This window comes from Pseudomonas sp. GW821-FHT02H09, from assembly GCF_059421425.1.
In genome coordinates this window covers 1-56,211 of sequence record NZ_JBWKVA010000009.1, presented here as the reverse complement: position 1 = coordinate 56,211, position 56,211 = coordinate 1, and the positions used below count along the sequence as shown (strand labels likewise).

Sequence of the window (56,211 nt, the reverse complement as noted above, 5' to 3'; positions counted from 1 at the left end):
CATGTTGGGCAACGCGGCTCGAGAGCAGGGTTTTCTCTGCCGGGGTCAGCCAGTGAGCGTCTTCGATGCGATCCTTGAGCAGGGTCAGCACCATGCAACCAAGGCCGATGCACGGCAAACCACCCAGCAGGAACAACCAGTGCCAGCCCCGCATGTGCATGACACCGTCCAGATGCTCCAGTACCAGGCCGGAGAACGGCGCCCCCACCAACCCGGCAAAAGCCGAGGCCAGAAACAGCATCGAGGTGATGCGCCCGCGGTAGTGTTGCGGGAACCACAGCGTCAGGTAATACAGCACGCCAGGTGCGAAACCCGCTTCCATCGCACCGATGACGAAGCGCAAGGCATAGAACTGCCATTCGCTGTTGACGAAGACCATGGCCGCAGTGGCCAGCCCCCAGGACATCATGATCCGCGCAATCCAGCGGCGGGCACCGACCTTGTAGAGCATCATGTTGCTCGGCACTTCGAAGATCACGTAACCGACCACAAACAGCCCGGCACCCAAGCCATAGGCGGTGTCGCTCAGGCTCAAATCAGCCTGTAACTGGAACTTGGCGAAGCTGATGTTGATGCGGTCGAAAAACGCAAACAGGTAGCAGACCATGATCAACGGCATCAGTCGCCAGGCGACTTTGCTGACCAGTTTTTTTTCGGCATCGTGTGTAGCGGCCGGGCTCGCGCCCGCCTCCAGGACATTAAGGCTCATCGTGTTTCTCCAGGCGGACTTCCCGTGGGTGTCCGATTGTTTTTGTTGTCTGGTTCAGGTGCTAAAGCGTTGCCAGGTAATCCGGCGCCGGATGCAGGTCACAGTTGCGTCCGGCTTTGGCCACCTGGCCCGGCAATTCATGGCCAAGCAGCGCCGGCAAGCGTCGGGACATCTGTAACAGGTGCGGTAGATCGATACCGGTATGGATACCCATTTCATCGCACAGGTTGACCAGGTCTTCGGTGCAAATATTCCCCGATGCACCCGGCGCAAATGGACAACCGCCGAGCCCGCCCAGCGCCGCATCAAAACGGCGAGCGCCGGCCTCATAAGCGGCCAGCACGTTGCACAAGCCAAGACTGCGGGTGTTGTGGAAATGCAGGGTCAGATCGGCCGCCGGCAGGCGCTGCAATACCCGCTGCAGCAACCGCTCGACCTGTCGCGGATTGGCCATGCCGGTAGTGTCGGCCAGGGTGATGCCTTGCATGCCCAGTTCCAGATACGCGTCGACGATCTGCAGCACACGGTCTTCATCGACCTTGCCTTCGAACGGGCAACCGAAGGTGGTGGCGATACTCGCGTTGAGCCTCACCGATGAACCGCTGACGAACTCGACCACCTCGCCGAACGCTGCCAACGAGCGCTCGCAACTCATGCGCATGTTCGCCAGGTTGTGGGTCTGGCTGGCGGACATCACCAGGTTCAGCTCATCGGCCGCAGACTCCAGCGCCCGTTGCGCGCCTTTGAGGTTGGGGATCAGCGCGACGTAGATCACACCCGGCTGCCGGGTAATGCCCTGGAATACTTGCTCACCGTCGCGCAGGGCTGGAATGGCTTTGGGCGAAACGAATGAACCGGCTTCGATCCGACTGAAACCAGCCAGTGACAGCTGATTGATCAGCGCTATTTTGTCAGCGGTTTCGACCCAGGTTGGCTCGATCTGCAAGCCGTCTCGGGGGGAGACCTCCTGAACGATCAAGGTCTCGCAGAGGTCGCGAATCATTGCACCACCCCTTCGGCTTTCAGTCGTTCTATGTCCAGACCCGAGAGGCCCAGCTCAGCCAGAATCCCGTCGGTATGCTGGCCCAGACTCGGCCCCGACCAGTTCACACTGCCCGGCGTCTCGGACAACTTGGGTACGATACCGGGCATCTTTACCGTGGCGCCGCCGGGCAGTTGTGCACTGAGCAGCATGTCCCGCGCCTGGTAGTGCGGGTCGGCAACGATGTCGGCCACCGAGTAGATGCGTCCGGCGGGAACTTCGGCCTCCTGCAATATGGCCAGCACTTGCTCGATCGGCAGGCTGCTGGTCCAGTGTGTGATCGCAGCATCGAGCAATCCACTCTTGGCGGCGCGCCCATCGTTATGGGCAAACTCCGGTGCTTCGGCCAGGTCGATACGGCCGATAACTTCCATCAAGCGCTTGTAGATCGGGTCGCTATTGCCGGCAATCACTACGTAAGCGCCGTCGGCGGTCAAGTAGGTGTTCGATGGTGCAATACCCGGCAAGGCACCGCCGCTACGCTCGCGGACGTGGCCGAGCATGTCGTATTCCGGCACCAGGCTTTCCATCAGATTGAACACGCTTTCGGCCAGGGACACATCGACCACCTGCCCTTCGCCCTGCCCGGTCTTGACCCGCAGCAACGACATCAAAGCACCGATTACGGCATGCAGCGACGCCAGCGAATCACCGAGACTGACACCGACCCGCGCCGGCGGCGAACCCGGGGTGCCGGTGGTGTAGCGAATGCCGCCCATGGCCTCGCCGATGGCGCCAAAACCGGGGCGGTCGCGATACGGGCCGGTCTGGCCATAACCGGAAATACGTACCAGCGTCAGGTTCGGATTGAGGGCATGCAGCACGTCCCAGCCCAGCCCGAGTTTTTCCAGGGCACCGGGGCGCAGGTTTTCGATCAATACGTCGGCGCTGCTGGCGAGTTGCTTGACCAGCTCAATGCCTTCGGGGGATTTCAGATTCAGGGCCAGGGATTTTTTGTTCCGCGATTGCAGGTACCACCACAGGGACGTACCTTCATGCAGCTTTCGCCACTTGCGAAGCGGGTCGCCCTGGCCGATGGATTCGATCTTGATCACCTCGGCACCGAACTCGGCCAGCACGCGTGCGGCGAACGGCGCGGCAATCAGTGTGCCGATCTCGATTACCTTGATGCCACTCAGAGGGGCAGTCATGGGGGGTACCTCTTATTCTTGGAATGTGTACCAAGGCTAGAGGAGCGATGCCACTGGAATCCAACCTTCAGTTGGCAACGAGCGTTCGCGAAACGCGAAGGGTTGATTGGAAGAGGTCAGAAAGATCGTTCCCACGCTCTGCGTGGGAATGCAGCCCGTGACGCTGCGCGTCACATACAAAAGCGACGCGGAGCGTCCGGCGAGGCATTCCCACGCGGAGCGTAGGAACGATCAACTCAGCCTTGCTCCCCGCGCAAACACTCAAACAACAACTGGCTCACCGGCGACAGCGCCGCTTCATCGCGCACCACCAGAATCAGCATGCGTTCGGACCACTCGTCACTGAGCGGTACCGCGTGCAAGCCCAGTGCCCGACCAAACAGTTCATAGGCGCGCAGCGGCAAAATGCCGATACCCATGTTGGCCTGGACCATACGGCACATGGCATCAAACCCGGGCACATGAATCCGCAGGCGCAGCACTTTGCCCGCCTTGCGCGCTGCCGCATGAGTGCGCATGTTGATCGAACTGGCGGCGTGCAGACCGACATAATCGCTGTCCAGCGTGTCGGCAAATGCCAATTCGTGCTCAATGGCCAGCGGATGATCCGGGCGCATCAGCACCACCAGTTTGTCACGCCGGTAAGGCGCGCTGTGCAGGCCTTTGATATCGCTGTCACTGGAACAGATGCCGAGGTCCGCCACGCCATCCAGCACACCTTGAATCACCCCGTTACTGGGGCGTTCTTCGAGATCGGTTTTGACTTGCGGATGACGTTCGGAAAAATCCCGCAGGTCTTCGGGCAAGAACTCGATAATCGCCGAGAGATTGGCCAGCATCCGCACATAACCGCGCACGCCATGGCTGTGCTCACCGAGTTCGAGGCCCATTTTCTCAAGGTTGAACAGCATCTGCCGCGCATGGTGCAGCAGGGTTTCACCGGCCGCCGTCAGGGTCATGCCCTTGGCCTGGCGCACGAACAAACTGATACCCAGCGCCTCCTCCAGTTCCATCAAGCGCTTGCTCGCCGCCGACACCGCAATCGCCTCACGAGCGGCGGCGCGGGTCAACGTGCCCTCTTCGTGGACGGCAACGAACAATTGCAGTGTGACCAGATCCACACGACGTATCAGGCTTTTTTGCAGCATCGAAGACTCGGCGATATCGGCTCAGTCGGAGACCGCAGCATATCGCTCTTTTTGATCCCCAAGGGACTGACAATGTTCAGAGCACTCTGTGAACTGCAGGTGGTTTGCTACAGAATCACGGCGGGGATCTGCGCTACGGAATAGACAAGGAATTCAATGAAGAGCAGAACCACCTGACTCATCACCTGCTGCACTCAGTGCAATTGCCAGCCTGCTGGTGAGCCAACAGGCCTGGCCATTGGCGCTGTTGTGCACGCTGCTGGCCCTGGGCGCGATGTTCTGCGTGCGGCTCATTCCCCGCCCGCAACTCAACGAACAAAGCGTCGTATGACTCACCGCTTTTACTGCTGAACCGCTAATACCGATTCAATGGGCGCCTACAGGGTCGACGGATCTGTCGAACGGTATGTTGATCTGGCTCAACACCCGGTCGTGATAAAGTCTGCGCCCTGTACACCTTCAGCCTTGAGACGACGAACGCGATGATGGATTTCCAGGAATTTGATGCCGAACTTGAAGACTGGAACGCGTTGCGCGCAACCACCTCGTTCACCGGCCTGCTGGTAGGTAACGGCGCAAGCCGCGCGGTGTGGGACGACTTCGGCTATGACTCGCTGTTCGAGAACGCCCGAACCGTCGAAGAAAAACCCCTGAGCCAGTCCGAGCTGAGTGTCTTCGAGGCCATGGGCACGCGCATTTTCGAGCAGGTACTGAGCGCCTTGAAGACCACCAGCCGGGTCAACAAGGCACTGGCCATCAGCTCGGCGTCGCCGCGCAATCGCTATTACGCGATCAAGGAAGCACTGATCAACACCGTGCATGCGGTGCACATTCCCTGGCGCCTGATGCAGGCCTCGAGCCTGGCGAAGATCAATCAAGAGCTGGGCAGCTACCCAACGGTATTCACCACCAATTACGACCTGCTCAACTATTGGGCGATCATGCATGATTCACCGGTCATCACGGACCTGTTTCAAGGCGCTGACTCAAGCTTCGATTTGAGCAATTCCCGGACTGATTCGGCGCGCATTCTCTACTTGCATGGCGGCCTGCATCTGGTGAGAAATTCGGACGGCACCGCACGCAAGCTGACCTCGACTGCAGGCACCCTGCTGGGCAGTTTCGCCATCAACAACACCATCAAGACCCTGGATGATGTGCCGCTGTTCATCAGCGAAGGCACCACCCAGGACAAGCTCAAGACCATCCGCAGTTCGGACTACCTGTCCTTCTGCTACGAACAGTTGCTGACCCATGAGGGCGCCCTGTGCATCTTCGGCCACAGCCTCGGCGAACAGGACAGCCATATCGTCCACGCCTTGCGCCAGGCGAAACTCAAGACCATCGCCGTCTCGATCTACCCGCGCAGTAAGGCGTTCATCCAGCATCAGAAGCGCCATTACACAACGTTGTTCGAGGGCATGGATGTGACGCTGCGGTTTTTTGATTCCAAGAGCCATGGGTTGGGCAGTCCACAGCTGTCGGTGCCGGTCGAACGCTAAAAACGCCGATTGTTCCCACGCCCGCGTGGGAACAATCAGGCGATCAGGTCAAAGCACTGGCAGGGTCTTGTCCTTCACCACTGTGCTCGGCCCGTTGGCCTTGACGCTGGCAATGCCTTTATCGCGCGCTGCATCGGAGGAGTAGGCCTCACCGCTACCGATGATCTGGTGGTTGGCGGCCGTGAGATTGAAATACGGATGACCATCCTTGGTGGCTTTTTTCTCGTAGCGTTCCGCAAGCGGGCTATTAGCCTGAACCGAGGCGATGCCACTCTCGGCTGCACTATGGGTGGTGTACAGCTCACTGGTAAGAATGATTTCGGCGTTGGCCGCTTTAAGGACAAAGCGGAACTGACCATTACTGCTTTTGCTCAACTCGTACCATCCAGACATGACGCTACTCCTGTCGACTGATAAGGATTGCTGCGCATCAGAGTAAAGACCGCGCCCAGTGTTTCGCCAATATCGCCGCGGACTTCCTGGAAGGTTATTCTGATCAAGCGTTTGGTCGCCTGATACATGCGCATCGCAATGAGGCCAGGGGCTATCCAAAAACCGGCTCTACTTCACCGCCGTGCGTACCATGCTCAACACGGGTGTCACCGTGCGCCGCTGAGCCAGATACCGCGTGCAACTGACCCGCAGGAACGAGGCGAAATTCACCACTTCACCGCGGTAGTCCATCACCTCTTCATACAGTTTGGCGATCAGTTGATTGGTGCTCATGCCATCGACCTCGGCAATCTCGCCGAGGATGTCCCAGAACTGGTTTTCCAGGCGCAAGGTGGTCACCACCCCGCAAATGCGCAGCGAGCGGGAGCGTGATTCGTAGAGAATCGGATCGGCTTTGACGTAGAGCTCGCACATACGATCTGTCTCCTACAAGGTGATCCTGGTGCCCAGCAAGCCGAGGAAACCCGCCAGCCAGCCCGGATGCGCCGGCCAGGCCGGGGCCGTCACCAGATTGCCCTGAACATGACCTTCCGTCACCGGAATATCGATAAACGTACCGCCGGCCAGGCGCACTTCCGGGGCACAGGCCGGGTAAGCGCTGCACTCGCGGCCTTCAAGAATGCCCGCCGCCGCCAGCAATTGCGCGCCATGGCAGACTGCTGCAATCGGTTTGCCAGCCTTATCGAAGGCTTGCACCAACTGCAGGACCTTCTCGTTCAAGCGCAGGTATTCCGGGGCACGGCCACCGGGCACCAGCAGCGCGTCGTAATCCGCCGCATCGACCTTGGCGAAGTCGAAGTTCAGCGCAAACAGATGCCCCGGCTTTTCGCTGTAGGTCTGATCGCCTTCGAAATCGTGGATTGCCGTACGTACGGTTTGCCCGGCGGTTTTATCAGGACACACCGCATGCACGGTGTGGCCGACCATCAGCAGCGCCTGAAACGGCACCATCACTTCGTAGTCTTCGACGTAGTCGCCGACCAGCATCAGAATTTTTTTAGCGGCCATGGAAATGACTCCTCTCGCAGAAATACATGGGCAACAAGAGTATTCAAAGTAGTCCTTAATCAGCTCAGCAGGTAATAACCAGCTACTACGCACAAGCAAGAGGCTTTTTGTGGCGAGGGGCCGTGGTTTTCCAGGTAGCAATACTGAACTGTACGGATAACTCTGCGCCCAGCTGTAAGAGCGTAAACCCGGGGTTTATGGCTAGATGAAAGCCTCTTCCGCCACTCTCGATTCTGGTTCCCGTTATGTCTTCGCGCGAAAACACCGGCATGGCCCTGGGCCTGCTCGGCGTCATCATCTTCAGCCTGACCCTGCCGTTCACACGGATCGTTGTGCAGGAAATCCACCCACTGCTCAACGGCCTCGGTCGTGCGTTGTTTGCAGCGATTCCGGCGGCGCTGTTGTTGCTCTGGCGTCGGGAAAAAAGGCCAACCTGGAAACAGATCAAAGGCCTGAGCCTGGTGATCGCCGGAGTGATTCTGGGGTTCCCGGTGCTGTCGGCCTGGGCGATGCAAACGTTGCCGGCGTCCCATGGCGCGCTAGTCAATGGTTTACAGCCGCTCTGCGTGGCGCTGTATGCCGCGTGGTTGTCCCATGAGCGGCCGTCAAAAGCCTTCTGGGCCTGTGCGGCGCTGGGTAGCTTGCTGGTTTTGAGTTACGCCTTGATCAGCGGTGCCGGCAGTATTCAGGCGGGTGATTTGCTGATGCTCGCAGCGATTGCTGTCGGTGGGTTGGGCTATGCCGAAGGTGGCCGGTTGGCCAAGGAGATGGGGGGCTGGCAGGTGATCTGCTGGGCCTTGGTGCTGTCGACGCCGCTGCTGATCGGGCCGGTGACCTACCTTGCGTTGCAACATCAGGGAGAAATTTCCAGCAAGACCTGGTGGGCGTTCGGTTATGTGTCGATGTTCTCGCAGTTCATCGGCTTTTTCGCCTGGTACGCCGGGCTGGCCATGGGCGGCATTGCGCGGGTCAGTCAGATCCAGCTGCTGCAGATTTTCTTCACCATCGCCTTTTCGGCGCTGTTCTTCGGCGAGCACATCGAACCGATTACCTGGCTGTTCGCCGTGGGTGTGATCGTCACCGTGATGCTCGGACGCAAGACCAGCGTGCGCCCGGCTCAGCCAGGCACATTGCCGTCAGGGATTACGCTCAAGTCCTTTAAATAAGAAGCCCGTCGGCCTGCAACAGCGTTTCCAGGCAGTGTTCGCTGATGTTGTAGAAGGCTTTGAGCTCCTGAATCCTCACCAGCAGCCGAGCCGGGTCGACCGGCTCGGCACGCTTGACCGCCAGAATCATTTTGTTCTTGTTGGTGTGTTCCAGCGAGATGAACTCGAAGACCTTGGTCTCGTAACCACAGGCTTCGAGGAACAACGCCCGCAGACTGTCGGTGACCATCTCGGCCTGCTGACCCATGTGCAACCCGTATTGCAGCATCGGCTTGAGCAACGCCGGGCTCTGGATTTGCAAGCGAATCTGCTTATGGCAGCACGGCGAGCACATGATGATCGCCGCACCGGAGCGGATGCCCATGTGGATGGCGTAATCGGTGGCGATGTCGCAGGCGTGCAGCGCGATCATCACGTCGATCGCGGTTGGGGCAAACGTGCGCACATCACCGTGCTGGAAGGTCAGACCGGGATGCTCCAGGCGCGCTGCGGCGTTGTTGCACAAGGTCACCATGTCCTCGCGCAACTCGACGCCGGTCACCAGCCCTTCGGCCTGCAAGGTGTTGCGCAGGTAGTCATGGATGGCGAAGGTCAGATAGCCCTTGCCCGAACCGAAGTCCGCGACCCGCACCGGCTGATCCAGCGCCAGCGGTGAGGACGTCAGGGCATGGCTGAACACCTCGATGAACTTGTTGATCTGCTTCCACTTGCGCGACATCGCCGGGATCAGCTCGTGCTGCTTGTTGGTCACGCCCAGGTCAGCCAGGAATGGTCGGCTCAACTCCAGGAAACGGTTCTTCTCGCGATTGTGCTCCGCAGACGGCACTTCACGCTGCTGTTGAGTTTTGCCCCTGAACAGCGAACTTTTGCCCTTTTTACTGTATTCGAGCTGCACCTCGTCGGTCAGCGACAGCAAGTGTGCGTTCTTGAACGACTCCGGCAACAGGTCGGCAATCGCCGCCACACCGTCGGCCAACGAGAAATTCCTGGTGATGTCGCGAGTCTTGTAGCGGTAGACGAAGGACAGGCACGGCTGTTCCTTCACAGTCAGTTGCTTGATGATCAACCGTTGCAGATCCACCTCGGCACCGACGTACTTGGCCAGTACCAGTTTGATAAAGGAATTCTGCGCGAGGCTTGTGTCCAGCAGATTCAAGAACTGCGCGTGATGATCCGGCACGAGGCTGGCGGGAGTTGCGGTGACTGACATGTAAAAAGCGCCTCGGGCGGTGCAGATCGGGAATTGGAGCGTATTTTAGGGGGGATGGGGTTTGAGGGCACGGAGTTATTTTCAGACGGGCCCGGATCGCGCAATCCAGACCCCGAATACAACAGACCCTAGTGGCCTGTGTGGCTAGTTCGTTAGCTCAAATTCGGATGCCGGCGGCCCAGAGCCAAGGCGCTGTGACGAGTCATAGCCCGCTATGGCGAGGAACAGCAACGCAGGATATGGGCTGCTGGCGCCGAAGTTGACTAACAGAACTAGCCACACAGGCCACTAGGGATCAACCAGTCGCAGCCGACGACTGGCCGGGGAATTGATGATGTGCTTGACGATCAGCCCCACCGGCACCGCCCAGGTGAGGCCGCTGGCCGGGTCAGTGACCACGGCCACGGTTTCCGAGCTGGCGGCGATATCCAGGCGTCGGCGGTCATTGATGGATTTCAGCGCTCCATAGGCATGGCTAACCAGTTTTTCCGCCAGATGCATCGGCACGTTCAATCCTTGCAAGTGTTTCACCGCACGGCAGAACAGCACTTGATCGTCGGTGAGGTCATCGCGCTCATGACGGGTCAAAAATGCCTGGGCCGTGGCCAACAGCTCCGCATTCAGCTCCAGGCTCTCGCCAATGCCGCTCATGCTGACGACTCCATTTCTGTTTTCGCCGGCGGCCTGCTCACCTCCACGGGCCTTGCTGCCCGACGCAGATCGGGCCCTGCGCACGGCAACCTGACGGCCGGGTTGGGCATTCCGCTCGGGGAAAGCTCATGGGTCATCTCGAACTCTGCCCGAACTGACCAGCCGCATGCCTCCGACGTACATTGCAGGTACGCCACACGCAGGAAAATATGTCTGCCTTCGCTGGTTCGAATGCGCATCCGATTCAAACAGTGTGGGCAAACCATTTTGTAGGTACTCATACGTGACTCTCGTTCGTTAGTTGGTGGCAATCAACTGGATCAAACGCAATACTATTTAAAGCATTGGCCGATCCAGCCCGGCCCTGCGGATAACGTTCGCCAGACAAAAGGAAGTGAAACTGGCAGGCGCGTAGTTGGTATGCGTAACGGCTGCGGGAAATTTCCCTGATACTATTAGGAAGTTTCAACATTAAGTTCGTCTGATTCATAGTTGATGGTTGATTACACATATAAAAACATACTCATTACGCATAAATTAGGCACTCAAAACGAATAAGTCAAAAGGAAGAGGCTCAAATTGCGTAGCAAAAAATCACAAGCTGTTCTCACTCGATTAAAACTGATCACCGGCACGAGCACCGATGCAGCTTTATCTTCAGCGTTGAAAATCAGCCCTCAAACCCTCAGCAGCTGGAAAGGACGTGACAGCACGCCATACGCAATATGCATAGACATCGCACAAACTCGCGGCATTTCCCTTGACTGGCTGTTGCTTGGCGAAGGGCCGATACAGCGGCACGTGGAAACCAACGCCACTGACGTTTCTCAAGAAGACACCACGCGGGAAAATACAATTCTCGCGTTGTGGCGGCAGTTGAACGAAGACGATCAGTCCGCCATACAGAGTGCACTGGAAGAGAAAAGGCGTCTGCGGGATCTGGAACTCAAACTTGCAGAAATCACTTCTACCCTGTCGACTCTCCAATACTCGCTCGACTCGCAAAAGTCATAGAGGCTCACTTCCCTAATGCCAGTCAGTTAAGACATTACGCGAACCGTAGCAGCTGGCGAAGCCTGCGTCCGGCTGCGCAGCAGTCGTAAAACAGTCACTGCGGTATCCAGACAAATCGTGGAAGCAGGATTTGCGACGGCTTCGCCGCCGGACGCAGGCTTCGGCAGCTGCTACGGGGGACAGCGCTGAACCTGAAATTCCTTAACTGACTGGCATTGGGCTCACTTCCCCCCTTTAAGACGCCGGATAATCTCTCCGAGATTGGCGCCGTCAACCCACTGCATCGCTTTGATGCTGATCGGTATGACCATCAATGCGCACAGGAATGCAGCGACACCACTGGTCAGGAAAGGGGCGAGTGGCAACGTCACCGGGGTGAACAGGTAACCGACGCCAGCGGACAACAACAATGAACCTATACGCTGCCAAGCCTTGAGGTTTTTCCGGGTGGTGGTGACTAACCAGGCCCCAAGGGCCGCTCCAAACAGTGCTTCGCCATCGATCGGCGGCAGTGTCGCTGCAACGCCCAACCCAAGTAGCAGTCCGCTGATGCTGCTGTAGGTCGAATCAGTCATGCTCATGGGCCTCTCGTTCGATGCTACCCATGGAGATAATCCCCAGTTCGATGGCCTTGAGCACTGCCGCGCTGCGCGAGCTGACCGCGAACTTGCGGCGAATATTGGAGAAATGAAAGTTGATCGTGGCTTCTGAGCAACTCTGAATCCGTGCGATTTCCCAAGAGGTTTTCCCTTGAAAACTCCATTGCAGAACTTGCGTTTCTTTAGGCGTCAGCCTGACAGGAGTGTTTTTATCGGCCCCATAACGCAGACCACGGCAGACGACGGGATCATCCGCTTGACGGTATGACATGATGCAAATTCCCTCTATAGCCGAACGCCTGTGTGCAGAGCGTTCATCAATAGAGAGAGATATTGGATACACGCCTGACCCCCGGCAACGCACCGAGGTTGTAGCGCCGCAAGGGACAAATCCGGGGGCAGAGGCCTACCTGAGAATCACCAACCTATTTGGCAATTCATTGCGCACATGGGTCACCGGCACATGCACCTTGAGCAGTTCACCGCAGGCTTCGATACAGGTGATGAACCCCTGCAAGGTCTGGCCCTGTTCCACTTGCCGGGTAAAGACGGCGACGATGGCATCCCAGCATTTGTTGTCCAGGCGTTTGGAAATGCCCTCGTCCACCAGGATTTCGACATAACGCTCCGCCTCGCAAACAAAAATCAGCATGCCGGTGCTGCCGACGGTGTGATGCAGGTTCTGTTCGAGGAACTGCCGACGCGCCAGGTTTGAGGCGCGCCAATGGCGTACCGAGCGCGGGATCAAGTGGGTGGTGATCCTGGGGATCCGGAACAGCAGGCAGAGGATGATAAAGCTGACCCACTGCACCAGCAGCAACGTATGCATGTTCATCCAGCCGGACAGGTAGTGCACGACGCCCGGCACGATCAGCGCCAGCAGGCTGGCCCAGAGCAGCGGAATATAGGCATAGTCGTCGGCCCGGGCAGCGAGAACGGTGACCAGTTCGGCATCGGTGTATTGCTCGACTCGCGCAATCGCTTCGGCGACCTTGCGCTGTTCGTATTCACTCAGTAACGCCATGTCTTCGAATACTCATTCATTATTTTTAGTACCGCGAGGATGAAGTCGCGCCACGCTGATGCGGTTTTCGGTGCCTTCAAGTTGCGATTGCAGGGCCAGAAAGTTCTGGTTGGCCTTTGAGGTCCGGATAGCGCTCGGAAACCGCCATCAAACGGCTGAGGGCGCCGGTCAACTGGTCCTGAGCCTGCTGGAACTGCTTGAATTTTTCCGGGTCGTCCAGAATGCTGGCATCGACCTGGATCGAGGTGACACGCCCTTGCACAACCCTATGGAATGTAACTAGCGACCCTTTACATCGAGCTCTTGGGGCATAATCTACTGCCGCCACTGGATTGCATCGAGCCAATCAGCTAAAAGATGCCCTGCGCGAAAAAGCGTTCAGAAGTGTGCTGCATTTATCCGAACAACAATAGTCGCTCCCTAAATTTTGGCTATCCAGCGCGTTTCAACTGCGACTGCTTATAAGCCAGCGAGAATAATATTCATGAAGAAGTTGTGTTTGCTGGGCCTTGTTATCAGTCTGGCCAGTCACTCTGTATTGGCCGACACAAATCCCGCCCCCATTGAGAACAAGGACGCCTTCATCGCCAACCTGATGAAGCAAATGACCCTCGATGAAAAGATCGGCCAGTTGCGCCTGATCAGCATCGGCCCGGAAATGCCCCGCGAGATGATCCGCAAGGAAATCGCTGCCGGGCGCATCGGTGGCACGTTCAACTCGATTACCCGTCCGGAAAACCGTCCGATGCAGGACGCGGCGATGCGCAGCCGGCTGAAGATCCCGATGTTCTTCGCCTATGACGTGATCCACGGTCACCGGACGATCTTCCCGATCAGCCTGGCCCTGGCCTCGAGCTGGGACATGGACGCGATTGGCCTGAGCGGGCGCATCGCCGCCAAAGAAGCCAGTGCCGACAGTCTCGACATTACCTTCGCGCCGATGGTCGACATCTCCCGCGACCCACGCTGGGGCCGCACCTCAGAAGGTTTCGGTGAAGACACCTACCTGGTGTCGCGCATTGCCAAAGTCATGGTCAAGGCCTTCCAGGGCGCTAGCCCGAGTGCAGCGGACAGCATCATGGCCAGCGTCAAACACTTTGCCTTGTACGGCGCGGTCGAGGGCGGTCGCGACTACAACACCGTGGACATGAGCCCGGTCAAGATGTACCAGGACTACCTGCCACCCTACCGCGCGGCCATCGATGCCGGTGCCGGCGGAGTGATGGTCGCCCTGAACTCGATCAACGGTGTCCCCGCCACCGCCAATATGTGGCTGATGCAGGACCTGTTGCGCAAAGAATGGGGCTTCAAGGGCCTGGCGGTCAGCGACCACGGGGCGATTTTCGAGCTGATCAAACATGGCGTCGCACGCGACGGTCGCCAAGCCGCGAAGCTGGCGATCAAGGCCGGCATCGACATGAGCATGAACGACACGTTGTATGGCCAGGAACTGCCGGGGCTGCTGAAGTCCGGAGAGATTGCCCAGAGCGATATCGATAACGCGGTGCGTGAAGTGTTGGCCGCCAAGTACGACATGGGCCTGTTCAAAGACCCGTACCTGCGCATCGGCAAGGCCGAAGACGATCCGGCCGACACCAATGCCGAAAGCCGCCTGCACCGCAGCGAAGCCCGCGACGTGGCCCGCCGCAGCCTGGTGCTGCTGAAAAATCAGGGTGAAACCCTGCCGCTGAAAAAGACCGCCAAAATCGCACTGGTCGGCCCGCTCGCCACAGCGCCGATCGACATGATGGGCAGTTGGGCCGCCGCTGGCGTGCCGGCCCAGTCAGTGACCCTGTTCGACGGCATGACCCGCGCGCTTGGCAATCAGTCGACGCTGATCTACGCCCGTGGCGCCAACATCACGTCCGACCAGAAGGTCGTCGGTTACCTGAACTTCCTCAACTTCGATGCCCCGGAAGTGGTGGACGATCCGCGCTCGGCAGCAGTGATGATCGATGAAGCGGTCAAAGCCGCGCAACAGGCCGATGTGGTTGTGGCTGCGGTCGGCGAGTCCCGCGGCATGTCCCACGAGTCTTCGAGCCGCACCGACCTGAACATTCCGGCCAGCCAGCGCGAGCTGATCAAGGCCCTCAAAGCCACCGGCAAACCGCTGGTGCTGGTGTTGATGAACGGCCGCCCGCTGACCATTCTCGACGAGAAGGAACAGGCCGATGCGATCCTCGAAACCTGGTTCGCCGGCACCGAGGGCGGCAATGCGATTGCCGACGTGCTGTTCGGCGACTACAACCCGTCCGGCAAGTTGCCGATCAGCTTCCCGCGTTCGGTGGGGCAGATCCCGACTTACTACAACCACCTGAGCATCGGCCGTCCGTTCACTCCGGGCAAGCCAGGCAACTACACCTCACAGTACTTCGACGACATCACCGGCCCCCTGTACCCGTTCGGTTACGGTTTGAGCTACACCGACTTCAGCCTGTCCGATATGGCACTGTCGGCCACTACCTTGAACAAGACCGGCAAGCTCGACGCCAGTGTGAAAGTTAAAAACACCGGCAAGCGCGATGGCGAAACCGTGGTGCAGCTGTATATCCAGGATGTCACCGGCTCGATGATCCGTCCGGTCAAGGAGCTGAAGAACTTCCAGAAAGTGATGCTCAAGGCTGGCGAAGAGAAAGTCGTGCACTTCAGCATCGAAGAGAACGACTTGAAGTTCTACAACACCCAGCTGAAATTCGCGGCCGAGCCAGGCAAATTCAACGTGCAGATCGGCCTGGATTCCCAGGACGTAAAAGAACAGAGTTTCGAGTTGTTGTAAAACCGCGACAGGCCTTGGATCGTTCCCACGCTCTGCGTGGGAATGCAGCCCGTGACGCTGCGCGTCACATTCAAGAGCGGACGCAGAGCGTCCGGTGAGGCATTCCCACGCGGAGCGTGGGAACGATCATGTGGTCACCCCCGCCGATCCAGCAGATTCACGACCAAGCGATCCACCCAACCCCAAACTCGCTGTTTGACCCGTCGCCACAACGGCCGGTTTCTCCACGCCTCAAGGCTGACAGCCTGGCTCTGGGCAAAGTCCGCCTCAAAACTCGCCGCCACCGCACGCGTCAGCTCAAGATCGAGCGCCTCCAGATTGGCTTCCAGATTGAAACGCAAAGTCCAGTGATCAAAGTTGCACGAACCGATGCTCACCCAGTCGTCGATCAAGACCATTTTCAGATGCAGGAAGCACGGCTGATACTCGAAGATCTTCACGCCAGCCCTGAGCAGACGTGGGTAGTAGCGATGCCCGGCGTAACGCACTGAGGGGTGATCGGTACGCGGCCCGGTGAGCAGCAGGCGCACATCGATACCGCGCGCTGCGGCTCTGCGCAACGAGCGGCGAACTTTCCAGGTCGGCAGGAAGTACGGCGTCGCCAGCCAGATGCGGCGCTGCCCGCTGTTCAAGGCGCGTACCAGCGATTGCAGGATGTCCCGATGCTGACGGGCGTCGGCATAAGCCACCCGTCCCATGCCCGGAGCGATCGCTGGTACACGGGGCAGCCGTTGCAGACCGAAGTTCGAGGCCGGTTTCCAGGCCCGACGGTGACGGTTGGCGACCCATTGGCGGTCGAACAGCATCTGCCAGTCCTGCACCAACGGGCCGACGATTTCCACCATCACCTCATGCCATTCGCTGGTGTCCTCGCCCGGGGTCCAGAACTCATCGGTGACACCCGTGCCCCCCACCACCGCCAGGCTTTGATCGACCAACAGCAGCTTGCGGTGATCGCGGTAAAAATTGCGCACCCAGTGTCGCCAGCTCAACCGATTGTAGAAACACAGCTCGACACCGGCCTCCATCAATCGGCTGCGCAAACTCAAGGTGAAGGCCAGGCTCCCGTAGTCATCGAACAGGCAGCGCACGCGAACGCCGCGTTCGGCCGCCTGCACCAGCGACTGGACCATGGCTTCGGCGCAGGCTCCGGCCTCCACCAGGTACAACTCAAGCTCCACCTGGCGCTCGGCCCGCGCAATCGCCACCAACATGCGCGGGAAGAAACCCGGCCCGTCGATCAGCAGTTCGAAGCGATTGCCTTCGCGCCAGGGGAATACCGCGCCGCTCATGTCAGCGTGCCGCGAAAATCAGCACCGCACCCACCGGCACCGAGAGACTGATCGCCGACAAATCGGCAGCTTTGCGCAATGTAATCAGGCCCGGTGCCAAATCGAAGTCTTCGGCATTGAGCACCAGCGGCTCAAGGGTGACCACCTGAAAACGCCGGTCATCAAGCCTTGTGGCCAGCAGTTCGGCGTTGTAGCTCTGCTCCTTGCCGTGAAGCTTTACGGTCAGCGGCAACCGTAGTTCGAGCTGCGCACCGGGGGCGAGGTCTTTGATCGGCAGCAGATTGATTTGCGCGGTGATCAGCGCCTGCGGGAATGTCTTGATCTCGAACAGATCCTTGCGCATGCGCTCATCGCGTAGCGCATTCGCGCTATTGACCGACTCCAGCTCGACCTGTACTTGCGTCATGCCCGTGTCATCAACCTTGCCGTGCAGCGCCAGAAAGCGCTGAACTTCAGAGATATGGGCGTTCCTGGTGGTGACAAAGGACAGTCGTGAAGACTCGCCATCCAGATACCAGTCGGCGTGAGCAGGCAGGGCCGCGCAGGCCGTCAACAGCAAAGTGCACAGTTTGAGTAACGAAGCGTTGGGCATAACAACTCATGGGCAAATAAACCTGAGTTGAACCTTAACCATACTCGCCGAACTTGCAAACTTTCATGAGCCCGGCAACCGATCAGCCTGTGGCAGCAACCGGCAACCCTGGCGCGTGCCTATCCAGCCAGCGGTGTGGGTTCGGCCCATGCCGCTGGCCGTCACACGCTTGCTCGCCGCATCATCAAAAAAACCGCTGATGGGCAAATATTGCTTCACATAGGCAGCGCAATACTGGGTCGGATTGTTCGTCACATAGCGACAGGAGCAGTACTCCTTGGCGGTGTAAGCGCCAAGGATGTCGGGGAACGCCTGCAATGCCTCCCGTTCCTGCCAGCCCCAGCCGAGCGACGCCAGAACCAGCAAAATCAGCACACTGCTGAACGGTCTGCGCCGGACAAACCCGCGACGGCTCATGGCAACACCTGTGGGGTAAAAGCGGCCAACGCACGTTTGAGCAATTCGTTGTGCTGGTAACTGCCATCGCGATCATCAGCATAACGCACGATCACCAGGTTCTCGCTGGGGATGACATACAGCGCCTGCCCCCAATGGCCCAGTGCGGCAAAGGTATCGGCCGGAGCATCCGGCCAGGGTTTGCCTGCACCCTCCACCGCACGATTGAGCCACCACTGGCCACCGGGAACAACGTCGTCCTGCTTCGCTTGATAGTGTGCAAAAGGCTGGCGATTGAACTCGACCCACTCCTTGGGCAACAACTGCCGATTGCGCCAACGACCGTCGCGCTGCATCAACAGGCCGACCCGTGCCAGATCACGCGCGGTGAGGTAGCAATAGGATGAGGCGACAAAAGTACCGCTGGCGTCGGTTTCCCAAATAGCGTTGCGAATGCCCAAGGGTTCGAACAACCCGGTCCACGGATAGTCCGGATACTTTGCGCCGAGCAGGTTTTTCAGTGTGGCGGACAACAGATTGCTGTCACCACTGGAGTAGCGAAACACCTGTCCCGCCGCGCTGAGCTCAGCACGTTCGGCAGTGAACGCTGCCATATCGCCGCGACCCAGGGTGTACAGCATGGCCACCACCGATGACTTCAACGGGGCGTATTCATAGTCTTCCTGCCAATCCAGGCCAGACGCCCAGTGCAACAGGTCGGCCATGGAAATCGCCGGATGCTTTTGCAGCGGCGGATAGAATTTCGCCGCAGGGTCCTGCAACGCAAAACGTCCCTCGCCATAAGCCACGCCCAACACGGTGGCCATCAGGCTTTTGCTGATGGACCACGTGAGATGCGGCGTATCGACGGTGGTCGGCCCGGCATAGCGTTCGTAAATCAGCTGACCGTCGCGGATGACCAGCAAGGCATCGGTGCGGATGCCTTTATGGGTAGTGTCGTCGCGGGTCTCAAAGGCGTAATCCTCCAGGGTTTTAAGCGCCAGACCGGTGACCTGAGGGCCTTGGGACCATTGTTCGGCAGGCCAGTTTTCGGCAATAGCCTGATGGTTCACAAACAGCAGCAGCGCGAGGAGCAGAGTCAAGCCTTTGGGCATGGCAGGCACTCAGGGGATGAACCTGCTGAGCATAGTCGAGATAGATGACAGTTTTGCAGGTGAAGACCGAGGACCCTTGGCTGCAAAAAAAACCCGTAGCAGCTGGCGAAGCCTGCGTTCGGCCGCGAAGCGGTCGTGAAACCTGCAATCGCGTTTCTTCAGACAAAACGCATCTATCGGATTGCGACCGCTTCGCGGCCGAACGCAGGCTTCGCCAGCTGCTACGAGGAGCGGGGCCTTTTCAACCCGCCAACGCCTTGGCCAGCCGTTTGGCCCGCGCCACAGTGGCCAGGTCCAGCAGCGCCCGATCACGGTTCCACAGCTCAGCCCACTCCGGCGGGCCATCGTTGAACGCTTCGTTCAGCTCAGGCTTGAGCGAATCAAACTGTGCGAACAAACCACCCAGCAAGATATGCCCGGCATTTGAACCCGGGCTGTGCCGACTGACTTCGGCACACCCGGCCAGCAGCGCCAACAGCCGCAATTGCAGGCTCTGCGGCCAGTCGCTGTCGTGACCGACGCCATACAACCAGGCGCTCATGGCACTGAGCACATAGATGTCTTCCAGGGTACGGAACGGTTTGACGTAGGCGTCCCAACCGTCCCCGGCGAGCAATTCGCACTGGGCATAGTCGAGAAACAGACGGCCATGGCTGATGTCCGGCATCAACGCGATGGCCGGTAATTTTTCCAGACGTACACCGGGCTCTCCGGGGTAAACCACCGCCAGACTCAAACGCGGTGGTTCATCCGGCCCTTCGCAGCGCGCGGCAATCAATAGCCAGTCCGCGGCATCGCCGGCCGTGACGAAATCCTTACGCCCGCTCAGTCGCAGGCCATCGAGACGGGTCTGCATGTCTGACGGTCGCAGGCTGCGCTGCTCGGTCGCGCACAAGGCACCCAGGCTCGGTGGCGCACTGGGCCAAAGCATGCGCAACGCTGCCTGGTAGCCCACCAGAAACGCCAGCCCCGGCGTTGCCATCAATCGACCACCGCGCACCGCCAGCTCGAACGGCGTCACGTTGCCCAACTTGTGTAACAAAGCCGCATAGCCTTCAGCCAGATCCGGACCGGCGGGCAACCGGGTGCAGCGGCTCAACAGGGCTTGCCAAGGCATAAGAGGTTCCTCAAAGGGCTGTCATACAAGCATCACCAAAGCTTCATGGCGATGACACCGGGGCTACATAGCCTGACTTTGCACAACAAAGTCGATCGGCTGCAACCCAAGATGGGTCAGTAGCCCGTAAGGAGATTCGCAATGACTCAGATCGCCCGCATCAGCGACACCGGCAATGAACGCCGCCTGCAAGCCGAACGCCTGATCGGTACCGAGGCATTGCAGGAAGCCCAGGCCTTGCGCTTCAACGTTTTCAGCGGCGAATTCAACGCCAGGTTAAAAGGAGCCGAGTTCGGTCTGGACATGGATGACTATGATGTTCACTGCGCCCACATCGGTGTACGTGACCTGAACACCGGCCGTCTGGTTGCCACCACTCGCTTGCTCGACCATCAGGCCGCCAGCAGCCTGGGGCGCTTCTACAGCGAAGAAGAATTCAGCCTGCACGGCCTGGTGCACCTCAAAGGCCCGATCCTGGAAATCGGCCGCACCTGCGTTGATCCGGCGTATCGCAACGGCGGTACCATCGCCGTGCTCTGGGGCGAACTGGCTGAAGTGCTCAACCAGGGCGGTTACAGCTACCTGATGGGTTGCGCCAGCATCCCGATGCAGGACGGCGGGATTCAGGCCCAGGCGATCATGCAACGGCTGCGCGAACGCTACCTGAGCACCGAACACTTGCGCGCCGAACCGAAGAAACCGCTGCCGCCCCTCGACATCCCGTCCAACGTAATCGCCGAAATGCCGCCACTGCTCAAGGCTTACATGCGCCTTGGGGCGAAAATCTGCGGCGAACCCTGCTGGGACGAAGACTTCCAGGTCGCTGACGTGTTCATCCTGCTCAAGCGTGACGAGTTGTGCCCGCGTTACGCACGGCACTTCAAGGCGGCAGTCTGATGAGCCGGTTGCGGGTGTACGCACGGATTGCGCGGGTGTTGCTGGTGGTCGCGCTAGGTTTGAGCATGGCCAGCCTGTTCGGTTTTTTCGAGCGCATGGGCATCGCCAACTCCATGGTCCGGCGTCAGCGCTGGTCACGGTTTTTCATGGCACGGCTGAGTAATGCCCTGCCCTTCCGTGTGACCGTTCAGGGGGAACTGCCGCAACAACCAATGCTATGGGTCAGCAACCATGTGTCATGGACCGACATTCCGTTGCTCGGCATGCTGACTCCGCTGTCCTTTCTGTCCAAGGCTGAAGTGCGTACCTGGCCGGTCGCCGGCTGGTTGGCGGCGAAGGCTGGCAGTCTGTTTATCCGTCGCGGCTCGGGCGACAGCCAGTTGATCCGCAAACAGATGAGCCGTCATCTGGAGCAAGAACATCCGCTGCTGATATTCCCGGAAGGCACCACCACCGACGGCCGTTCGCTGCGCACCTTCCATGGCCGCTTGCTGTCTGCCGCCATCGACGCCGACGTGGCCTTGCAACCGGTGGCCATTCGGTATTTACGTGATGGACAGATCGATCCATTGGCACCCTTCATTGGCGACGATGACCTGCTGTCACACCTGATGCGCTTGTTTGCCAATGATCAGGGCGAGGTGGAAATCCACCTGCTCAAACCGATTGCCTGTCACGGTCAGGAACGTGCGGCATTAGCCTTTCAGGCGCAGCAAGCGGTGCAAAAAGCATTGTTTGGTGAGGTCGCTCAACCTGCAGAACCGCGCCGTACCGGTGACCTGATCGCTGCCTGACCCCCGCGTCTGTAGGAGCCGAGCTTGCTCGCGATGGGATCGCCACGGTGTATCAGCCCAACCGAGGTGTCCGCATCGCGAGCAAACGAACGTCGCCCGACCCTTCCCACACTAGATCATCGCTGCGCTCAAGAATGTATTCGCAATTGTTCTTGTGAGAACGCCTGCAACTCTGGATAGAACACCCGAAAATCCTCACTCAACGGCTCATACAACCTTTCCAGTTCCTGCATGGCGCCAGCCAGTTCCTCGGGGCGCGACAAGCGCCGCGAGATACCCCGGAGCACTTGCTCCAGCACCGCAAAATCACGATACGAACCCAGCCAGTCATGGGCCGCCATGTGCGGCGCAATTTCCGCCAGGCGCCCTGGCAACCGGGGTTCAGCGGCCAGCACCCGATAAACGTCTGCAGTGAAACTGTCCAGCGGACGGTCGGTATACAGCTGCCAGTCCCGCGCCAGGCAATGGTCGAAGAACACGTCCAGCACGATTCCAGCGTAACGCCGCCGCGTCAGCGAAAACCGCGATAGCGACTGGCCGACCAGCGGGTGGCGATCGGTGAACATATCGATATGCCGATGCAGCGCAATGGCCGCCTCGATCTCCGGATCGAACTGCCCTTGCAGCCGGCCTTTGACGAAATCGCCATACAGGCTGCCGAGCAGTTGACCCGGGCGCTGACCGCCAAGGTGTAGGTGTGCGAGATAGTTCATAGAGCGCAGCTTAGCACCAGGCGCTGATATCGTTATAACCCGATATATCGATTTACGCTGATCTCAGACCAAAGTCATATTTGTATATCGCGAAATAACGATTTAAAGTTCGCTCCATCGCGATATAACGTTTTACCCACCCCGAGCACTGCCATGACCATTGACCTCGACGAAATAATAAAAGCCCTGGCGCACCCAGTACGGCGAGACATTCTCAACTGGCTGAAAGACCCGAAAGCTCAGTTCCCCGATCAAATCCACCATCACGAGTACGGCATCTGTGCCGGACAAATCGATCAACGCTGCGGCCTGTCGCAGTCGACCGTGTCCGCTCACTTGGCGACCTTGCAGCGTGCGGGGCTGATCACCAGCCAGAAGGCCGGTCAGTGGCACTTCTTCAAACGCAACGAGGATGTGATTCAGGAATTCCTGCGCACCATCAGCAAAGAGCTCTGACCCGGCACTTTTAAAAGGATTAAACATGCCCCTCTCGCTACTCATCCTGGCCCTGAGTGCCTTCGCCATCGGCACCACCGAGTTCGTCATCATGGGCTTGCTGCCCGATGTGGCGGCCGACCTCGGGGTGTCGATTCCCGGCGCCGGCTGGCTGGTGACCGGCTACGCCCTGGGCGTGGCCATCGGTGCGCCGTTCATGGCACTGGCCACCGCCAAACTGCCACGCAAGGCCGCACTGGTAGCGTTGATGGGCATCTTCATCGTCGGCAACCTGCTCTGTGCCCTGGCCAGTGACTACAACGTGTTGATGTTCGCCCGGGTCGTGACGGCCCTGTGTCACGGCGCCTTCTTCGGCATCGGTTCGGTGGTGGCTGCCGGCCTGGTACCCGCCAACAAACGCGCCTCGGCCGTGGCCTTGATGTTCACCGGCCTGACCCTGGCCAACGTGTTGGGCGTACCGCTGGGCACCGCTCTGGGTCAGGAAGCCGGCTGGCGTTCGACCTTCTGGGCAGTGACGGTTATCGGTGTGATCGCGCTGATCGGCCTGATCCGTTTCCTGCCAGCCAGACGCGATGAAGAAAAACTCGATATGCGCTCGGAGCTGGCCGCCCTGAAAGGTGCCGGGATCTGGTTGTCGCTGAGCATGACCGCGCTGTTTGCGGCGTCGATGTTCACCCTCTTCACCTACGTTGCACCGCTGTTGGGTGACGTCACCGGTGTTTCGCCCAAGGGCGTGACCTGGACCCTGCTGTTGATTGGTCTCGGGTTGACCGTGGGTAACATCATCGGCGGCAAGCTGGCGGACAGACGCCTGGCGGCCACGCTGATCGGGGTCTTCATCTCGATGGCGGTGGTCTCGAGCGTGTTGAGCTGGACCAGCGTCGCGCTGATCCCGACCGAAATCACCCTGTTCTTCTGGGCCTGCGCCTCGTTCGCCGCCGTTCCGGCCCTGCAAGTGAACGTAGTGACCTTCGGCAAGGCCGCACCGAACCTGGTGTCGACCCTCAATATTGGCGCCTTCAACATCGGCAACGCCCTCGGCGCCTGGGTCGGTGGCAGCGTCATTGCCCACGGTTTCGGCCTGACCAGCGTGCCCTTGGCCGCTGCTGCGCTGGCGGTCCTCGCACTGCTGGTGACCCTGATTACTTTTCGTCAGAGCGGCAATGCCGAGCTGGCCCCAGCTACCAACTGATCATTAAGAGGGTTGTATCCATGGCAACTATTTTCGATCCAATCAAACTCGGCGACCTCGAACTGCCGAACCGCATCATCATGGCACCGCTGACTCGCTGCCGCGCCGATGAAGGCCGTGTGCCGAACGCGCTGATGGCTGAATACTATGTTCAGCGCGCCTCCGCCGGCTTGATCCTCAGCGAGGCCACTTCGGTCACGCCAATGGGCGTCGGCTACCCTGACACCCCGGGCATCTGGTCCAACGATCAAGTGCGCGGCTGGAGCAACGTGACCAAGGCCATTCACGGCGCTGGCGGGCGGATTTTCCTGCAGCTGTGGCACGTCGGGCGAGTTTCCCACCCCTCTTACCTGAATGGCGAAACACCGGTCGCCCCGAGCGCCATTCAGCCCAAAGGCCATGTCAGCCTGGTTCGTCCGCTGTCCGACTACCCGACGCCACGCGCACTGGAAACCGCTGAAATCGCCGACATCGTCGACGCCTACCGCGTGGGCGCCGAGAACGCCAAAGCCGCCGGTTTCGACGGTGTGGAAATCCACGGTGCCAACGGTTATCTGCTCGATCAATTCCTGCAAAGCAGCACCAACCAGCGCACCGACAACTACGGTGGCTCGCTGGAAAACCGTGCACGGCTGATGCTCGAAGTGACTGACGCAGTAATCGAAGTATGGGGCGCTGGCCGCGTCGGCATGCACCTGGCGCCACGGGCCGACTCCCACGACATGGGCGACGAAAACCCGTCAGAGACCTTCAGCTACGTCGCTCGGGAACTGGGCAAACGTGGCATCGCCTTCATCTGCTCGCGCGAGAAAGAAGGCGTCGACAGCCTCGGCCCGCAGCTCAAAGAAGCGTTCGGCGGCCCATACATCGCCAACGAACGCTTCACCAAAGACAGCGCCAATGCCTGGCTGGCCAGCGGCAAGGCCGATGCGATCGCCTTCGGCGTACCGTTCATCGCCAACCCGGACCTGCCAGCGCGCCTGAAAGCCGATGCCGAACTGAACCAGGCGCATCCTGAAACCTTCTACGGCAAAGGCCCGGTCGGCTACATCGACTACCCAGTGCTGTAAACAAAGCGCCTTAAACCAAAAAGCCCCGACTTTGATCGTTCCCACGCTCTGCGTGGGAACGCCTCAATGGGCGCTCTGCGTCCGCTGTTGGGACGCGGAGCGTCCCGGGCTGCATTCCCACGCGGAGCGTGGGAACGATCATTTCAGCCGCTACCGGTCTTTTTGCAGGCACATTCCGGGAAAGGGGAGAGCAGCCCCCCAAACGCAAAAAGCCCCGACTCGAAAGAGCCGGGGCTTTTTGTTGGCAAAGCAATTTGCCTGGAATGTACTCGCCCCCCCTGTAGGAGCGAGGCTTGCCCGCGAAGGGAGCGATGCGGTCTGCCTGACCTACCGCGTTATCGTTCATCGCTGGCAAGCCAGGCTCCTGCAAAGAGCCGTCGATCAAGCGCTGATCGGGCACCCGGTCGCCGCTTGCAGTTCTTCCAGGCTCACACCCGCCGCCAGCTCCACCAGTTTCAGGCCCTGCCCGGTCACGTCCAGCACCGCCAGATCAGTAATGATCCGGTCCACCACCCCGACGCCGGTCAGCGGCAAGTCGCAGCGTTTGAGCAGTTTGTGGCTACCGCCCTTGGCGGTATGTTCCATCAATATCACCACGCGCTTGACCCCAGCCACCAGGTCCATGGCGCCGCCCATGCCTTTGACCATTTTGCCAGGGATCATCCAGTTGGCCAGATCGCCGTGTTCCGACACCTGCATGGCACCGAGAATCGACAGATTGATGTGGCCGCCACGGATCATCGCGAAGGAGTCGGCACTGTTGAAAAAACTGCTGCCAGGCAAGGTGGTGATGGTCTGCTTGCCGGCATTGATCAGGTCAGGATCGACTTCATCTTCAAGCGGAAACGGACCGATACCGAGCAAACCGTTTTCGCTCTGCAGCCAGACGTCCATGCCTTCGGGAATATAGTTGGCCACCAGTGTCGGCAAACCGATACCGAGGTTCACGTAGAAACCGTCCTGCAATTCTTGAGCGGCGCGCTGCGCCATTTCTTCACGAGTCCAGGCCATGATCAGGCGCTCCGCACAGTGCGTTGTTCGATGCGTTTTTCAGGGGTGGCGTTGAGCACCAGACGCTGCACGTAGATCCCCGGCAAGTGGATCTGGTCGGCATCCAGTTCGCCTGTCTCAACAATCTCTTCCACTTCGACAACACAGACTTTCGCCGCCATGGCGGCCAGCGGGTTGAAATTGCGGGCGGTCTTGTTGAACAGCAGATTGCCCGACTTGTCGGCCTTCCAGGCTTTGACCAACGCCAGGTCGGCACGCAGCGAACGCTCCATCACGTACCACTCGCCATCGAACTCACGGGTTTCCTTGCCTTCGGCCACCAGAGTGCCGTAACCGGTCTTGGTGAAAAACGCCGGTATACCCGCACCACCAGCGCGGAGCTTTTCCGCCAGTGTCCCTTGCGGGGTGAACTCCAGTTCCAGCTCGCCGGCCAGGTACTGCCGCTCGAACTCTTTGTTCTCGCCGACGTATGAGGAAATCATCTTGCGGATCTGCCGGGTGGTCAGCAGTTGACCCAATCCGAAACCATCGACCCCGGCATTGTTGCTGATCACCGTCAGCCCGCTCTTGCCGGTGTCACGCAAGGCGGCGATCAAGGCCTCAGGGATACCGCACAACCCAAAGCCACCTACCGCAAGGGTCATGCCGTCTTCGACGAGACCTTGCAGGGCGGATTCTGCACTCGAGTAAATCTTGTTCACAGGTTTTTCCTCGAATTCACCACGACTCGCAGGCATGCGGACGCGGCCTGTTTGCTCTGGTCGGGAGGAGCCAGGACCATCAGCGACCACCCCTCCCCCGATTCGGCTGCCTCGTCAGCTTAGCCCTTGCGCTGCCCCCAGGCCACGGCAAGACCGCTCAGGCAAATCACTGCAATCCCGATGATGCCGAAGATGTCCGGCGTATGGTCAAAGATCAGGTAGCCGTACATTCCGGCAAACAGAATCTGCCCGTAGCTGAACGGCGCGAGCATCGCCGGGGCGGCATGGCGAAAGGCCTGGGTCAGCAACATATGGCCAAGCATGCCGCAGGTCCCCAGACCGATCATGAACAGAGCGTGAACCAGCGTTGGCGTGCTCCAGAAAAATGGCAGCAGCGCGCTCATGATCAACGAGTTGAGAATACCGGTAAGGAAGTTGCTGGTAGTCGGGCTGTCGATGCCGCTGAGTTTGCGGGTCAGCAGTTGATAGAAGCCAAAACACAGCGCCGAGCACAGCGGCAGGAAAATCGCCGGCGTGAACAGTGCCCCGCCCGGCCGCACCACGATCAGCACCCCGACAAAACCGGCCAGCACCGCCAGCCATTGGCTGCGCGTGACCTGCTCACCCAGCAACGGGACGGACAACGCGGTAACCAATAAAGGCGCGAGAAAGTTGACCGAAGTGGCTTCCGCCAACGGGATATAGCGCAAACCTGTGGTGAAGAACAGGCTGGTGCCAATCAGGCACAGGGCGCGAAGCAACTGCAAACCCGGGCGTTTGGTGCGCACCACTGCCGAAAAACCAGTGCGCGGCACGAAGATCACCAGCATCAACAGCGTGTGCACCACATAACGTGCCCACACCACCATGACGATGGGGTAAAACACCGACAAGTACTTGGCCAGCGTGTCGTGACTTGCAAACAGCAAAACCGCCAGGCAAATCAGTGCGATTCCTCTGATCGGCTGCTCAGCTCCGTTGAACAACGGGGTGTTTACACTCATTCACACACTCGCACAATTTTCCTACAAAATACGTAGCTCGCTATCTATCAAGATATAACCAGCACGTATATAAAAGCACCCCATCGAAACAAGGCAAACGCAGGATCGATCTTCGCTCGCCTTAAGTGTTGACACAACTGGTCTCAATTACGCATTTTGTCTTAATTGCGCAAGCTCGGACTCCAGCGCAGCATGTCCAACCCGGTATCGACCCAACGCTCGGCTTCTGTGTGCAGTTCAAAACCGTCAGGAGCCAGAAGCCACTTGTAAAGGATGCCGTTGATGAATGCATGCATGCTGATCGCTGCGCGGGCGGTATCCAGATTCTCGGGAAGCTGTCCACGATTCACCGCATTACGCAACGCCAGGCCGATACGCACATTGCAATCCAGGCTGGCGACGCGGCGCTGCTGACGCAGATCGCACATTTCATCGGTGAACTCGCACTTATGAAACAGAATCTCATTAATGCGTCGGGTCTTCGGGTCCAGGGCAACTTGATGAAACAAATGAATCAGCAGCTTGCGCATGCAACCCAACGGGTCGAGCTCCTCTTCATTTTCACTGGCCTTGGCCATCTCATCCAGCGGCTCATGCAAAGTGTCGAGCATGGCCTGAAGCAGATCCGCCTTGTTACTGAAATGCCAATAAATGGCCCCGCGCGTGACGCCAGCCAGCGCCGCGATATCCGCCAGCGTGGTACGCGCCACACCACGCTCATAAAAGGCTTTCTCTGCCGCTTCGAGTATCTGGCTACGGGTTTCCTGAGCTTCCTCTTTGGTACGACGGACCATGGCAGTACAACCTCAATCAGGGTGCCTCAGACGGCACCGGACCTTAATCTGAGCTTAATGGCGGGCGGCGATTGTTATGCCTTCCCCAACCTACAATTCGTGCCTTGTAACAGCCCGGGTACACGCCCCGGTATTTACAAACAACCATGAACGTAAGTATATTAATTAGCAAGCTACTTATCTACCCAGCGCACATTTTTTACCTTTCCACTTTTCTTGTGCGCATTTCGCGCGCCTGACCCGAGGATTTTCATGCAATTCAAGCCAGTTGTTACCGCTCTGGTCACTGCCATCGCCCTGGCATCGCTGCTTGGCGGATGCAAAAAGGAAGAGGCGGCACCTGCCCCACAAGTCCCTCAGGTCGGCGTAGTGACCCTTCAACCCCAGGCATTCACCCTGACCTCCGAACTTCCTGGCCGTACCACGGCCTACCGCATGGCGGAAGTCCGCCCTCAGGTCAACGGCATCATTCTCAAGCGTCTGTTCAAGGAAGGCGGCGACGTCAAAGCCGGCCAACAGCTGTACCAAATCGATCCGTCGGTCTATGAAGCCACCCAGAAAAGCGCCGAAGCGAACCTGCAGTCGACCAAGTCGATTTCCGATCGCTACAAACAACTGGTCAGCGAGCAAGCCGTAAGCCGTCAGGAATACGACACTGCCGTGGCCAATCGTTTGCAATCGGAAGCAAGTCTGCAAAACGCACAGATCAACCTGCGTTACACCAAAGTGCTAGCGCCACTCTCCGGCCGTATCGGCCGCTCTTCGGTCACCGAAGGTGCACTGGTCAACAGCGGCCAGGCCACCGCCATGGCGGTGATTCAGCAACTCGACCCGATCTACGTCGACGTCACTCAGTCGTCGGTCGAGTTGCTTGAGCTGCGCCGCGAACTGGAAAGCGGTCGCCTGCAAAAGGCCGGCGAGAATGCGGCCATGGTCAAGCTGACCCTGGAAGACGGCAGCCAATACAAACCGGAAGGCAAACTGGAGTTCTCCGAAGTCTCGGTCGACGAAACAACCGGTTCCGTGACCCTGCGCGCGGTATTCCCGAACCCCGACCACACTCTGCTGCCGGGCATGTTTGTCCATGCGCAGTTGCAGACTGGCGTGAACGCTGCGGCGATTCTCGCTCCGCAACAAGGCGTGACCCGGGACCTGAAAGGCACCCCCACCGCTCTGGTGGTTGGCCCGGACAACAAAGTCGAGCTGCGTCAGCTCAAGGCCAGTCGGACAGTCGGTAGTCAATGGCTGATCGAGGATGGCTTGAAGGCGGGCGATCGGCTGATTACCGAAGGCCTGCAATTCGTCAAACCTGGCGTTGAGGTCAAGGCCAGCGAAGCGACCAACGTTGCGGCGAAAAACCCGACCACTGCGCAGGCAACAAACAAAGCTGCAGGCGGCAAAGGGGAGTAAACCATGTCGAAATTTTTTATCGACCGTCCGATTTTCGCCTGGGTAATTGCTCTGGTGATCATGTTGGTCGGGGCTCTATCGATCCTCAAATTGCCGATCAACCAGTACCCGAGCATCGCGCCACCGGCGATCGCCATCTCCGTTGCCTACCCAGGCGCTTCTGCACAAACCGTGCAGGACACCGTGGTTCAGGTCATTGAGCAGCAGCTCAACGGTATCGACAACCTGCGTTATGTGTCATCGGAAAGTAACTCCGACGGCAGCATGACCATTACCGCGACCTTCGAACAGGGCACCAACTCCGATACCGCGCAGGTTCAGGTCCAGAACAAACTGAACCTGGCCACCCCGCTGCTGCCGCAAGAAGTGCAGCAGCAGGGTATCCGTGTCACCAAGGCAGTGAAGAACTTCCTGCTGGTCATCGGTGTGGTCTCGCAAGACGGCAGCATGTCCAAGGACGACTTGTCCAACTACATCGTCTCCAACATGCAGGACCCGATCTCCCGGACCGCGGGTGTCGGTGACTTCCAGGTGTTCGGTGCCCAGTACGCGATGCGTATCTGGCTCGACCCGGCCAAGCTGAACAACTTCAACATGACGCCGGTGGACGTGAAGACCGCCATCGCCGCGCAGAACGTCCAGGTGTCGTCCGGGCAACTCGGTGGCTTGCCAGCCGTTTCTGGCCAGCAACTGAACGCAACCATTATCGGCAAGACTCGCCTGCAAACGGCCGAGCAGTTCAAAGCCATCTTGCTGAAGGTCAACAAAGACGGCTCGCAAGTGCGTCTGGGTGACGTGGCCGATGTCGGCCTTGGTGGTGAGAACTACAGCATCAGCGCCCAGTTCAACGGCCGGCCGGCCTCCGGTCTGGCGGTCAAGCTGGCCAACGGTGCCAACGCTCTCGATACCGCAAAGGCCTTGCGCAAGACCATCAGCGACCTGGAACCCTTCTTCCCTGAAGGGATGAAAGTGGTGTTCCCGTACGACACCACTCCAGTGGTGACCGAGTCGATCAAGGGTGTGGTTGAAACCCTGGTCGAAGCGATCGTGCTGGTGTTCCTGGTGATGTTCCTGTTCCTGCAGAACTTCCGCGCTACCGTTATCACCACGATGACTGTGCCGGTTGTGTTGCTGGGTACCTTCGGGATCCTCGCGGCCTTTGGCTTCAGCATCAACACCCTGACCATGTTCGGTATGGTGTTGGCCATCGGCTTGCTGGTGGACGATGCCATCGTCGTGGTGGAAAACGTCGAGCGGGTAATGAGCGAGGAAGGACTGTCGCCCAAGGAAGCCACCAAGAAGTCCATGGGGCAGATCCAGGGCGCACTGGTCGGTATTGCGCTGGTGCTATCGGCAGTACTGCTGCCCATGGCGTTCTTCAGTGGCTCGACCGGGGTGATCTACAAACAGTTCTCGATCACTATCGTTTCAGCCATGGCGCTGTCGGTAATGGTCGCCCTGATCTTCACCCCGGCGCTGTGCGCAACCATGCTCAAGGCCATTCCAAAAGGTGAGCACGGCGCACCTAAGCGTGGTTTCTTCGGCTGGTTCAACCGCAACTTCGACCGTAGCGTGAAAAGCTACGAGCGCGGTGTCGGCAACATCCTCAGAAACAAGGCTCCGTACCTGCTGGCTTACGTGATCATCGTGATCGGTATGGTCTGGTTGTTCGCCCGTATCCCTACTGCGTTCCTGCCGGAAGAAGACCAGGGCGTGCTTTTCGCTCAGGTGCAGACCCCGGCCGGCTCCAGTTCCGGACGAACTCAGGTGGTGGTCGACGAGATGCGCGAATTCCTGCTGCGCCCAAGCGCGCAAGGCGGTGAAGGCGACGCCGTCAACTCGGTGTTTACCGTGACCGGCTTCAACTTCGCCGGCCGTGGCCAGAGCTCGGGTATGGCATTCATCATGCTCAAGCCATGGGGCGAACGCTCTGCAGAAAACAGCGTGTTCAAGCTGGCTGCCCGGGCTCAGCAGCACTTCTTCACCTTCCGTGACGCGATGGTGTTTGCCTTCGCGCCACCGGCAGTACTGGAGCTGGGTAACGCCACCGGTTTCGACGTGTTCTTGCAGGATCGCGCAGGTATCGGTCACGACAAGCTGATGGCTGCACGTAACCAGTTCCTGGGTATGGCAGCGCAAAGCAAGGTACTGTCGCAGGTGCGCCCGAACGGTCTGAACGATGAACCGCAGTACCAGCTGACCATCGACGATGAACGCGCCAGCGCCTTGGGCGTGACGCTGTCAGACATCAACAGCACCCTGTCGATCGGACTGGGCAGTAGTTATGTCAACGACTTCATCGACCGCGGTCGGGTGAAGAAGGTCTACATCCAGGGTCAGCCCGGTGCCCGCATGAGCCCCGAAGACCTGAAGAAATGGTATGTGCGCAACAGCGCCGGCACCATGGTTCCGTTCTCGGCCTTCGCCAAGGGTGAATGGATCTACGGCTCGCCGAAGCTGGCCCGTTACAACGGCGTCGAAGCCATGGAAATCCTCGGTGCCCCGGCGCCCGGCTACAGTACCGGTGAAGCCATGGCCGAAGTCGAAGCCCTGGCCAAGAAGCTGCCGGCCGGTGTCGGTATTTCCTGGACTGGCCTGTCCTACGAGGAGCGTCTGTCCGGCTCGCAAGCGCCGGCGCTGTATGCGCTGTCTCTGCTGATGGTCTTCCTCTGTCTGGCAGCGCTGTACGAAAGCTGGTCGATTCCGATCGCGGTCATGCTGGTGGTTCCGCTGGGGATTATCGGTGCCCTGCTCGCCACGAGCTTGCGTGGCCTGTCCAACGACGTGTACTTCCAGGTGGGCTTGTTGACGACCATCGGTCTGGCATCGAAAAACGCCATTCTGATCGTCGAGTTTGCCAAGGAATTGCATCATCAGGGACGTAGTCTGACCGATGCGGCCATTGAAGCCTGCCGGATGCGTCTGCGGCCGATCATCATGACTTCGCTGGCATTCGTGCTCGGCGTGGTACCACTGGCAATCTCCACAGGCGCAGGTTCGGGCAGCCAGCATGCAATCGGTACAGGGGTAATTGGCGGCATGATCACCGCCACTGTTCTGGCGATCTTCTGGGTGCCGTTGTTCTTCGTCACAGTGTCCTCCTTAGGCCGCAGAGAAAACGTGGACGAACTGGACACCATTGAAACTCAAACCGAGGCTAGCCAATGAGCAAGTCGCTACTTTCCCTGGCAATTACCGCGTTCGTGCTCGGTGGTTGCTCGCTGATACCCGATTATCAGCAGCCAGAAGCACCGGTCGCGGCTCAATGGCCGCAAGGTCCAGCCTACAGCCCTACGGAGGCCGCCAACGTGGCGGCCGCTGAACAAGGCTGGCGGCAGTTTTTCCATGACCCGGCACTGCAACAGCTTATTCAGACCGCACTGGTGAACAACCGCGATCTGCGCGTTGCGGCCCTGAACATCGACGCCTTTGCGGCTCAATACCGCATCCAGCGTGCCGACTTGTTCCCGGCCGTCTCGGCGACCGGCAGCGGTAGCCGTCAACGTACTCCGGCGCGCCTGTCGCAAACCGGCGCAGAACACATCACCAGCCAGTATTCGGCGACTTTGGGCGTCAGCGCCTATGAGCTGGATTTGTTTGGCCGCGTTCGCAGCTTGAGCGAACAAGCCTTGCAAACCTATTTCTCCAGTGAAGAGGCCCGTCGCAGTACTCAGATCAGCCTGGTGGCCAGCGTGGCCAACGCCTACCTGACCTGGCAAGCCGACAAGGAACTGCTGAAGCTGACCGAGACCACCCTGGGTACATACGAGGAGAGCTACAGACTTACTGCGCGCAGCAACGAAGTCGGTGTGGCCTCGGCCCTCGACCTGAGCCAGTCGCGGACCTCCGTAGAGAACGCACGAGTGCAATTGGCGCGTTATACCCGCCTGGTAGCACAGGACGAAAACAGCCTGGCGCTGTTGCTGGGCACCGGGGTTCCGGCCAACCTGCCAGGCGGTCAGCCGCTGGCTGGCGACCTGCTGAGTGAAGTACCCGCCGGTCTGCCTTCTGACCTGCTGCAGCGTCGCCCGGACATCCTTGCAGCCGAACACAAGCTCAAGGCTGCCAACGCCAACATTGGCGCGGCACGGGCAGCGTTCTTCCCGAGCATCAGCCTGACCGCCAACGCCGGCACGCTGAGCCCGGATCTGTCCGGTCTGTTCAAAGGTGGTTCGGGGACCTGGTTGTTCCAGCCGCAAATCAATCTGCCGATCTTCAATGCCGGCAGCCTGAAAGCGAGCCTGGATAACTCGAAAATCCAGAAAGAAATCACCGTGGCACAGTACGAAAAGTCCATCCAGACCGCCTTCCAGGAAGTCTCCGATGGCCTGGCCGCACGCCAGACCTTCAACCAACAGTTGCAGGCCCAGCGTGATCTGGTCAGTGCCAACCAGGCTTACTACCGTTTGGCCGAGCGTCGCTACCGGATCGGTATCGACAGCAACCTGACCTTCCTCGATGCCCAGCGCCAGTTGTACAGCGCGCAGCAAGCATTGATCACTGACCGTCTTTCGCAGCTGGTCAGCGAGGTCAATCTGTACAAGGCCCTCGGTGGCGGCTGGAACGAACAAACCGCGCAGAACGAGCCGATCAAGGAAGAGGCGCCGAAGCTCAAGCTGCTCTGAAAGCCTGAGTAAGGATCGCTGAACGCTCCTTGATGAGTAAAAAATCCGGAGCCCGATAAGGGCTCCGGATTTTTTTTGCCTGTTCCACAGGATTCGAGCGCTAACTCTCGTAGCAGCTGACGAGCTTGCGAGGCTGCATTCGACTGCGAAGCGGTCGTAAATCAGACAACACGCTCTTTCAGGTAAACCGCGCGCACAGGTTTTGCGAGGACTTCGTCCTCGAACGCAGCCTCGCAAGCTCGGCAGCTGCTACGGCGCCCGGACAAGCACTCACAGCGTGCTTGAGATCGTTGACGAGGCATTCACTGCCGAATCGTGTGGAGCCTGCCTGGCACACCGCACAGGAGCGTTTACCGGCATCCCACACGATGCCAAACCCTGTCATAAAAAGCGCACAAAAAAAAACGCCCCAAGCCGTGAGGCTTGGGGCGCTTTTCATGTTTGGTGCACTCGACAGGATTCGAACCTGTGACCGCTCGGTTCGTAGCCGAGTACTCTATCCAGCTGAGCTACGAGTGCAATTTGTGCTTGATAGACCAGACCACCCTGGTTGAAGCAAGTTGCTCGCATTACTGCAAACAACCCTTAAATGGTGCACTCGACAGGATTCGAACCTGTGACCGCTCGGTTCGTAGCCGAGTACTCTATCCAGCTGAGCTACGAGTGCCATTTGTTGCCGCGCATTATAGGCCGTAGAATCTTTTTGTAAAGCACTTTTTCTAGTAATTTCAACAACTTACAGAACAAGCCAGATTACAACGTACTAAATAAATAATGGCGGAGAAGGGGGGATTCGAACCCCCGACACCCTTTTGAGGTGTACTCCCTTAGCAGGGGAGCGCCTTCGGCCACTCGGCCACCTCTCCGCAACACGGGGCGTATCTTAACCAACCTTTTCCCCGTTTGCAAACATAAAAAACGATAAAAATTAATGGCTTGGTTCTTCGTCCTTCTCTTTCTTTATACGCAGGTAAATTTCCTCACGGTGAACCGCCACCTCTTTGGGTGCGTTGACACCAATGCGCACTTGATTTCCTTTGACGCCGAGCACGGTCACAGTGATTTCGCCATCACCAATAATCAGGCTTTCTGCGCACCGACGAGTCAGAATCAGCATACCTTTCTCCTCACGCATTTCAGTTCAGGGACAACAGTCTGCAAAAAAAAGGCACTCGACCTACAACCAGAACGGTCGCAGCCCTGCATGCCTAAGTATTGACTAGCACGAGCAAAAGAACAGTTTTCCGTCGCACCGATCAAAAAACGAAGGGCGCGGATAACCGCGCCCTTCGGGCAACGCGTCACTCGCCCTGTCGGGCAGCCGCGTCGAGTTCGAAAGCCGTGTGCAGAGCGCGCACAGCCAGTTCCAGGTACTTCTCTTCGATGACGACCGAAACCTTGATTTCCGACGTCGAGATCATCTGGATGTTGATGCTTTCTTTAGCCAGCGCTTCGAACATGCGGCTGGCGACACCTGCGTGAGAACGCATGCCCACACCGACGATCGACACCTTGGCAATCTTGGTATCACCCACCACTTCACGCGCACCGATTTCACGCGCGGTGTTTTCCAGGACCGACTGAGCCGCCTGGTAATCATTGCGGTGAACCGTGAAGGTGAAGTCGGTGGTGTTATCGTGCGCCACGTTCTGCACGATCATGTCGACTTCAATGTTCGCGGCGCTGATCGGGCCGAGAATTTTAAAGGCTACGCCCGGGGTGTCTGGCACACCACGGATGGTCAGCTTGGCTTCATCGCGGTTGAAGGCGATGCCGGAAATGATCGGCTGTTCCATGGATTCCTCTTCATCAATAGTAATGAGGGTACCCGGACCCTCCTTAAAGCTGTGCAGGACGCGCAGCGGAACGTTGTACTTGCCGGCAAACTCGACCGCACGGATCTGCAGCACCTTGGAACCGAGGCTGGCCATTTCCAGCATCTCTTCGAAGGTGATCTTGTCCAGGCGTTGAGCCGAAGACACGACTCGCGGGTCGGTGGTGTAGACGCCGTCCACGTCGGTGTAGATCTGGCACTCGTCAGCCTTCAAGGCTGCGGCCAGAGCCACGCCAGTGGTGTCGGAGCCGCCACGACCGAGGGTCGTGATGTTGCCGTGCTCATCGACGCCCTGGAAACCGGCGACCACAACCACGCGACCGGCCTTCAGATCACCACGAATCTTCTGGTCATCAATCTGCAAGATGCGCGCTTTATTGTGCGCGCTATCGGTCAGAATCCGCACCTGATTACCGGTGTACGAAACCGCCGGCACGCCGCGCTTGATCAGCGCCATGGCCAGCAGTGCGATCGTCACCTGCTCACCGGTGGAGACAATCACATCCAGTTCACGGGGAACCGGTTGGTTGTCGCCACTGATTTGCCTGGCCAGATCGATCAGGCGATTGGTTTCGCCACTCATCGCGGACAGCACAACCACCAGGTCATCACCGGCTTCGCGGAATTTCTTAACCTTGTCAGCGACCTGCTCGATTCTCTCGACAGTGCCGACCGAGGTGCCTCCAAACTTCTGTACGATCAAAGCCATTTCAAAGCCGCCTCAGCCCATGAAGGGCCCCCATTAATCATTCAAACTACGCAGGTCCGAAGCCCGCCACTAGACGACGGGCCCGGCTTGGAGCCTTAGATACCCTGCTCTACAAACGGTACGGTCAGGGCCAGTGCGGCATCCAGCGCGCTGGCGTCGATACCGCCGCCTTGCGCCATGTCCGGACGACCGCCGCCCTTCCCGCCCACTGCCGCAGCGGCTTGCTTCATCAAATCACCGGCTTTGAGTTGGCCAGTCAGGTCTTTGGTCACGCCTGCAACCAGAACGACCTTTTCCTCATGCACACTGCCGAGCAGGATCACTGCGCGGCCGAGTTTGTTCTTCAATTGATCGACCAAGGCCAACAACGCCTTGCCATCCTGACCGTCCAGACGCACGGCCAGCACCTTCACACCCTTGACGTCCAACGCCTGTGCCGACAAGTCATCACCGGCAGCGCTCGCGGCCTTGGCCTGCAACTGCTCGAGCTGTTTCTCCAGCAGACGGTTGCGCTCAAGCACAGACAACAGTTTGTCGATCAGGTTGTCGCGACTGCCTTTGACCAGGCTCGCGGCTTCCTTGAGTTGTTCATCAGCGGCGTTCAGATACGCCAGCGCCGCAGCACCAGTGACCGCTTCAATACGACGAACGCCAGAGGCCACACCGCCTTCGCTGATGATTTTCAGCAGGCCGATGTCGCCCGTGCGATTGGCGTGGATACCGCCGCACAGCTCGACGGAGAAATCACCGCCCATGCTCAGCACGCGCACGCTGTCGCCGTATTTCTCGCCAAACAGCGCCATGGCGCCTTTTTGCTTGGCGGTTTCGATATCGGTTTCTTCGGTTTCGACCTCGGTGTTGCTACGCACTTCGTGGTTGACGATGTCTTCCAGGGCTTTCAACTGCTCTGGCTTGATCGCTTCGAAGTGGCTGAAGTCAAAGCGCAGGCGCTGACTGTCAACCAACGAACCTTTCTGCTGCACGTGCTCGCCCAGTACCTGGCGCAGAGCGGCGTGAAGCAAGTGCGTCGCGGAGTGGTTCAGCGAAGTGGCATGACGCACGTCTGCATCGACCTGAGCCTGCACCGGCGCACCGACGGTCAAGCTGCCCGAAGCCAACACACCGTGGTGCAGGAACGCGCCACCGGTCTTGGTGGTATCGCGCACATCGAAGCGCGCAACACCGGCCTGCGTGCTGGTCATCAAGAACCCGCAATCACCAATCTGGCCGCCCGACTCGGCGTAGAACGGGGTCTGGTCAAGAACCACCACGCCCTCTTCACCTTCGCTCAACACGTCGACCGATTGCCCGTCTTTATAGAGAGCCACAACGTTGGCCGAACCGCTGGTGGCTGTGTAGCCGGTGAACTCGGTGGCCACATCAACCTTGACCAGGCTGTTGTAGTCCATGCCGAACGAGCTGGCGGAACGCGCGCGCACGCGCTGGGCTTCCATCTCGCGCTCGAAACCTGCTTCATCGATCGTCAGGCTGCGCTCACGGGCGATGTCGCCAGTCAGGTCCATCGGGAAACCGTAGGTGTCGTACAACTTGAACACCACATCGCCCGGTACCACGTCGCCCTTGAGCTCGGCCAGATCCTGCTCGAGGATCTTCAGGCCCTGCTCCAGGGTCTTGGCAAACTGCTCTTCTTCAGCTTTCAGTACGCGCTCGATGTGCGCCTGGTTTTGCGTGAGTTCAGGGAACGCCTCGCCCATCTCGGCGACCAGTGCCGCAACGATCTGATAGAAGAAGCTGCCCTTGGCGCCCAGCTTATTGCCGTGACGGCAAGCACGACGGATGATCCGGCGCAGCACGTAGCCGCGACCTTCGTTCGATGGCAGCACGCCATCAGCGATCAGGAAACCGCAGGAACGAATGTGGTCCGCGACCACTTTCAGCGAAGCCTGGCTGTCGTTGGTGCAACCAATGGCCTTGGCCGAAGCACTCAGCAGGCTTTGGAACAGGTCGATTTCATAGTTCGAGTGGACGTGCTGCAGCACGGCACTGATTCGCTCCAGGCCCATGCCGGTATCCACCGACGGCGCCGGCAGCGGGTGCAGCACGCCATCGGCAGTGCGGTTGAACTGCATGAACACGTTGTTCCAGATTTCGATGTAACGGTCGCCGTCTTCTTCCGGCGAACCTGGTGGGCCGCCCCAGATGTCGGCGCCGTGATCGTAGAAAATCTCGGTGCAAGGGCCGCACGGGCCGGTGTCGCCCATGGTCCAGAAGTTGTCGGAAGCGTACGGCGCGCCTTTGTTGTCGCCGATACGGACCATACGTTCAGCCGGAACCCCGACTTCCTTGGTCCAGATGTCATAGGCTTCATCATCGCTGGCGTAGACCGTGACCCAGAGTTTGTCCTTGGGCAGGTTCAGGACAGAGGTCAGGAAGGTCCAGGCGAAGGTGATCGCATCACGCTTGAAGTAATCGCCGAAGCTGAAGTTACCCAGCATTTCAAAGAAGGTGTGGTGACGAGCGGTATAACCGACGTTTTCCAAGTCATTATGCTTGCCGCCGGCGCGTACGCACTTCTGGCTGCTGACAGCGCGGGTGTAGGCGCGCTTTTCCTGGCCCAGAAAGCAGTCCTTGAACTGGTTCATCCCCGCGTTAGTGAACAGCAGGGTTGGGTCGTTGCCCGGAATCAAAGAGCTGGAGGCTACACGGGTGTGGCCTTGCTCTTCGAAGAAGCGAAGGAAGGCTTCACGGATTTCTGCGCTTTTCATTAGGTTCTTCCACGGAGACTGCGGCCAAAGGCCTGTGCAAAACGTCAAAAGACGGAGCGACGGCAAAGGGCCGCATTATATCGGCGTTAGTGACCAGGTACAGTGTGTTTGTACGATACAGACAGTCAATTGGACGACCAACACCGTCAGTTGCGAGAAAATTCGATAAAAGTCGCTACAACCTGCTCGATCTGTGCGCGACTGACGTCCAGATGGGTGACCATCCGCAACCGCGGGGCCGCACTGAGTTTGATCCCACGCTCAGCGGCGAAGGCTTTCAGCGCTTCGGCTTTGTCACCCAGTTGAACATAAACCATATTGGTCTGCACCGGCTCCACCCCATAACCGGCGTCGAGCAAGCCCTCAGCCAGCAACCGGGCGTTGAGATGGTCATCGGCCAGACGCTGCACCTGATGATCCAGCGCATACAGCCCCGCCGCCGCGAGAATTCCGGCCTGGCGCATGCCGCCACCGACCATCTTGCGCAGCCGCCGTGCCTTAGCGATCAACTCGGCCGTGCCGCACAGCACTGAACCAATCGGCGCGCCGAGGCCCTTGGACAGGCAAACCGACACCGAATCGAAATGCTGAGTGATCTCCCGTGCGTCGACACCCAGTTTAACCGCTGCGTTGTACAACCGCGCGCCATCCAGATGCAGGGAGAGGCCATGTTCCTGGGTAAAGCTGCGCGCTCGGGCCAGATACTCCAATGGCAGGACCTTGCCTTGCATGGTGTTTTCCAGGGCCAGCAAGCGGGTACGGGCGAAATGGAAGTCGTCCGGCTTGATCGCCGCAGCCACCTGCGCCAGGTCCAGCGAGCCATCGGGCTGGACCTCCAGCGGCTGCGGCTGGATCGAACCCAGCACTGCCGCCCCGCCGCCTTCGTACTTATAAGTGTGCGCCTGCTGGCCGACGATATATTCGTCGCCGCGCTCACAATGGGCCATCAGCCCGAGCAGGTTGCTCATGGTGCCAGTGGGTACAAACAGCGCCTGAGCAAAGCCCAGACGCCTGGCCAGCTCGGCTTCAAGCCGGTTCACCGTGGGATCTTCGCCGTACACGTCATCACCGGTGACGGCCGTTGCCATTGCGTGGAGCATCCCGGCAGTCGGTTGGGTCACTGTGTCGCTACGAAGATCGATAACTCTCATGGAACAGGCCTCGGCAATAGGACGTGAACGTCGCGGCTAACTAAACGGGAAAATCCCTTTCGAACTCGATTACTGCGGTCGTCGCACTCGATAGTCAAGGCTTCGGGTAAGAAAAGCCTGCTCAAGCGAACGGAAAATTCGATTCGTATCATCAGAAAGCAGCGATGCGCTGTTCAGAAATATATGTTAAAAACTCTCCGCCGCCAGAAATCCTGGTGGCAACGTTCTCAGGGCGGGGTGTAACTCCCCACCGGCGGTAATTGCGCGCAATGCGCATAGCCCGCGAGCGCTTGGTGACACGAACAGCTTGGGCAGTGTGCGTCGGCAAGGTCAGCAGACCCGGTGTGATCCCGGGGCCGACGGTCATAGTCCGGATGAAGAGAGAACGGGATTGGCGCCAAAGGGCCGTCTCAAGGTACTCGTGCGTATACCTGCACGATTGACCGGAACGTACCCTTAAATCCCCTTCGATTCATAACGCCCTGTTTTTCACACAAACAGGAGTCAGAACAGATGCAACCCACCGCAATCGATAGCAAGAGCAAAAGCCACCACGGCGAGCGCGTCGCGTTTATCCAGGCCTGCTGGCACAAGGACATTGTCGATCAGAGCCGTAAAGGCTTCGTCGCCGAAATGCTCGTCCAGGGCTATCAGGAAAGTGATATCGATTTCTTCGAAGTCGGCGGCGCCTTTGAAATCCCGCTGCACGCCAAGCTACTGGCCAAATCCGGCCGTTATGCCGGCATCGTCGCTGCCGGGCTGGTAGTGGACGGCGGGATCTACCGCCACGAGTTTGTCGCCCAGTCGGTGATCAGCGGCCTGATGCAGGTTCAGCTGGAAACCGAAGTGCCGGTATTTTCGGTCGTGCTCACCCCGCACCACTTCCATGCAGGCGAAGAACATCAGAAGTTCTTCTTTGAACACTTCCTGCATAAAGGCCAGGAAGCGGCAAAGACCTGTGCCGATACGTTGCACAAGACGCGTGTGTTGCGTCGTAGCGAGCAGCGTGCGGTAGCGGTTTAAGCGTCAAAAGCTTGATGACCGATCATTCCCACGCAGAGCGTGGGAATGCAGCCCGTGACGCTGCGCGTCACAATCCAGAGCGGACGCAGAGCGTCCAGTGAGGCATTCCCACGCAGAGCGTGGGAACGATCATTCAAGCAAGATCGTCGGCGGTGGTTGGCACTATCAGAATCCCCGCCCGCAACCCGTTTTTGACCTTCGGGTTAGGGAAAATGATCCGCGCGCCCTCTTCTTCGACGATCCAGCGCGTCTGGGCGATGTCCTCGGCCAGCAGATAACCCACTTCCAGCTCCGAGAAGTTCTCGATATCCGCCGGTAAGTTCAGGTGGAATGCATCGCTGTGCTTGATGATTTCCCGCGCCACGCTGAACAGCTGCAAGCCGTTCAACCCTTCGTCCGCCAACGACGGCTCGTTGCCTTCGATAATCTGCTTCAGACGGGTTTCCAGGCGTTCGACATTAACCCCCTGGTTCTGCCCGAACGGCCGGGCCTTGCCCAACTCGAGGGTGAAGGACTCGGCACCGAGCTTGTCGTAGGTGTACGAACTGAAAACGATGGAGGGTTTGTTCTGCAACAGCACCGCTTCCATACCGGCGGCGCGCAAGCGAACCAGCTCCTGGCGTGAATGCTGGCGACCTTCCTTCCAGGGATACAGCGCGAATTGCTCGATCTTCGAGCCGCGGATCGCGGTGTGCAGATCGTAGTGCAAACGGCTGCGATCCGGCAGGTTGAAGAAGCTCGCTGCCAGACGCTCCAGCTCACAAGCGCGCAAGGCTTCCGAACCACTCGTCAGTTCGTGACGGCCGTTGAACAGCCGGTTGACGTCCTGGTCGACAAAACGCTCGCCGTGACGCATGGCGTCGGGGTTGCCGAACAGGAACAGAATGCGTGCGCGTGGTTTCAACTCACCACGGGCGATTTCATGTAACAGACGGTCGAGCAGCTCGATTGGCGCTGTCTCGTTACCGTGGATACCGGCTGACAACAGCAGATCCAGGCCATTGTCGCGAGCCTCGGGCGGCCGGACTTCCAGCGCACCTTCGCTCAGCCAGCGCATCCGCACGCCTTCGACAGTCAGTTGAGTCTTCTCCGCCGGTTCGCGGCCGGCGAGGGTCAGTTCAAGCAGTTTGCCGAGGGCGAGCATAGAGCGATTTCCTTAATGGTCGTGTGCGCAATCCGGGCCGTGCACGTGGTCTTCGTCACCGATTTCGGCCGGTTCCATTTCCAGTTGCAGACTTACCAGATTAGTCGCCAATGGACGCAACAGCAGGTTGGCGTACTCAGCGTCGCCTTCTTCAACATCTACACCGATCAGCAACTGGCCGCGGCCGTCGTGCTGAATCCACAATTCTTTGCCTTGCCACATCACCGCAACGCGGGTGCAGGAGGTTTCCAGCTGAGTGCCGTCGGTGTCTTCAAGGATCAGCTGCAGGGTATCGCTCATTATTACGCTCTCATCTGGGATAAAGCTGCACGCCCGGCGCTGTTTGAGCCGGGCGTGGGCTTTCAATTGATCTGGAATGGATAAACCGCGCCCAGTTTAAGGATTTGCGTCAGTTCATCCAGTGCCGTCCGGCACTCAAGCAACAATTGCGGGTCCGCCAGATCAGTTTCACTCAGACGGTCGCGGTAGTGCTTGTCGACCCATTGGGTCAGCGTGCCGTACAACGGCGCGGTCATGATAACCCCTGGGTTGACCGCCGCCAGCTCGGTTTCATTCAGTGCGACGCGAAGACGCAGACACGCCGGGCCGCCACCATTCTGCATGCTCTGCTTGAGATCAAAGACTTTCACTTCGCGGATCAGACCACCAGAACCGGTCAGGCCTTGCAGGTACTGCCAGACGCGGTCGTTGTTCTGGCACTCTTGCGGCACGATCAACAGCATTGAACCGTCGGCGCGCGACAGCAGCTGACTGTTGAACAGGTACGAACGCACGGCGTCTTCTACCGACACCTGGGAACGCGGCACACAGATCGCTTTGAAATTGCCGCCGCGCTTGGCCAGCTTGGCTTGCAACTCAGCAAGCATTGGCTCGGTGTCGAGGAACGCATCCTCGTGATAGAACAGCACCTCGCCGTTGCCCACCGCGATCACGTCGTTATGGAACACGCCCTGATCGATCACCGACGGGTTCTGTTGGGCATAGACCACACCGTCATCGCTCAAGCCGTGCAGGCGCGCGACCGCTTGCGATGCTTCCAGGGTCTGGCGTGCCGGGTACTTTTGCGGGGCCGGGTAACGGGTGTCGAACGCACTGCGACCGAACACGAAGAACTCGACACCGGCCTCGCCGTATTCACGGCAGAAACGTGTGTGGTTAGCCGCGCCTTCGTCACCGAACTGCGCCACTGCCGGCAACGCGGCGTGATGGGCGAAGTGCTTCTGATCAGCAAACATTGCCCCCAGCACGCGGCTGGTGGTCGGGTGTTCGATGCTGCGGTGGTATTTGCAGTTGAGGTTGGCGGCGGTGAAATGCACGCGACCGTCTGCAGTATCGGCGCTCGGGCTGACCGTGGCGGCGTTGGCCACCCACATGCTCGAGGCCGAGCAGCTGGCGACCAGCAATGGCATTGCCTGCCTGGCGGCTTGCTCGATTACTTGAGCATCGCTGCCACTGAAACCCAGCTTACGCAGGCCCGCCACATCCGGGCGTTCTTGCGGAGCCAGGACGCCTTGTTGAAAGCCCATTTCCATCAGCGCTTTCATTTTCGCCAGGCCTTGCAGCGCCGCTTCCTTGGGATTGGAGGACTGCTGACTGTTGCTCTGGGACGCAACGTTGCCGTAGGACAGACCGCCATAGTTATGGGTCGGCCCCACTAGACCGTCGAAATTGACTTCATAGGATTTCATCAGCGAGGCTCCACGAAAATCTGTTGTTATATATTTGATTCGACCGCTTCGCGGTCATCGCGAGCAAGCTCGCTCCTACATGGATTGCATTGAACCTGTAGGAGCGAGCTTGCTCGCGATAAGACGCCAGAGGCGTCTTACGAAAGCTTCACGCCGGGCGTCAACGCCGTCGGCAACGTCAGGCTCGGTGTTTCCAGCGAGGCTACCGGGTACGCGCAGTAATCCGCCGCGTAGTAAGCACTGGCGCGATGGTTGCCCGAGGCACCCACGCCACCGAACGGTGCGCTGCTCGCAGCCCCCGTCAGCTGCTTGTTCCAGTTGACGATACCGGCGCGGCTTTCCAGCCAGAACTGCTGATAACGCGCCTCGGAATCCGACAGCAAACCTGCCGCAAGACCGTATTGCGTGTCGTTGGCTTCAGCGATCGCAGCTTCAAAGTCAGCGTAGCGGATCACTTGCAGCAGCGGACCGAAGAGCTCTTCATCCGGACGCTCGCTGACCGCAGTCACATCGAGAATGCCCGGTGTCAGCAAGGCCGCCTGGGCCTGCGGTTGAGTCATTTCCAGCAGCGCCACGGCGCCGTTACCGAGCAAGTGCTCTTGAGCTTCCATCAACGCACGGGCGGCGCCAAGGGAAATCACCGAGCCCATGAACGGTGCCGGTTGCTGATCGAACGCGCCGACTTCAATCGTTGAGCTGACCGCCACCAGGCGCGCCAGCAGCGTGTCGCCCCAGGCGCCTTGCGGCACCAGCAAACGACGGGCGCAGGTGCAACGCTGACCGGCAGAAATGAAGGCCGACTGAATAATGGTGTAGACCGCAGCGTCGAGGTCAGCGACCTGATCGACCACCAGCGGGTTGTTGCCGCCCATTTCCAGCGCCAGGATCTTGTCCGGGCGACCGGAGAACTGCTGATGCAGGTGGTTGCCGGTGCGGCTGGAACCGGTGAAGAACAAGCCGTCGATACCCGGATTGGCCGCCAGGGCGATCCCGGTTTCGCGAGCGCCTTGCAGCAGGTTCAGCACGCCAGCCGGCAAACCGGCTTCGATCCAGCACTTGACCGTCAGCTCGGCGACTTTCGGGGTCAGCTCGCTTGGCTTGAACAACACACAGTTACCGGCCAGCAGTGCCGGAACGATATGCCCATTCGGCAGGTGACCCGGGAAGTTGTACGGGCCGAACACCGCGACCACACCATGTGGCTTGTGGCGCAATACGGCGGTGGCGTCGCCCAATGGGCCGCTCTTCTCGCCGGTACGCTCACGGTAGCTTTGCACCGAGATGGCGATCTTGTTGATCATGCTGGTGACTTCGGTGGCCGACTCCCACAGCGGTTTGCCGGTTTCTTCACCGATGCAGCGGGCCAGTTCGTCGGCGTGTTTTTTCAGGCTGGCGGCGAAGGCCTCCAGTACACCGATCCGATCTTCCAGTGAACGCTTGGCCCAGGCCGCAAACGCCTGGCGAGCCGACTGCACGGCAGACTCGACTTGCGCGGCGTTCGCGCCATTGCCGGACCACAAGACCTGCTGGGTTACCGGATTCAGCGACTCGAAGGCTTCGCCCTGACCTGCCAGCCATTCACCAGCGATGTAAAGCGTACTCATTATTTCGACTCCCGAGAAACTGGCTGGGCCGACAACGGCACAGCACGTACCTGATCGCCCGCATTGAGTTTAAGGCGTTTGGCAGTCAACTGATCGACCACCAGGGTGCCCGCCGCGAGACGTGCTGGAGCAGCAGTGATCCGGCAGTCTTCGCGCTTGCGGTTGTGGATCAAAAATGGCGTGGCGTCGTCACCCGGAGTGCCGATGGCCAGCACTAGCGCCTGGCTGTCGCGCACTGCACGGATCTTGCCGGTTTCGCATTCCACGGCCGGGCCGGCGTCGAAGATGTCGACGTAACCCTGATAGCTGAAGCCTTCGCTCTTGAGCATCGCCAGCGCCGGTTCGGTGTCAGGGTGAACCTGGCCGATCACATTACGTGCGCCCTCGGAGAGGAAGCAGGTGTACAGCGGGAACTTTGGCATCAGCTCGGCGATGAACGCCTTATTGCCCACGCCGGTCAGGTAATCAGCCTGGCTGAATTCCATTTTGAAGAAGTGCCGACCCAGGCTTTCCCAGAACGGCGAGCGCCCGGCGGCGTCGGACACACCGCGCATTTCGGCGATGATCTTGTTGCCGAACAGCTGTGGGAATTCGGCGATGAACAGCATCCGCGCCTTGGCCAGCATGCGGCCGTTGAGGCCACTGCGGTAATCGGCATGCAGGAACAACGAGCACAGCTCGGAGTTGCCGGTCAGGTCGTTGGCCAGGAACAGCGTCGGGATCTCGCGGTAGATATTCAGCTCCTGGGAAGCGCTGACGGTCAGACCGACCCGGAAGTTGTACCAGGGTTCGCGCAGGCCAACCGCACCGGCAATCGCGGAAATGCCCACGACGCGACCGTTGTCATCTTCGAGCACGAACAAATAGTCCGCGTCACCGCGTGACGCTTCGCCGCGAAAAGTCTTTTCCGCCCAACCGACCCGATGCGCCAGGCGCTCTTCGTTGGCCGGCAAGGTGGTCAGGCCGGTGCCAGTGCTGCGGGCAAGTTCAATCAGAGCGGGTAAATCGCTGCTGCGTACGGGACGAACGATCATGCTATCTCCTCAAACAGGTGGCGTGTGGCGCCACCCGCGAAACTCACTGCTTTCCAGGATTCTTTCCAGGCACTCTTTATAGGCATGGCAGCAGGCGTTAAACCGCCACCAGGCGCACGCTGGCACCTTCGCCGACGCCCAGGGCTTCGGCCGTTTCAAGATCCAGGGTCACCGGTTTGCCCGGCGCGTAGTCCAGTTCCAGCATTACCGCTCGGTAATCCTGCAGTTGTGCGTTGGATACCAGGTACTGACGCCCGCCACCCTTGGCGACTTCACCGATTTTCACCGGTACTACACGGCTCTGAGCGATCGAACGAATCCCGGAAACACGGGCATGCAAGGTCGGACCACCATCGAAGATGTCGATGTAGTGATCGGTCTCGAAGCCTTCGCGCATCAGAATGTCGAAGGTGATCTGCGCTCGCGGATGCACCTGACCCATTGCTTCTTGAGCGGCATCGGGCAGCAGCGGCACGTAGATCGGGTAATGCGGCATCAGTTCAGCGAGGAAGGTCCGGCTTTTCAGCCCGCACAGACGCTCGGCGGCAGCATAATTAAGGTCGAAGAAGTTACGGCCGATGGCGTCCCAGAACGGCGAATCGCCATTCTCGTCGCTGTAACCGACGATCTCGGTCACGACCGAATCAGCGAAACGTTCCGGGTGGCTGGCGACAAACAGTAGACGACCACGGGAGTTGAGTTCCGACCACGGCGAACCCACCAGCTCCGGGACCACATAGAAGCTGGTCAGCAGGCTGTTGCCAGTCAGGTCATGGCACTGGGAAAGCACGTGAATCTTGTTATGAATCTTCAGTTCACGGGAGGCGTGAACGAAGGTTTCATTACGAAAACTGTAGAACGGCTCGGAGTAACCGGCCGAAGCAACGATCGCCGAGCAGCCGACCAGTTTGCCGGTGGTCGTGTCTTCGAGAACGAAGAAGTAGCTCTCTTCACCGTTGAAGCTGACTTCGGCGGCGAACGAAGCTTCGGACGCGGCGATCTTGTCGCTCAGGCGTTCGATATCATCCGGCAGGGACGTGACACCAATCGGGCTGTCCGCAGCCAGACGCTGTACCTCGCCCAGATCAGCCATTTGCGCGGGGCGCATCACCAGCATGGTGTCACTCCTTACTGAAAAAACAGGTCGGCAAAAGTGCCAACTCGGGGAAAAAAATGCCGGGCAGGCCCGGCACAGGAATTTGGCTCAACGCCTACTACAAGAATAGGCGTTGAGGGAGTACCACGGCCTGAATCAGGCTTGAGTCAGTTTTGCCACGGCGCGTTCGAAACGCTCCAGGCCCTGCTCGATATCGGCATCTTCAACCACCAGGCTTGGCGCAAAACGAATCACGTCCGGGCCGGCCTGCAAAATCATCAAACCTTCACGCTCTGCTGCGTTGAACACGTCTTTGGCCTTGCCTTTCCAGGCATCGCTCAGCACGCAGCCGATCAACAGACCGAGACCACGAACCTCCGTGAACAGGCCGTATTGCTTGCCGATCTGCTGCAGACGGGTCTTGAACTTGTCGTGCTTGGCTTTGACGCCGTTCAGCACTTCTGGTGTGTTGATCACGTCGATCACTGCTTCCGCCACAGCGCAAGCCAACGGGTTGCCGCCGTAAGTGGTGCCGTGAGTACCGACCACCAGGTGCTTGGCCAGTTCTTCGGTGGTCAGCATTGCCGCGATCGGGAAACCGCCACCCAGGCTCTTGGCGCTGGTCAGGATGTCCGGGGTCACGCCGTAATGCATGTAGGCGAACAGCTCGCCGCTGCGGCCCATGCCGGTTTGCACTTCGTCGAACACCAACAGCGCGTTGTGCTCATTGCACAGCTCGCGGGCGCCCTGCAGATAAGCCAGCTCGGCCGGCAATACGCCGCCCTCGCCCTGAACCGGTTCCAGCACCACGGCGCAGGTCTTGTCGGAGATCGCGGCTTTCAGCGCTGCCAGATCGTTGAACGGCACGTGAGTGATGCCAACGATCTTCGGGCCGAAGCCGTCGGAGTACTTCGACTGACCGCCCACGTTCACGGTGAACAGCGTACGACCGTGGAAGCTGTTCAGCGCGGCAATGATTTCGTATTTTTCCGGGCCGAAACGGTCGTGAGCAACACGACGGGCCAGCTTGAAGGCGGCCTCGTTGGCTTCGGCGCCGGAGTTGCAGAGGAACACGCGCTCGGCAAAGGTGGCGTCGATCAGCTTATGGGCCAGGCGCAAGGCCGGCTCATTGGTGAACACGTTGGACACGTGCCACAGCTTGTTCGCCTGTTCAGTCAAGGCACCGACCAGCGCCGGGTGCGCATGGCCCAATACGTTAACCGCGATTCCACCACCGAAATCGATCAGCTCACGACCCGACTGATCCCAGACTCGGGAGCCGGCACCGCGCACAGGAATGAAAGCAGCAGGCGCGTAGTTGGGAACCATTACCTGGTCGAAATCGGCGCGTTGCACCGGAGCATGCTCAACGGACATCGGAGTCTCCTGAAGAGGAACACCCGCCTGAAACTGGCGAGCGATGGGGGGATTGTAAGGACAGTTTTCAGCTTGGCCTTGCCGCCAAGCGACAACTTCTTATAGCGCCAAACCCGGTTTTAGCCGGGTTTATGGCAATGCGACAAATAGCGTCGCAAAGGCGCAGTTTAAACTGCTTGCGGGGGATAGCGGCAGGGTTGAAGAATTTGATTTACATAGCGGTTGAGAGGTGCGGCGCAAGTGATGGCCTCATCGCGAGCAAGCTCGGCTCCTACAAGAGTCCCGCAATACCTGTAGGAGCCGAGCTTGCTCGCGATGGCAATACCAGAGACACAACAGAGCTTGAAACTCAGCCGCGCTCTGAAGGCACCGACGACAATTCGAACGGGCTGCTGCTGCGGCGCTGGTTGCGGTCTTCGCGCGGGGTGGCGCCGAAGAAGTTGCGGTAGGCGCTGGAGAAGTGCGGCCCCGAGGAGAAGCCACAGGACAAACCGATCTGGATGATCGATTTGCTGGTCTGCATCAACATCTGCCGGGCCTTGTTCAGGCGCAGTTCCAGGTAATACTGGCTCGGCACGCGGTTGAGGTACTGCTTGAAGATCCGCTCCAGCTGTCGACGGGACACGCACACGTGCTGCGCGATTTCGTCGGTGGTCAGCGGCTCTTCGATGTTCGCCTCCATCAGCAACACCGCTTGCGTGAGCTTCGGATGGCTGGAACCGAGGCGGTTCTGCAATGGAATGCGCTGACGCTCGCCGCCTTCGCGAATCCGCTCCACCACCAACTCTTCGGACACGGCGCCCGCCAACTCGGCGCCGTGATCACGAGCCAACACGGCCAGCAGCAGATCCAGCACCGACATCCCGCCGCAAGCGGTCAGGCGATCGCGATCCCAGTCGAACAAATGGCTGGTGGCGATGACTTTCGGATAACGCTCGGCAAAATCATCCTGCCAGCGCCAGTGCACGGCGGCGCGGTAACCGTCGAGCAGGCCCAGTTGCGCCAGCGGGTAGACACCGGCAGACAAACCACCGATCACACACCCTGCGCGTACCAGTTGCTTGAGTGCACTGCTGAGCGCCGGCGCAAGCGATGTCGGCGGTTCATCCGCCAGCAGAAAAAGCTTCTGAAAACCTTCGAGCTTCCCGACCCAAGGCTCACCCGGCAATTGCCAGGCCCCTTCGGCTGGCACTTCGGCCTGCAGAAACGAGAGTTCGTAAACAACATCCGGATGCACGCGCTGAGCAACACGCAAGGCCTCCTCAGCCAGCGCCAGCGTCAAGGCTTTAGTGCTGGGCCAAATCAGGAAACCAATTCGATGGGCAGTCATGGCGTGCAATCCGAAACGAAAACAGTGTTAAAAGCCGAAGGCGGCAGCAACCAAATTAGACCATCCGGCGCGCGGTGCGCAGCATGACCTAATTCGGTGCACAACGGGAGCGTTAAACGGTATTACTTCAAGCTGCCCGACAGGAACTGCTGCAAACGTTCGGATTGCGGATTAACCAGCACTTCACGCGGATTGCCGCATTCCTCCACCAGACCTTTGTGCAGGAACACCAACTGGTTCGACACTTCGCGAGCGAAGCCCATTTCGTGAGTCACCACCACCATGGTCCGGCCTTCCTGAGCCAGCGATTGCATCACCTTGAGCACGTCGCCCACCAGCTCCGGGTCCAGCGCCGAAGTCGGTTCGTCGAACAGCATGACTTCCGGCTCCATCGCCAGCGCACGGGCAATCGCTACACGCTGCTGCTCACCACCGGACATGTGGCCCGGGTATGCGTCCTTACGATGGGAAACGCCGACCTTGGCCAGGTAATGCTCAGCTTTTTCCCGGGCCTCCACCTTGGACATACCGAGCACATGCACCGGCGCTTCCATGATGTTTTCCATCGCGGTCATGTGCGACCACAGGTTGAAATGCTGGAACACCATCGACAGTCGCGAACGCATGCGCTGCAGCTGTTTCGGATCGGCAGCCTTCAGCGCGCCGTCCTTGTTCGATACCAGCTTCAACTCTTCGTTGTTCAGCAGAATCTTGCCCGCGTGAGGCTGCTCGAGCAGGTTGATGCAACGCAGGAAAGTACTTTTGCCGGAGCCACTGGAGCCGATGATGCTGATCACATCACCAGCCTGAGCTGCCAGGGACACGCCCTTGAGCACTTCGTGACTGCCATAGCGTTTATGCAGGTCTTGGACTTCAAGCTTGTACATGCGGTCGGTTCTCACAAAAACAGTCAGTCGTTAAGCAAGCGCCCGTGACGCAGCGCTTCGCGCCCCGCCACCTTGGCCAGCCAGAAACCGGGTTGGGCGTAACGTAGCCGTTCAATGGCAAACAACACACCAGCCGTACCAGCACACACGGTGCTGACCCGATCGGATAAAGGATCAATCACTTCAAAAACCGGCTCGCCCGCTTCGACCCAGCTACCCACCGGGAGGAGAAAGCTCACCACGCCAGGATGCGGCGCAAACAGCAACTCAGTGCCTTCGAACGGCATGGCTTCGCACGCTTGCTGCTGCGGGGCCGGCCAAACACCAGTAATCAAGCCTTGCTCGGCAAGGAACGCCAGAATGCCTTCAGCGTGCGCCTCAGCTTGCGGGCGACCGGTATCGGCCTGACCACCCAACTCGAGGGTCGTCGCCAGACAGGCCAATGGGATCTGCGCCTGCGCAAACAGTCGAGACAAGCGCAGCCACGGCAGCGAACAGGCCTCATCAAAGGAGCTGCCGCCGGAGTCTTCCGCCAGCAGACCGACCCGCACATTCAAATGCGCAGCCAACGAGCGCCAATGCGGCCAGTGTTGTGGCAAGGCGTACATGTGCAGCGCGGCCTCGGCATCGCAATGCAGATCGAGCACCACATCCGCCGTGCAGGCATGGCTGAGCAACACTCGCTGCATACCTTGCAACTGACTGGCCGCCGGAGGCAGTGCCGCCAGCACATCGACCATGGCCAGCCGAATCAGCTTGATATTGGCGTGCGGATCATCACCCAGGCACCCTTGCAGCTGTGCAGCCACCGGCTCGCTCAGCTCGAAGAAATCCCGATTGAAGTTCTTGCCGCTGCCAAACTCGAAACGCCCTTGATGGCTACCCTGCAACAGTTGACCAAGGCCCAGCGGGTTCGCCACCGGTACCAGCTCGATCACACCATTCAATGCGCCCTGGGCTTCGAGCTCGGTCAGGCGCTTTTTCAGCTCCCAGGCGGTGCGCATCCCCGGCAGTTCGTCAGCGTGCAGGCTGGCCTGGATATAGGCCTTGCGCTCGCCGCTGCCGAAGCGAAACACCGATACATGGCGTTCGCTGCCCAAGTGGCTCCACGGCAATGGATGATCGATACGTTCCATGATCAGGCCTTGCGCGGGGCCAGGTAGCCCAGCCAGCGGCGCTCAGCCTGCTTGAACAGGCGCACCAGGATGAACGTCATGCACAGGTAGAACACGCCTGCGGTGATATAGGCTTCGAACGGCAAGTAGTACTGAGCGTTGACTGTGCGCGCGGCACCGGTGATATCGATCAGGGTCACGATGGAGGCCAGACTGGTGGTCTGCAGCATCATGATCACTTCGTTGCTGTACTGTGGCAGCGCCCGGCGCAGGGCCGACGGCAGCAGGATGCGGCGATACAACTTGTAGCGTGACATTCCCATGGCCTTGGCCGCTTCGATCTCGCCATTGGGTGTAGCGCGCAGGCTACCGGCAATGATTTCGGCGGTGTAAGCACTGGTATTGACGGCAAAGGCCAGGCAAGCGCAGAACGTCGCGCTCGACAGCCACGGCCAAAGGAAGCTCTCACGCACCACTTCAAATTGCGCCAGACCGTAGTAGATCAAGAACAGCTGCACCAACATCGGCGTGCCGCGAATCACATAGGTGTAGAGCCAGGCGGTCATGTTCACCACCGGCTGCCTGGAGACGCGCATCAAGCCCAGCGGCAAGGCGGCCAGCAGACCGAACAGCAGCGACAGTGCGAGCAATTTCAGGGTAGTCAGCAAACCGCCGAAGTACAGCGGCAGAGCCTCCCAAATGACGTTGTAGTCGAAGATCATAGATCAGCCGCCCTTACGCCTACCGAGTAGCGCTTCTCAAGGTGACGCAATGCCAGCAACGAGATACTGGTGATCACCAGGTACATCGCCGCCACTGCGAGGAAGAAGGTGAAAGGCTCGCGGGTGGCATCTGCCGCCTGCTTGGCCTTGAACATCATGTCTTGCAGACCCACCACTGAAATCAGCGCGGTAGCCTTGGTCAACACCAGCCAGTTATTGGTGAAACCAGGAATCGCCAGGCGAATCATCTGAGGCACCAATACCCGGAAAAACACCTGGAAACTGCTCATGCCATACGCCATGCCAGCTTCTGCCTGCCCCTTCGAGATCGCCATGAAGGCTCCACGGAAGGTTTCCGACAGGTACGCACCGAAGATGAAACCCAGGGTGCCGATACCGGCAGCCAGCGGGTTCAAGTCAATGTAATCGTTGAAGCCGAGCAGCGGCGCAACGCGATTGAGCAGGTCCTGACCGCCGTAGAAAATCAGCAGGATGAGTACCAGATCGGGAATCCCGCGGATCACCGTGGAATACAGATCGCCCAGCCAGGCCAGCCAGCGTACCGGCGACAGGCGCAACGCGACCCCGATCAGACCCAGAACAATGGCCAAGGCCATGGACGACAAGGCGAGCTCAAGCGTCAGCCATGCGCCATCGAGGATGACAGCCCCGTAGCCTTTCAACATGATTCAGGTCCTCGAAAGTAGGGATGAAAAAATGGCGCAAACCTCAGAGACCCTGTTGCTTGCGCCATTTCAGACTTACCGCTGCGACGTATTTACTTGCCGTAAATGTCGAAGGCGAAGTACTTGTCCTGGATTTGCTTGTACTTGCCGTTCGCGCGAATGGCAGCGATGGCAGTGTTGATCTTGTCCAGTTCAGCCTTGTCGCCTTTACGTACCGCGATGCCTACGCCGTCACCAAAGTATTTGACGTCGGTGAACGCCGGGCCAACGAAGGCGAAGCCTTTGCCAGCGTCGGTTTTCAGGAAGCCGTCATCCAGCAGGGTAGCGTCTGCCACGGTGCCGTCGAGGCGACCGGCAGCCACGTCCAGGTAGATTTCGTTCTGCGAGCCATATGGTTTGACTTCCGCACCCAGCGGCTTCAGGACTTCTTCAGCGAAACGATTGTGGATCGAACCGCGTTGCACGCCGATTTTCTTGCCCTTGAGCTCGGCCAGGTTGTCGCTGACCTGAGTACCGGCCTTCATGACCAGACGTGCCGGGGTGTTGTAGTACTTGTTGGTGAAGTCCACGGACTTCTTGCGATCGTCAGTGATCGACATGGACGACAGGATCGCGTCGATCTTGCGTACTTTGAGTGCCGGGATCAGACCGTCGAACTCTTGCTCGACCCAGACGCACTTGACCTTCATCTCTTCGCACAGCGCGTTGCCGATGTCGTAGTCGAAACCAACGATGCTGCCGTCTGGCGCTTTCGATGCGAACGGAGGGTAAGCCGCCTCGATACCAATTTTCAGAGGCTTTTCATCAGCGAATGTCGGCAGGGAAAGCACGGACAGTGCCAGGGCGCCAAGAAGCACGAGTTTCTTCATCGTAGGACTCCATCGGTAAAGGGCGAAAACGGCAGAGTGAGCGACAGCCCAATATGCGAATGGGTGAAACCTGAAAGCGATGCTGCGTCCCAGAATCCTTGCGTTGAAATCAACACAAGCAACGACGAGCGAGTGATCGGCATTCTAACGACAGGCCCGAAGCCGATATTTCTTCAATGCGACAACAATTTACAGAAGCACTGAGAAAGCCGGTCAAGCACATTGACAGCCCTGCAAGTTTATGCAGAAGCAAAAGAAAGGCAAACGATCTATGTAGCAAATAACGGGCCCATTATTCGCAAACCCTTCTATTCCGGCAAGCGTAGCGTTCTATCTTATTTTCCGTGTGGGTTGAAGCGGCCCAAAACAAGGCTTTACGTTTCGCTTTGCCCCGAAATCGGTCGCGGGGTTACACATTTGGTTACTTGACCGAGAATGGGTAACAACAGGAGGGTTCCTACCGGAAAAACCGATAATTATTGGTACATTGATCGTTCCCACGCTCTGCGTGGGAATGCCGCCCCGGACGCTCTGCGTCCGCTGTAGAGGTGACGCAGAGCGTC

53 protein-coding genes, 3 tRNA genes, 1 pseudogene and 1 riboswitch (1 of these 58 only partly in view) are annotated in these 56,211 nt (G+C 59.1%); of the genes and pseudogenes, 13 read left to right on the top strand and 44 right to left on the bottom strand.

Features of this window, described 5'->3' with window-relative positions; translation table 11 throughout:
- The 4 genes from AC07VR_RS14055 to AC07VR_RS14040 all read right to left on the bottom strand — a co-directional run.
- On the bottom strand, positions 1–709 hold the 5' portion of the coding sequence (locus tag AC07VR_RS14055; RefSeq protein ID WP_495011561.1) for an MFS transporter. It extends 632 nt beyond the left edge of the window; the window shows 709 of its 1,341 coding nt (coding positions 1–709); the start codon lies at positions 707–709; its stop codon lies beyond the left edge, outside the window.
- Positions 710–770: 61 nt separating this feature from the next.
- On the bottom strand, positions 771–1,712 hold the full coding sequence (locus AC07VR_RS14050; protein WP_495011560.1) for a hydroxymethylglutaryl-CoA lyase: 942 nt from the start codon (positions 1,710–1,712) through the stop codon (positions 771–773).
- Positions 1,709–2,902: a CaiB/BaiF CoA transferase family protein gene (locus AC07VR_RS14045; protein WP_494994496.1), complete on the bottom strand. Its 1,194-nt coding sequence runs from the start codon at positions 2,900–2,902 to the stop codon at positions 1,709–1,711. The genes AC07VR_RS14050 and AC07VR_RS14045 overlap by 4 nt, the downstream gene beginning before the upstream one ends.
- 236 nt (positions 2,903–3,138) lie before the next feature.
- Positions 3,139–4,050, bottom strand: a complete 912-nt coding sequence (locus AC07VR_RS14040) for a LysR family transcriptional regulator (RefSeq protein WP_495011559.1) — start codon at positions 4,048–4,050, stop codon at positions 3,139–3,141.
- Between the two features lie 482 nt (positions 4,051–4,532).
- Between AC07VR_RS14040 and AC07VR_RS14035 the strand changes: the two genes are divergently transcribed.
- The gene (locus AC07VR_RS14035) at positions 4,533–5,552 is read left to right on the top strand and encodes a DUF4917 family protein (RefSeq protein WP_495011558.1); all 1,020 of its coding nucleotides are present in this window, start codon (positions 4,533–4,535) and stop codon (positions 5,550–5,552) included.
- 48 nt (positions 5,553–5,600) lie between these two features.
- On the opposite strand, the gene AC07VR_RS14030 is transcribed toward AC07VR_RS14035, so the two are convergent.
- The 3 genes from AC07VR_RS14030 to AC07VR_RS14020 form a co-directional block, all read right to left on the bottom strand.
- Positions 5,601–5,945, bottom strand: coding sequence for a YegP family protein (locus tag AC07VR_RS14030; RefSeq protein ID WP_494994493.1), 345 nt, complete (start codon positions 5,943–5,945; stop codon positions 5,601–5,603).
- Between the two features lie 168 nt (positions 5,946–6,113).
- Complete coding sequence (locus AC07VR_RS14025) at positions 6,114–6,419, bottom strand: ribbon-helix-helix domain-containing protein (RefSeq protein ID WP_495011557.1); 306 nt, start codon at positions 6,417–6,419, stop codon at positions 6,114–6,116.
- Between the two features lie 12 nt (positions 6,420–6,431).
- Positions 6,432–7,013, bottom strand: coding sequence for a DJ-1/PfpI family protein (locus AC07VR_RS14020; protein ID WP_494994491.1), 582 nt, complete (start codon positions 7,011–7,013; stop codon positions 6,432–6,434).
- Between the two features lie 245 nt (positions 7,014–7,258).
- Here AC07VR_RS14020 and AC07VR_RS14015 point away from each other — a divergent pair, with 245 nt between their 5' ends.
- The gene (locus tag AC07VR_RS14015) at positions 7,259–8,179 is read left to right on the top strand and encodes a DMT family transporter (protein ID WP_495011556.1); all 921 of its coding nucleotides are present in this window, start codon (positions 7,259–7,261) and stop codon (positions 8,177–8,179) included.
- On the opposite strand, the gene AC07VR_RS14010 is transcribed toward AC07VR_RS14015, so the two are convergent.
- From AC07VR_RS14010 to AC07VR_RS14000, 3 genes are all read right to left on the bottom strand, one after another.
- Entirely contained in the window at positions 8,172–9,389 is a 1,218-nt protein-coding gene (locus tag AC07VR_RS14010; protein ID WP_495011555.1) for a class I SAM-dependent methyltransferase, read from the bottom strand. The genes AC07VR_RS14015 and AC07VR_RS14010 overlap by 8 nt on opposite strands.
- A gap of 288 nt (positions 9,390–9,677) precedes the next feature.
- A complete protein-coding gene (locus tag AC07VR_RS14005) occupies positions 9,678–10,040 on the bottom strand; it encodes a hypothetical protein (RefSeq protein WP_494992766.1) in 363 nt (120 codons plus the stop codon).
- Positions 10,037–10,321, bottom strand: coding sequence for an Ogr/Delta-like zinc finger protein (locus tag AC07VR_RS14000; RefSeq protein ID WP_495011554.1), 285 nt, complete (start codon positions 10,319–10,321; stop codon positions 10,037–10,039). Before AC07VR_RS14000 ends, AC07VR_RS14005 begins: the two co-directional genes overlap by 4 nt.
- A gap of 298 nt (positions 10,322–10,619) precedes the next feature.
- On the opposite strand from AC07VR_RS14000, the gene AC07VR_RS13995 reads away from it, so the two are divergent.
- Positions 10,620–11,054 (top strand): helix-turn-helix domain-containing protein, encoded by a 435-nt coding sequence (locus AC07VR_RS13995; protein ID WP_495011553.1) that lies wholly within the window; start codon positions 10,620–10,622, stop codon positions 11,052–11,054.
- A gap of 221 nt (positions 11,055–11,275) precedes the next feature.
- Here the strand turns inward: AC07VR_RS13995 and AC07VR_RS13990 are convergent, their stop codons facing one another.
- The 4 genes and pseudogenes from AC07VR_RS13990 to AC07VR_RS13975 all read right to left on the bottom strand — a co-directional run.
- Positions 11,276–11,635 carry a putative holin gene (locus tag AC07VR_RS13990; RefSeq protein ID WP_494992763.1) on the bottom strand — a complete coding sequence of 120 codons (360 nt, stop codon included), beginning with the start codon at positions 11,633–11,635 and terminating at the stop codon, positions 11,276–11,278.
- Positions 11,622–11,924: a LuxR C-terminal-related transcriptional regulator gene (locus AC07VR_RS13985; RefSeq protein ID WP_495011552.1), complete on the bottom strand. Its 303-nt coding sequence runs from the start codon at positions 11,922–11,924 to the stop codon at positions 11,622–11,624. The genes AC07VR_RS13990 and AC07VR_RS13985 overlap by 14 nt, the downstream gene beginning before the upstream one ends.
- A 135-nt stretch (positions 11,925–12,059) precedes the next feature.
- On the bottom strand, positions 12,060–12,677 hold the full coding sequence (locus AC07VR_RS13980) for a TPM domain-containing protein (protein WP_495011551.1): 618 nt from the start codon (positions 12,675–12,677) through the stop codon (positions 12,060–12,062).
- Between the two features lie 45 nt (positions 12,678–12,722).
- Positions 12,723–12,936: pseudogene (locus AC07VR_RS13975) on the bottom strand (LemA family protein); the annotation flags it as partial.
- 225 nt (positions 12,937–13,161) lie between these two features.
- Between AC07VR_RS13975 and bglX the strand changes: the two are divergent.
- On the top strand, positions 13,162–15,453 hold the full coding sequence (gene bglX, locus AC07VR_RS13970) for a beta-glucosidase BglX (RefSeq protein WP_495011550.1): 2,292 nt from the start codon (positions 13,162–13,164) through the stop codon (positions 15,451–15,453).
- A gap of 134 nt (positions 15,454–15,587) precedes the next feature.
- Here the strand turns inward: bglX and AC07VR_RS13965 are convergent, their stop codons facing one another.
- The 5 genes from AC07VR_RS13965 to AC07VR_RS13945 all read right to left on the bottom strand — a co-directional run bounded on the left by AC07VR_RS13965 (position 15,588) and on the right by AC07VR_RS13945 (position 19,965).
- Positions 15,588–16,745 (bottom strand): phospholipase D-like domain-containing protein, encoded by a 1,158-nt coding sequence (locus AC07VR_RS13965; protein ID WP_495011549.1) that lies wholly within the window; start codon positions 16,743–16,745, stop codon positions 15,588–15,590.
- Position 16,746: 1 nt separating this feature from the next.
- Positions 16,747–17,337 carry a YceI family protein gene (locus AC07VR_RS13960; RefSeq protein ID WP_494992758.1) on the bottom strand — a complete coding sequence of 197 codons (591 nt, stop codon included), beginning with the start codon at positions 17,335–17,337 and terminating at the stop codon, positions 16,747–16,749.
- Positions 17,338–17,400: 63 nt separating this feature from the next.
- Positions 17,401–17,754, bottom strand: coding sequence for an amidase (locus AC07VR_RS13955; protein ID WP_495011548.1), 354 nt, complete (start codon positions 17,752–17,754; stop codon positions 17,401–17,403).
- Complete coding sequence (locus AC07VR_RS13950) at positions 17,751–18,848, bottom strand: serine hydrolase domain-containing protein (protein WP_495011547.1); 1,098 nt, start codon at positions 18,846–18,848, stop codon at positions 17,751–17,753. The genes AC07VR_RS13955 and AC07VR_RS13950 overlap by 4 nt, the downstream gene beginning before the upstream one ends.
- 241 nt (positions 18,849–19,089) lie before the next feature.
- Positions 19,090–19,965, bottom strand: coding sequence for an acyl-CoA dehydrogenase middle domain-containing protein (locus AC07VR_RS13945; protein ID WP_494992755.1), 876 nt, complete (start codon positions 19,963–19,965; stop codon positions 19,090–19,092).
- A 141-nt stretch (positions 19,966–20,106) separates the two neighbouring features.
- Between AC07VR_RS13945 and olsB the strand changes: the two genes are divergently transcribed.
- Positions 20,107–20,862, top strand: coding sequence for an L-ornithine N(alpha)-acyltransferase (gene olsB, locus AC07VR_RS13940; RefSeq protein ID WP_494992754.1), 756 nt, complete (start codon positions 20,107–20,109; stop codon positions 20,860–20,862).
- Complete coding sequence (locus tag AC07VR_RS13935) at positions 20,862–21,656, top strand: lysophospholipid acyltransferase family protein (protein ID WP_495011546.1); 795 nt, start codon at positions 20,862–20,864, stop codon at positions 21,654–21,656. The genes olsB and AC07VR_RS13935 overlap by 1 nt, the downstream gene beginning before the upstream one ends.
- 128 nt (positions 21,657–21,784) lie before the next feature.
- Here the strand turns inward: AC07VR_RS13935 and AC07VR_RS13930 are convergent, their stop codons facing one another.
- On the bottom strand, positions 21,785–22,369 hold the full coding sequence (locus tag AC07VR_RS13930) for an acyl carrier protein phosphodiesterase (RefSeq protein ID WP_495011545.1): 585 nt from the start codon (positions 22,367–22,369) through the stop codon (positions 21,785–21,787).
- A gap of 153 nt (positions 22,370–22,522) precedes the next feature.
- Here AC07VR_RS13930 and AC07VR_RS13925 point away from each other — a divergent pair, with 153 nt between their 5' ends.
- The 3 genes from AC07VR_RS13925 to AC07VR_RS13915 are packed head-to-tail and all read left to right on the top strand — an operon-like array spanning position 22,523 to position 25,087.
- The gene (locus tag AC07VR_RS13925) at positions 22,523–22,825 is read left to right on the top strand and encodes an ArsR/SmtB family transcription factor (protein WP_494992751.1); all 303 of its coding nucleotides are present in this window, start codon (positions 22,523–22,525) and stop codon (positions 22,823–22,825) included.
- A gap of 25 nt (positions 22,826–22,850) precedes the next feature.
- On the top strand, positions 22,851–24,017 hold the full coding sequence (locus tag AC07VR_RS13920; protein ID WP_495011544.1) for an MFS transporter: 1,167 nt from the start codon (positions 22,851–22,853) through the stop codon (positions 24,015–24,017).
- A gap of 20 nt (positions 24,018–24,037) precedes the next feature.
- Positions 24,038–25,087 (top strand): alkene reductase, encoded by a 1,050-nt coding sequence (locus AC07VR_RS13915; protein WP_494992749.1) that lies wholly within the window; start codon positions 24,038–24,040, stop codon positions 25,085–25,087.
- Positions 25,088–25,468: 381 nt separating this feature from the next.
- Here AC07VR_RS13915 and AC07VR_RS13910 read toward each other — a convergent pair whose 3' ends face one another.
- The 4 genes from AC07VR_RS13910 to emhR form a co-directional block, all read right to left on the bottom strand.
- On the bottom strand, positions 25,469–26,098 hold the full coding sequence (locus AC07VR_RS13910; RefSeq protein ID WP_494992748.1) for a CoA transferase subunit B: 630 nt from the start codon (positions 26,096–26,098) through the stop codon (positions 25,469–25,471).
- A gap of 2 nt (positions 26,099–26,100) precedes the next feature.
- Entirely contained in the window at positions 26,101–26,799 is a 699-nt protein-coding gene (locus AC07VR_RS13905; protein WP_495011543.1) for a CoA transferase subunit A, read from the bottom strand.
- Positions 26,800–26,918: 119 nt separating this feature from the next.
- Positions 26,919–27,803 (bottom strand): DMT family transporter, encoded by an 885-nt coding sequence (locus tag AC07VR_RS13900; RefSeq protein ID WP_495011542.1) that lies wholly within the window; start codon positions 27,801–27,803, stop codon positions 26,919–26,921.
- A gap of 161 nt (positions 27,804–27,964) precedes the next feature.
- Complete coding sequence (emhR, locus tag AC07VR_RS13895) at positions 27,965–28,597, bottom strand: efflux system transcriptional repressor EmhR (RefSeq protein ID WP_494992745.1); 633 nt, start codon at positions 28,595–28,597, stop codon at positions 27,965–27,967.
- A gap of 252 nt (positions 28,598–28,849) precedes the next feature.
- On the opposite strand from emhR, the gene emhA reads away from it, so the two are divergent.
- The 3 genes from emhA to AC07VR_RS13880 are packed head-to-tail and all read left to right on the top strand — an operon-like array spanning position 28,850 to position 34,632.
- The gene (emhA, locus tag AC07VR_RS13890; RefSeq protein WP_495011541.1) at positions 28,850–30,007 is read left to right on the top strand and encodes an efflux RND transporter periplasmic adaptor subunit EmhA; all 1,158 of its coding nucleotides are present in this window, start codon (positions 28,850–28,852) and stop codon (positions 30,005–30,007) included.
- 3 nt (positions 30,008–30,010) lie between these two features.
- A complete protein-coding gene (gene emhB / locus AC07VR_RS13885; RefSeq protein WP_495011540.1) occupies positions 30,011–33,175 on the top strand; it encodes an efflux RND transporter permease subunit EmhB in 3,165 nt (1,054 codons plus the stop codon).
- Complete coding sequence (locus tag AC07VR_RS13880) at positions 33,172–34,632, top strand: AdeC/AdeK/OprM family multidrug efflux complex outer membrane factor (protein WP_495011539.1); 1,461 nt, start codon at positions 33,172–33,174, stop codon at positions 34,630–34,632. Before emhB ends, AC07VR_RS13880 begins: the two co-directional genes overlap by 4 nt.
- A gap of 442 nt (positions 34,633–35,074) precedes the next feature.
- Here AC07VR_RS13880 and AC07VR_RS13875 read toward each other — a convergent pair.
- The 7 genes from AC07VR_RS13875 to ltaE form a co-directional block, all read right to left on the bottom strand.
- Positions 35,075–35,151 (bottom strand) — tRNA-Arg (locus AC07VR_RS13875).
- Between the two features lie 71 nt (positions 35,152–35,222).
- A tRNA-Arg gene (locus AC07VR_RS13870) sits at positions 35,223–35,299 on the bottom strand.
- Between the two features lie 108 nt (positions 35,300–35,407).
- Positions 35,408–35,498, bottom strand: a tRNA-Ser gene (locus tag AC07VR_RS13865).
- A gap of 62 nt (positions 35,499–35,560) precedes the next feature.
- Positions 35,561–35,749, bottom strand: a complete 189-nt coding sequence (csrA, locus tag AC07VR_RS13860) for a carbon storage regulator CsrA (protein ID WP_002554426.1) — start codon at positions 35,747–35,749, stop codon at positions 35,561–35,563.
- 184 nt (positions 35,750–35,933) lie between these two features.
- Positions 35,934–37,175 carry an aspartate kinase gene (locus AC07VR_RS13855; RefSeq protein WP_494992740.1) on the bottom strand — a complete coding sequence of 414 codons (1,242 nt, stop codon included), beginning with the start codon at positions 37,173–37,175 and terminating at the stop codon, positions 35,934–35,936.
- 95 nt (positions 37,176–37,270) lie between these two features.
- Positions 37,271–39,901, bottom strand: a complete 2,631-nt coding sequence (gene alaS / locus AC07VR_RS13850; RefSeq protein WP_494992739.1) for an alanine--tRNA ligase — start codon at positions 39,899–39,901, stop codon at positions 37,271–37,273.
- A 146-nt stretch (positions 39,902–40,047) separates the two neighbouring features.
- Entirely contained in the window at positions 40,048–41,052 is a 1,005-nt protein-coding gene (gene ltaE / locus AC07VR_RS13845) for a low-specificity L-threonine aldolase (RefSeq protein WP_494992738.1), read from the bottom strand.
- A 219-nt stretch (positions 41,053–41,271) separates the two neighbouring features.
- A riboswitch (FMN riboswitch) is annotated at positions 41,272–41,443 on the top strand.
- A gap of 122 nt (positions 41,444–41,565) precedes the next feature.
- On the opposite strand from ltaE, the gene AC07VR_RS13840 reads away from it, so the two are divergent.
- The gene (locus tag AC07VR_RS13840; protein ID WP_494992737.1) at positions 41,566–42,075 is read left to right on the top strand and encodes a 6,7-dimethyl-8-ribityllumazine synthase; all 510 of its coding nucleotides are present in this window, start codon (positions 41,566–41,568) and stop codon (positions 42,073–42,075) included.
- A gap of 133 nt (positions 42,076–42,208) precedes the next feature.
- Here AC07VR_RS13840 and astE read toward each other — a convergent pair whose 3' ends face one another.
- The 13 genes from astE to AC07VR_RS13775 form a co-directional block, all read right to left on the bottom strand.
- Positions 42,209–43,219 carry a succinylglutamate desuccinylase gene (gene astE, locus AC07VR_RS13835; RefSeq protein ID WP_494992736.1) on the bottom strand — a complete coding sequence of 337 codons (1,011 nt, stop codon included), beginning with the start codon at positions 43,217–43,219 and terminating at the stop codon, positions 42,209–42,211.
- 12 nt (positions 43,220–43,231) lie between these two features.
- The gene (locus AC07VR_RS13830) at positions 43,232–43,519 is read right to left on the bottom strand and encodes a hypothetical protein (protein ID WP_007943895.1); all 288 of its coding nucleotides are present in this window, start codon (positions 43,517–43,519) and stop codon (positions 43,232–43,234) included.
- 62 nt (positions 43,520–43,581) lie between these two features.
- The gene (gene astB / locus AC07VR_RS13825; RefSeq protein ID WP_495011538.1) at positions 43,582–44,928 is read right to left on the bottom strand and encodes an N-succinylarginine dihydrolase; all 1,347 of its coding nucleotides are present in this window, start codon (positions 44,926–44,928) and stop codon (positions 43,582–43,584) included.
- A gap of 137 nt (positions 44,929–45,065) precedes the next feature.
- Complete coding sequence (astD, locus tag AC07VR_RS13820; protein ID WP_495011672.1) at positions 45,066–46,535, bottom strand: succinylglutamate-semialdehyde dehydrogenase; 1,470 nt, start codon at positions 46,533–46,535, stop codon at positions 45,066–45,068.
- Positions 46,532–47,566, bottom strand: coding sequence for an arginine N-succinyltransferase (astA, locus tag AC07VR_RS13815; RefSeq protein WP_494992734.1), 1,035 nt, complete (start codon positions 47,564–47,566; stop codon positions 46,532–46,534). Before astA ends, astD begins: the two co-directional genes overlap by 4 nt.
- A gap of 97 nt (positions 47,567–47,663) precedes the next feature.
- Complete coding sequence (aruF, locus tag AC07VR_RS13810) at positions 47,664–48,683, bottom strand: arginine/ornithine succinyltransferase subunit alpha (RefSeq protein WP_494992733.1); 1,020 nt, start codon at positions 48,681–48,683, stop codon at positions 47,664–47,666.
- Between the two features lie 135 nt (positions 48,684–48,818).
- Entirely contained in the window at positions 48,819–50,039 is a 1,221-nt protein-coding gene (locus tag AC07VR_RS13805) for an aspartate aminotransferase family protein (protein ID WP_495011537.1), read from the bottom strand.
- A gap of 349 nt (positions 50,040–50,388) precedes the next feature.
- A complete protein-coding gene (argR, locus tag AC07VR_RS13800; protein WP_495011536.1) occupies positions 50,389–51,369 on the bottom strand; it encodes a transcriptional regulator ArgR in 981 nt (326 codons plus the stop codon).
- A 122-nt stretch (positions 51,370–51,491) separates the two neighbouring features.
- Positions 51,492–52,256 carry an ABC transporter ATP-binding protein gene (locus tag AC07VR_RS13795; RefSeq protein WP_494992730.1) on the bottom strand — a complete coding sequence of 255 codons (765 nt, stop codon included), beginning with the start codon at positions 52,254–52,256 and terminating at the stop codon, positions 51,492–51,494.
- A 23-nt stretch (positions 52,257–52,279) separates the two neighbouring features.
- Positions 52,280–53,392: a succinylglutamate desuccinylase/aspartoacylase family protein gene (locus AC07VR_RS13790; protein WP_494992729.1), complete on the bottom strand. Its 1,113-nt coding sequence runs from the start codon at positions 53,390–53,392 to the stop codon at positions 52,280–52,282.
- A gap of 2 nt (positions 53,393–53,394) precedes the next feature.
- Positions 53,395–54,093: an ABC transporter permease gene (locus AC07VR_RS13785; RefSeq protein WP_494992728.1), complete on the bottom strand. Its 699-nt coding sequence runs from the start codon at positions 54,091–54,093 to the stop codon at positions 53,395–53,397.
- Entirely contained in the window at positions 54,090–54,779 is a 690-nt protein-coding gene (locus AC07VR_RS13780; RefSeq protein WP_494992727.1) for an ABC transporter permease, read from the bottom strand. The genes AC07VR_RS13785 and AC07VR_RS13780 overlap by 4 nt, the downstream gene beginning before the upstream one ends.
- A gap of 92 nt (positions 54,780–54,871) precedes the next feature.
- Entirely contained in the window at positions 54,872–55,648 is a 777-nt protein-coding gene (locus tag AC07VR_RS13775) for an ABC transporter substrate-binding protein (RefSeq protein ID WP_495011535.1), read from the bottom strand.
- Positions 55,649–56,211 lie beyond the last annotated feature (563 nt).

Coding starts and splice junctions, on each gene's coding strand:
- astB (WP_495011538.1), bottom strand. CDS start 44,928: ATGAAATCCTATGAAGTCAATTTCGACGGTCTAGTGGGGCCGACCCAT.
- astE (WP_494992736.1), bottom strand. CDS start 43,219: ATGCTCGCCCTCGGCAAACTGCTTGAACTGACCCTCGCCGGCCGCGAA.
- AC07VR_RS13985 (WP_495011552.1), bottom strand. CDS start 11,924: ATGTCATACCGTCAAGCGGATGATCCCGTCGTCTGCCGTGGTCTGCGT.
- emhA (WP_495011541.1), top strand. CDS start 28,850: ATGCAATTCAAGCCAGTTGTTACCGCTCTGGTCACTGCCATCGCCCTG.
- argR (WP_495011536.1), bottom strand. CDS start 51,369: ATGACTGCCCATCGAATTGGTTTCCTGATTTGGCCCAGCACTAAAGCC.
- AC07VR_RS14050 (WP_495011560.1), bottom strand. CDS start 1,712: ATGATTCGCGACCTCTGCGAGACCTTGATCGTTCAGGAGGTCTCCCCC.
- AC07VR_RS13795 (WP_494992730.1), bottom strand. CDS start 52,256: ATGTACAAGCTTGAAGTCCAAGACCTGCATAAACGCTATGGCAGTCAC.
- emhB (WP_495011540.1), top strand. CDS start 30,011: ATGTCGAAATTTTTTATCGACCGTCCGATTTTCGCCTGGGTAATTGCT.
- AC07VR_RS13955 (WP_495011548.1), bottom strand. CDS start 17,754: ATGAGCCGTCGCGGGTTTGTCCGGCGCAGACCGTTCAGCAGTGTGCTG.
- astA (WP_494992734.1), bottom strand. CDS start 47,566: ATGATCGTTCGTCCCGTACGCAGCAGCGATTTACCCGCTCTGATTGAA.
- AC07VR_RS14000 (WP_495011554.1), bottom strand. CDS start 10,321: ATGAGTACCTACAAAATGGTTTGCCCACACTGTTTGAATCGGATGCGC.
- AC07VR_RS13915 (WP_494992749.1), top strand. CDS start 24,038: ATGGCAACTATTTTCGATCCAATCAAACTCGGCGACCTCGAACTGCCG.
- aruF (WP_494992733.1), bottom strand. CDS start 48,683: ATGCTGGTGATGCGCCCCGCGCAAATGGCTGATCTGGGCGAGGTACAG.
- AC07VR_RS13790 (WP_494992729.1), bottom strand. CDS start 53,392: ATGGAACGTATCGATCATCCATTGCCGTGGAGCCACTTGGGCAGCGAA.
- AC07VR_RS13920 (WP_495011544.1), top strand. CDS start 22,851: ATGCCCCTCTCGCTACTCATCCTGGCCCTGAGTGCCTTCGCCATCGGC.
- emhR (WP_494992745.1), bottom strand. CDS start 28,597: ATGGTCCGTCGTACCAAAGAGGAAGCTCAGGAAACCCGTAGCCAGATA.
- AC07VR_RS13935 (WP_495011546.1), top strand. CDS start 20,862: ATGAGCCGGTTGCGGGTGTACGCACGGATTGCGCGGGTGTTGCTGGTG.
- AC07VR_RS13925 (WP_494992751.1), top strand. CDS start 22,523: ATGACCATTGACCTCGACGAAATAATAAAAGCCCTGGCGCACCCAGTA.
- AC07VR_RS14040 (WP_495011559.1), bottom strand. CDS start 4,050: ATGCTGCAAAAAAGCCTGATACGTCGTGTGGATCTGGTCACACTGCAA.
- AC07VR_RS13805 (WP_495011537.1), bottom strand. CDS start 50,039: ATGTCCGTTGAGCATGCTCCGGTGCAACGCGCCGATTTCGACCAGGTA.
- AC07VR_RS13990 (WP_494992763.1), bottom strand. CDS start 11,635: ATGAGCATGACTGATTCGACCTACAGCAGCATCAGCGGACTGCTACTT.
- AC07VR_RS13840 (WP_494992737.1), top strand. CDS start 41,566: ATGCAACCCACCGCAATCGATAGCAAGAGCAAAAGCCACCACGGCGAG.
- AC07VR_RS14025 (WP_495011557.1), bottom strand. CDS start 6,419: ATGTGCGAGCTCTACGTCAAAGCCGATCCGATTCTCTACGAATCACGC.
- AC07VR_RS14045 (WP_494994496.1), bottom strand. CDS start 2,902: ATGACTGCCCCTCTGAGTGGCATCAAGGTAATCGAGATCGGCACACTG.
- AC07VR_RS13775 (WP_495011535.1), bottom strand. CDS start 55,648: ATGAAGAAACTCGTGCTTCTTGGCGCCCTGGCACTGTCCGTGCTTTCC.
- AC07VR_RS13900 (WP_495011542.1), bottom strand. CDS start 27,803: ATGAGTGTAAACACCCCGTTGTTCAACGGAGCTGAGCAGCCGATCAGA.
- AC07VR_RS13980 (WP_495011551.1), bottom strand. CDS start 12,677: ATGGCGTTACTGAGTGAATACGAACAGCGCAAGGTCGCCGAAGCGATT.
- AC07VR_RS14030 (WP_494994493.1), bottom strand. CDS start 5,945: ATGTCTGGATGGTACGAGTTGAGCAAAAGCAGTAATGGTCAGTTCCGC.
- olsB (WP_494992754.1), top strand. CDS start 20,107: ATGACTCAGATCGCCCGCATCAGCGACACCGGCAATGAACGCCGCCTG.
- AC07VR_RS13945 (WP_494992755.1), bottom strand. CDS start 19,965: ATGCCTTGGCAAGCCCTGTTGAGCCGCTGCACCCGGTTGCCCGCCGGT.
- AC07VR_RS13965 (WP_495011549.1), bottom strand. CDS start 16,745: ATGAGCGGCGCGGTATTCCCCTGGCGCGAAGGCAATCGCTTCGAACTG.
- AC07VR_RS13855 (WP_494992740.1), bottom strand. CDS start 37,175: ATGGCTTTGATCGTACAGAAGTTTGGAGGCACCTCGGTCGGCACTGTC.
- AC07VR_RS14020 (WP_494994491.1), bottom strand. CDS start 7,013: ATGGCCGCTAAAAAAATTCTGATGCTGGTCGGCGACTACGTCGAAGAC.
- AC07VR_RS13910 (WP_494992748.1), bottom strand. CDS start 26,098: ATGGCCTGGACTCGTGAAGAAATGGCGCAGCGCGCCGCTCAAGAATTG.
- AC07VR_RS14015 (WP_495011556.1), top strand. CDS start 7,259: ATGTCTTCGCGCGAAAACACCGGCATGGCCCTGGGCCTGCTCGGCGTC.
- bglX (WP_495011550.1), top strand. CDS start 13,162: ATGAAGAAGTTGTGTTTGCTGGGCCTTGTTATCAGTCTGGCCAGTCAC.
- AC07VR_RS13780 (WP_494992727.1), bottom strand. CDS start 54,779: ATGTTGAAAGGCTACGGGGCTGTCATCCTCGATGGCGCATGGCTGACG.
- AC07VR_RS13960 (WP_494992758.1), bottom strand. CDS start 17,337: ATGCCCAACGCTTCGTTACTCAAACTGTGCACTTTGCTGTTGACGGCC.
- AC07VR_RS13880 (WP_495011539.1), top strand. CDS start 33,172: ATGAGCAAGTCGCTACTTTCCCTGGCAATTACCGCGTTCGTGCTCGGT.
- AC07VR_RS13950 (WP_495011547.1), bottom strand. CDS start 18,848: ATGCCCAAAGGCTTGACTCTGCTCCTCGCGCTGCTGCTGTTTGTGAAC.
- AC07VR_RS13830 (WP_007943895.1), bottom strand. CDS start 43,519: ATGAGCGATACCCTGCAGCTGATCCTTGAAGACACCGACGGCACTCAG.
- AC07VR_RS14005 (WP_494992766.1), bottom strand. CDS start 10,040: ATGAGCGGCATTGGCGAGAGCCTGGAGCTGAATGCGGAGCTGTTGGCC.
- AC07VR_RS13785 (WP_494992728.1), bottom strand. CDS start 54,093: ATGATCTTCGACTACAACGTCATTTGGGAGGCTCTGCCGCTGTACTTC.
- alaS (WP_494992739.1), bottom strand. CDS start 39,901: ATGAAAAGCGCAGAAATCCGTGAAGCCTTCCTTCGCTTCTTCGAAGAG.
- AC07VR_RS13930 (WP_495011545.1), bottom strand. CDS start 22,369: ATGAACTATCTCGCACACCTACACCTTGGCGGTCAGCGCCCGGGTCAA.
- csrA (WP_002554426.1), bottom strand. CDS start 35,749: ATGCTGATTCTGACTCGTCGGTGCGCAGAAAGCCTGATTATTGGTGAT.
- ltaE (WP_494992738.1), bottom strand. CDS start 41,052: ATGAGAGTTATCGATCTTCGTAGCGACACAGTGACCCAACCGACTGCC.
- AC07VR_RS14010 (WP_495011555.1), bottom strand. CDS start 9,389: ATGTCAGTCACCGCAACTCCCGCCAGCCTCGTGCCGGATCATCACGCG.
- AC07VR_RS14035 (WP_495011558.1), top strand. CDS start 4,533: ATGATGGATTTCCAGGAATTTGATGCCGAACTTGAAGACTGGAACGCG.